This window comes from Pseudohalocynthiibacter aestuariivivens, from assembly GCF_018457175.1.
Classification (GTDB): Bacteria; Pseudomonadota; Alphaproteobacteria; order Rhodobacterales; family Rhodobacteraceae; genus Pseudohalocynthiibacter; species Pseudohalocynthiibacter aestuariivivens.
Genome location: NZ_JAGFNU010000001.1, coordinates 224,481 through 280,396 on the forward strand (window position 1 = coordinate 224,481; position 55,916 = coordinate 280,396).

At 52.1% G+C, this 55,916-nt stretch carries 62 protein-coding genes and 1 tRNA gene (2 of these 63 cut by a window edge); 34 read left to right on the forward strand and 29 right to left on the reverse strand.

The window, feature by feature from the left end; translation table 11 throughout:
• The 6 genes from secY to rplQ form a co-directional block, all read left to right on the forward strand.
• Window positions 1-43: the 3' portion of a preprotein translocase subunit SecY gene (gene secY, locus J4E70_RS01130; protein ID WP_213887225.1), read on the forward strand. Its footprint begins 1,313 nt before the window's first position; the window shows 43 of its 1,356 coding nt (coding positions 1,314-1,356); its start codon lies beyond the left edge, outside the window; its stop codon occupies window positions 41-43.
• Complete coding sequence (locus J4E70_RS01135; RefSeq protein WP_213887226.1) at window positions 40-681, forward strand: adenylate kinase; 642 nt, start codon at window positions 40-42, stop codon at window positions 679-681. Before secY ends, J4E70_RS01135 begins: the two co-directional genes overlap by 4 nt.
• A 219-nt stretch (window positions 682-900) precedes the next feature.
• A complete protein-coding gene (gene rpsM, locus J4E70_RS01140; RefSeq protein ID WP_213887227.1) occupies window positions 901-1,269 on the forward strand; it encodes a 30S ribosomal protein S13 in 369 nt (122 codons plus the stop codon).
• An 11-nt stretch (window positions 1,270-1,280) separates the two neighbouring features.
• A complete protein-coding gene (rpsK, locus tag J4E70_RS01145) occupies window positions 1,281-1,670 on the forward strand; it encodes a 30S ribosomal protein S11 (RefSeq protein ID WP_213887228.1) in 390 nt (129 codons plus the stop codon).
• A gap of 109 nt (window positions 1,671-1,779) precedes the next feature.
• Window positions 1,780-2,796, forward strand: a complete 1,017-nt coding sequence (locus J4E70_RS01150) for a DNA-directed RNA polymerase subunit alpha (protein ID WP_213887229.1) — start codon at window positions 1,780-1,782, stop codon at window positions 2,794-2,796.
• Between the two features lie 141 nt (window positions 2,797-2,937).
• The gene (gene rplQ / locus J4E70_RS01155) at window positions 2,938-3,363 is read left to right on the forward strand and encodes a 50S ribosomal protein L17 (protein ID WP_213887230.1); all 426 of its coding nucleotides are present in this window, start codon (window positions 2,938-2,940) and stop codon (window positions 3,361-3,363) included.
• Between the two features lie 62 nt (window positions 3,364-3,425).
• On the opposite strand, the gene J4E70_RS01160 is transcribed toward rplQ, so the two are convergent.
• A complete protein-coding gene (locus J4E70_RS01160; RefSeq protein WP_213887231.1) occupies window positions 3,426-3,614 on the reverse strand; it encodes a hypothetical protein in 189 nt (62 codons plus the stop codon).
• A 78-nt stretch (window positions 3,615-3,692) separates the two neighbouring features.
• Between J4E70_RS01160 and J4E70_RS01165 the strand changes: the two genes are divergently transcribed.
• The 11 genes from J4E70_RS01165 (at window position 3,693) to J4E70_RS01215 (ending at window position 13,931) form a co-directional block, all read left to right on the forward strand.
• On the forward strand, window positions 3,693-4,304 hold the full coding sequence (locus J4E70_RS01165; RefSeq protein ID WP_213887232.1) for an autoinducer binding domain-containing protein: 612 nt from the start codon (window positions 3,693-3,695) through the stop codon (window positions 4,302-4,304).
• Window positions 4,305-4,366: 62 nt separating this feature from the next.
• On the forward strand, window positions 4,367-4,954 hold the full coding sequence (locus J4E70_RS01170; protein WP_213887233.1) for an acyl-homoserine-lactone synthase: 588 nt from the start codon (window positions 4,367-4,369) through the stop codon (window positions 4,952-4,954).
• Between the two features lie 74 nt (window positions 4,955-5,028).
• Window positions 5,029-6,342 carry a replication-associated recombination protein A gene (locus J4E70_RS01175; protein WP_213887234.1) on the forward strand — a complete coding sequence of 438 codons (1,314 nt, stop codon included), beginning with the start codon at window positions 5,029-5,031 and terminating at the stop codon, window positions 6,340-6,342.
• Between the two features lie 32 nt (window positions 6,343-6,374).
• A complete protein-coding gene (gene crcB / locus J4E70_RS01180; RefSeq protein ID WP_213887235.1) occupies window positions 6,375-6,752 on the forward strand; it encodes a fluoride efflux transporter CrcB in 378 nt (125 codons plus the stop codon).
• Window positions 6,749-7,801, forward strand: a complete 1,053-nt coding sequence (locus J4E70_RS01185) for an RluA family pseudouridine synthase (protein ID WP_213887236.1) — start codon at window positions 6,749-6,751, stop codon at window positions 7,799-7,801. Before crcB ends, J4E70_RS01185 begins: the two co-directional genes overlap by 4 nt.
• Window positions 7,798-8,490, forward strand: a complete 693-nt coding sequence (locus J4E70_RS01190) for an HAD-IA family hydrolase (protein ID WP_213887237.1) — start codon at window positions 7,798-7,800, stop codon at window positions 8,488-8,490. Before J4E70_RS01185 ends, J4E70_RS01190 begins: the two co-directional genes overlap by 4 nt.
• Window positions 8,487-9,209, forward strand: a complete 723-nt coding sequence (locus J4E70_RS01195; protein WP_213887238.1) for an ATP12 family chaperone protein — start codon at window positions 8,487-8,489, stop codon at window positions 9,207-9,209. Before J4E70_RS01190 ends, J4E70_RS01195 begins: the two co-directional genes overlap by 4 nt.
• 202 nt (window positions 9,210-9,411) lie before the next feature.
• On the forward strand, window positions 9,412-10,428 hold the full coding sequence (locus J4E70_RS01200) for an amino acid ABC transporter substrate-binding protein (RefSeq protein ID WP_213887239.1): 1,017 nt from the start codon (window positions 9,412-9,414) through the stop codon (window positions 10,426-10,428).
• Between the two features lie 133 nt (window positions 10,429-10,561).
• Window positions 10,562-11,821, forward strand: a complete 1,260-nt coding sequence (locus tag J4E70_RS01205) for an amino acid ABC transporter permease (RefSeq protein WP_213887240.1) — start codon at window positions 10,562-10,564, stop codon at window positions 11,819-11,821.
• A 1-nt stretch (window position 11,822) separates the two neighbouring features.
• The gene (locus tag J4E70_RS01210) at window positions 11,823-13,127 is read left to right on the forward strand and encodes an amino acid ABC transporter permease (RefSeq protein ID WP_213887241.1); all 1,305 of its coding nucleotides are present in this window, start codon (window positions 11,823-11,825) and stop codon (window positions 13,125-13,127) included.
• A 12-nt stretch (window positions 13,128-13,139) separates the two neighbouring features.
• On the forward strand, window positions 13,140-13,931 hold the full coding sequence (locus J4E70_RS01215; RefSeq protein ID WP_281414271.1) for an amino acid ABC transporter ATP-binding protein: 792 nt from the start codon (window positions 13,140-13,142) through the stop codon (window positions 13,929-13,931).
• Between the two features lie 71 nt (window positions 13,932-14,002).
• Here J4E70_RS01215 and J4E70_RS01220 read toward each other — a convergent pair whose 3' ends face one another.
• From J4E70_RS01220 to rpmH, 12 genes are all read right to left on the reverse strand, one after another.
• Entirely contained in the window at window positions 14,003-14,506 is a 504-nt protein-coding gene (locus tag J4E70_RS01220) for a SixA phosphatase family protein (protein ID WP_213887242.1), read from the reverse strand.
• The gene (locus J4E70_RS01225) at window positions 14,503-15,159 is read right to left on the reverse strand and encodes a ferredoxin (RefSeq protein WP_213887243.1); all 657 of its coding nucleotides are present in this window, start codon (window positions 15,157-15,159) and stop codon (window positions 14,503-14,505) included. Before J4E70_RS01225 ends, J4E70_RS01220 begins: the two co-directional genes overlap by 4 nt.
• The gene (locus J4E70_RS01230) at window positions 15,156-15,950 is read right to left on the reverse strand and encodes a sterol desaturase family protein (RefSeq protein WP_213887244.1); all 795 of its coding nucleotides are present in this window, start codon (window positions 15,948-15,950) and stop codon (window positions 15,156-15,158) included. Before J4E70_RS01230 ends, J4E70_RS01225 begins: the two co-directional genes overlap by 4 nt.
• A 42-nt stretch (window positions 15,951-15,992) precedes the next feature.
• Window positions 15,993-16,874 (reverse strand): acetylglutamate kinase, encoded by an 882-nt coding sequence (gene argB / locus J4E70_RS01235; RefSeq protein ID WP_246531555.1) that lies wholly within the window; start codon window positions 16,872-16,874, stop codon window positions 15,993-15,995.
• A gap of 99 nt (window positions 16,875-16,973) precedes the next feature.
• A complete protein-coding gene (gene yihA / locus J4E70_RS01240) occupies window positions 16,974-17,624 on the reverse strand; it encodes a ribosome biogenesis GTP-binding protein YihA/YsxC (protein ID WP_213887245.1) in 651 nt (216 codons plus the stop codon).
• Window positions 17,624-18,367: an MOSC domain-containing protein gene (locus J4E70_RS01245; protein WP_213887246.1), complete on the reverse strand. Its 744-nt coding sequence runs from the start codon at window positions 18,365-18,367 to the stop codon at window positions 17,624-17,626. The genes yihA and J4E70_RS01245 overlap by 1 nt, the downstream gene beginning before the upstream one ends.
• 2 nt (window positions 18,368-18,369) lie before the next feature.
• Window positions 18,370-20,190, reverse strand: coding sequence for a membrane protein insertase YidC (gene yidC, locus J4E70_RS01250; RefSeq protein WP_213887247.1), 1,821 nt, complete (start codon window positions 20,188-20,190; stop codon window positions 18,370-18,372).
• A gap of 105 nt (window positions 20,191-20,295) precedes the next feature.
• Window positions 20,296-21,831, reverse strand: coding sequence for a putative bifunctional diguanylate cyclase/phosphodiesterase (locus J4E70_RS01255; protein WP_213887248.1), 1,536 nt, complete (start codon window positions 21,829-21,831; stop codon window positions 20,296-20,298).
• A 77-nt stretch (window positions 21,832-21,908) separates the two neighbouring features.
• Entirely contained in the window at window positions 21,909-22,778 is an 870-nt protein-coding gene (gene ttcA, locus J4E70_RS01260) for a tRNA 2-thiocytidine(32) synthetase TtcA (protein ID WP_213887249.1), read from the reverse strand.
• Window positions 22,779-22,902: 124 nt separating this feature from the next.
• Complete coding sequence (yidD, locus tag J4E70_RS01265; RefSeq protein ID WP_213887250.1) at window positions 22,903-23,142, reverse strand: membrane protein insertion efficiency factor YidD; 240 nt, start codon at window positions 23,140-23,142, stop codon at window positions 22,903-22,905.
• Window positions 23,139-23,561, reverse strand: coding sequence for a ribonuclease P protein component (gene rnpA / locus J4E70_RS01270; protein ID WP_213887251.1), 423 nt, complete (start codon window positions 23,559-23,561; stop codon window positions 23,139-23,141). Before rnpA ends, yidD begins: the two co-directional genes overlap by 4 nt.
• Before the next feature lie 23 nt (window positions 23,562-23,584).
• A complete protein-coding gene (gene rpmH, locus J4E70_RS01275; protein WP_213887252.1) occupies window positions 23,585-23,719 on the reverse strand; it encodes a 50S ribosomal protein L34 in 135 nt (44 codons plus the stop codon).
• Between the two features lie 288 nt (window positions 23,720-24,007).
• On the opposite strand from rpmH, the gene J4E70_RS01280 reads away from it, so the two are divergent.
• From J4E70_RS01280 to J4E70_RS01295, 4 genes are all read left to right on the forward strand, one after another.
• Window positions 24,008-24,745 carry a TVP38/TMEM64 family protein gene (locus J4E70_RS01280; protein WP_246531556.1) on the forward strand — a complete coding sequence of 246 codons (738 nt, stop codon included), beginning with the start codon at window positions 24,008-24,010 and terminating at the stop codon, window positions 24,743-24,745.
• Between the two features lie 2 nt (window positions 24,746-24,747).
• The gene (locus tag J4E70_RS01285) at window positions 24,748-26,166 is read left to right on the forward strand and encodes a dihydrolipoyl dehydrogenase family protein (RefSeq protein ID WP_213887253.1); all 1,419 of its coding nucleotides are present in this window, start codon (window positions 24,748-24,750) and stop codon (window positions 26,164-26,166) included.
• Between the two features lie 20 nt (window positions 26,167-26,186).
• Complete coding sequence (locus tag J4E70_RS01290; RefSeq protein WP_213887254.1) at window positions 26,187-27,590, forward strand: sensor histidine kinase; 1,404 nt, start codon at window positions 26,187-26,189, stop codon at window positions 27,588-27,590.
• 46 nt (window positions 27,591-27,636) lie between these two features.
• Window positions 27,637-27,713: transfer RNA gene (locus J4E70_RS01295), tRNA-Arg, on the forward strand.
• A 287-nt stretch (window positions 27,714-28,000) separates the two neighbouring features.
• Here the strand turns inward: J4E70_RS01295 and J4E70_RS01300 are convergent.
• Window positions 28,001-30,835, reverse strand: coding sequence for a DUF2339 domain-containing protein (locus J4E70_RS01300; RefSeq protein WP_213887255.1), 2,835 nt, complete (start codon window positions 30,833-30,835; stop codon window positions 28,001-28,003).
• 118 nt (window positions 30,836-30,953) lie between these two features.
• Here J4E70_RS01300 and J4E70_RS01305 point away from each other — a divergent pair, with 118 nt between their 5' ends.
• Both J4E70_RS01305 and J4E70_RS01310 read left to right on the forward strand, forming a co-directional pair.
• Window positions 30,954-32,114 carry an IS30 family transposase gene (locus J4E70_RS01305; protein ID WP_213887750.1) on the forward strand — a complete coding sequence of 387 codons (1,161 nt, stop codon included), beginning with the start codon at window positions 30,954-30,956 and terminating at the stop codon, window positions 32,112-32,114.
• A gap of 468 nt (window positions 32,115-32,582) precedes the next feature.
• A complete protein-coding gene (locus tag J4E70_RS01310) occupies window positions 32,583-32,852 on the forward strand; it encodes a hypothetical protein (RefSeq protein ID WP_213887256.1) in 270 nt (89 codons plus the stop codon).
• Between the two features lie 52 nt (window positions 32,853-32,904).
• On the opposite strand, the gene J4E70_RS01315 is transcribed toward J4E70_RS01310, so the two are convergent.
• The 6 genes from J4E70_RS01315 to J4E70_RS01340 form a co-directional block, all read right to left on the reverse strand.
• A complete protein-coding gene (locus J4E70_RS01315) occupies window positions 32,905-33,726 on the reverse strand; it encodes a cation efflux transmembrane domain-containing protein (protein WP_246531557.1) in 822 nt (273 codons plus the stop codon).
• Between the two features lie 89 nt (window positions 33,727-33,815).
• Window positions 33,816-34,148 (reverse strand): SHOCT domain-containing protein, encoded by a 333-nt coding sequence (locus J4E70_RS01320; RefSeq protein ID WP_213887257.1) that lies wholly within the window; start codon window positions 34,146-34,148, stop codon window positions 33,816-33,818.
• A 184-nt stretch (window positions 34,149-34,332) separates the two neighbouring features.
• On the reverse strand, window positions 34,333-34,530 hold the full coding sequence (locus tag J4E70_RS01325; RefSeq protein ID WP_213887258.1) for a hypothetical protein: 198 nt from the start codon (window positions 34,528-34,530) through the stop codon (window positions 34,333-34,335).
• 105 nt (window positions 34,531-34,635) lie between these two features.
• Window positions 34,636-34,881: a hypothetical protein gene (locus tag J4E70_RS01330; protein WP_213887259.1), complete on the reverse strand. Its 246-nt coding sequence runs from the start codon at window positions 34,879-34,881 to the stop codon at window positions 34,636-34,638.
• 17 nt (window positions 34,882-34,898) lie between these two features.
• A complete protein-coding gene (locus J4E70_RS01335) occupies window positions 34,899-35,081 on the reverse strand; it encodes a hypothetical protein (RefSeq protein WP_213887260.1) in 183 nt (60 codons plus the stop codon).
• A 244-nt stretch (window positions 35,082-35,325) separates the two neighbouring features.
• A complete protein-coding gene (locus J4E70_RS01340; protein WP_213887261.1) occupies window positions 35,326-35,955 on the reverse strand; it encodes a class I SAM-dependent DNA methyltransferase in 630 nt (209 codons plus the stop codon).
• Window positions 35,956-36,115: 160 nt separating this feature from the next.
• Between J4E70_RS01340 and J4E70_RS01345 the strand changes: the two genes are divergently transcribed.
• Window positions 36,116-36,820, forward strand: a complete 705-nt coding sequence (locus J4E70_RS01345; protein ID WP_213887262.1) for a winged helix-turn-helix transcriptional regulator — start codon at window positions 36,116-36,118, stop codon at window positions 36,818-36,820.
• 97 nt (window positions 36,821-36,917) lie between these two features.
• Here J4E70_RS01345 and J4E70_RS01350 read toward each other — a convergent pair whose 3' ends face one another.
• Window positions 36,918-37,418 (reverse strand): GNAT family N-acetyltransferase, encoded by a 501-nt coding sequence (locus J4E70_RS01350; RefSeq protein WP_213887263.1) that lies wholly within the window; start codon window positions 37,416-37,418, stop codon window positions 36,918-36,920.
• Window positions 37,419-37,823: 405 nt separating this feature from the next.
• On the opposite strand from J4E70_RS01350, the gene J4E70_RS01355 reads away from it, so the two are divergent.
• Window positions 37,824-38,642 (forward strand): hypothetical protein, encoded by an 819-nt coding sequence (locus tag J4E70_RS01355; protein ID WP_213887264.1) that lies wholly within the window; start codon window positions 37,824-37,826, stop codon window positions 38,640-38,642.
• A 214-nt stretch (window positions 38,643-38,856) separates the two neighbouring features.
• Here the strand turns inward: J4E70_RS01355 and J4E70_RS01360 are convergent, their stop codons facing one another.
• Window positions 38,857-39,045 carry a DUF1127 domain-containing protein gene (locus J4E70_RS01360; RefSeq protein WP_213887265.1) on the reverse strand — a complete coding sequence of 63 codons (189 nt, stop codon included), beginning with the start codon at window positions 39,043-39,045 and terminating at the stop codon, window positions 38,857-38,859.
• A 253-nt stretch (window positions 39,046-39,298) separates the two neighbouring features.
• On the opposite strand from J4E70_RS01360, the gene J4E70_RS01365 reads away from it, so the two are divergent.
• Window positions 39,299-39,706 carry a universal stress protein gene (locus J4E70_RS01365; protein ID WP_213887266.1) on the forward strand — a complete coding sequence of 136 codons (408 nt, stop codon included), beginning with the start codon at window positions 39,299-39,301 and terminating at the stop codon, window positions 39,704-39,706.
• A 70-nt stretch (window positions 39,707-39,776) separates the two neighbouring features.
• Here the strand turns inward: J4E70_RS01365 and J4E70_RS01370 are convergent, their stop codons facing one another.
• From J4E70_RS01370 to J4E70_RS01400, 7 genes are all read right to left on the reverse strand, one after another.
• Window positions 39,777-40,328 carry a hypothetical protein gene (locus J4E70_RS01370; protein WP_213887267.1) on the reverse strand — a complete coding sequence of 184 codons (552 nt, stop codon included), beginning with the start codon at window positions 40,326-40,328 and terminating at the stop codon, window positions 39,777-39,779.
• A 156-nt stretch (window positions 40,329-40,484) separates the two neighbouring features.
• Window positions 40,485-41,771 (reverse strand): amidohydrolase family protein, encoded by a 1,287-nt coding sequence (locus J4E70_RS01375; protein WP_213887268.1) that lies wholly within the window; start codon window positions 41,769-41,771, stop codon window positions 40,485-40,487.
• Window positions 41,771-42,715, reverse strand: a complete 945-nt coding sequence (locus J4E70_RS01380; RefSeq protein WP_213887269.1) for an ABC transporter permease — start codon at window positions 42,713-42,715, stop codon at window positions 41,771-41,773. Before J4E70_RS01380 ends, J4E70_RS01375 begins: the two co-directional genes overlap by 1 nt.
• A gap of 6 nt (window positions 42,716-42,721) precedes the next feature.
• Window positions 42,722-43,771 carry an ABC transporter permease gene (locus J4E70_RS01385; protein ID WP_213887270.1) on the reverse strand — a complete coding sequence of 350 codons (1,050 nt, stop codon included), beginning with the start codon at window positions 43,769-43,771 and terminating at the stop codon, window positions 42,722-42,724.
• A complete protein-coding gene (locus tag J4E70_RS01390; protein ID WP_213887271.1) occupies window positions 43,761-45,308 on the reverse strand; it encodes an ABC transporter ATP-binding protein in 1,548 nt (515 codons plus the stop codon). The genes J4E70_RS01385 and J4E70_RS01390 overlap by 11 nt, the downstream gene beginning before the upstream one ends.
• On the reverse strand, window positions 45,309-46,346 hold the full coding sequence (locus tag J4E70_RS01395; RefSeq protein WP_213887272.1) for a BMP family protein: 1,038 nt from the start codon (window positions 46,344-46,346) through the stop codon (window positions 45,309-45,311).
• A 128-nt stretch (window positions 46,347-46,474) separates the two neighbouring features.
• On the reverse strand, window positions 46,475-47,347 hold the full coding sequence (locus J4E70_RS01400; RefSeq protein ID WP_213887273.1) for a MurR/RpiR family transcriptional regulator: 873 nt from the start codon (window positions 47,345-47,347) through the stop codon (window positions 46,475-46,477).
• A gap of 121 nt (window positions 47,348-47,468) precedes the next feature.
• Between J4E70_RS01400 and J4E70_RS01405 the strand changes: the two genes are divergently transcribed.
• The 8 genes from J4E70_RS01405 to J4E70_RS01440 form a co-directional block, all read left to right on the forward strand.
• The gene (locus J4E70_RS01405; RefSeq protein WP_213887752.1) at window positions 47,469-48,263 is read left to right on the forward strand and encodes an N-formylglutamate amidohydrolase; all 795 of its coding nucleotides are present in this window, start codon (window positions 47,469-47,471) and stop codon (window positions 48,261-48,263) included.
• Window positions 48,256-48,855, forward strand: a complete 600-nt coding sequence (locus J4E70_RS01410) for a TRAP transporter small permease subunit (protein WP_213887274.1) — start codon at window positions 48,256-48,258, stop codon at window positions 48,853-48,855. Before J4E70_RS01405 ends, J4E70_RS01410 begins: the two co-directional genes overlap by 8 nt.
• Window positions 48,855-50,177, forward strand: coding sequence for a TRAP transporter large permease (locus J4E70_RS01415; protein ID WP_213887275.1), 1,323 nt, complete (start codon window positions 48,855-48,857; stop codon window positions 50,175-50,177). The genes J4E70_RS01410 and J4E70_RS01415 overlap by 1 nt, the downstream gene beginning before the upstream one ends.
• 55 nt (window positions 50,178-50,232) lie before the next feature.
• A complete protein-coding gene (locus J4E70_RS01420) occupies window positions 50,233-51,270 on the forward strand; it encodes a TRAP transporter substrate-binding protein (RefSeq protein ID WP_213887276.1) in 1,038 nt (345 codons plus the stop codon).
• A gap of 64 nt (window positions 51,271-51,334) precedes the next feature.
• Window positions 51,335-52,696, forward strand: a complete 1,362-nt coding sequence (locus tag J4E70_RS01425; RefSeq protein WP_213887277.1) for a glutamine synthetase family protein — start codon at window positions 51,335-51,337, stop codon at window positions 52,694-52,696.
• Between the two features lie 11 nt (window positions 52,697-52,707).
• Window positions 52,708-54,090: an aldehyde dehydrogenase family protein gene (locus tag J4E70_RS01430; RefSeq protein WP_213887278.1), complete on the forward strand. Its 1,383-nt coding sequence runs from the start codon at window positions 52,708-52,710 to the stop codon at window positions 54,088-54,090.
• The gene (locus J4E70_RS01435; protein ID WP_213887279.1) at window positions 54,087-55,232 is read left to right on the forward strand and encodes an iron-containing alcohol dehydrogenase; all 1,146 of its coding nucleotides are present in this window, start codon (window positions 54,087-54,089) and stop codon (window positions 55,230-55,232) included. The genes J4E70_RS01430 and J4E70_RS01435 overlap by 4 nt, the downstream gene beginning before the upstream one ends.
• Window positions 55,233-55,486: 254 nt before the next feature.
• Window positions 55,487-55,916 carry the 5' end (the start) of a metal ABC transporter substrate-binding protein gene (locus J4E70_RS01440; RefSeq protein ID WP_213887280.1) on the forward strand. 473 nt of this gene lie beyond the right edge of the window, so the window shows 430 of its 903 coding nt (coding positions 1-430); the start codon lies at window positions 55,487-55,489; its stop codon lies beyond the right edge, outside the window.

A 55,916-nucleotide genomic window follows, 5' to 3' on the forward strand; every position in this document is an offset into this window, starting at 1 on the left:
CCGCGGCAAGAAGCGCGGGAAAAAAGGGACGACTAGAAAATGAACATTATCCTTCTCGGCCCACCGGGCGCTGGTAAAGGAACCCAAGCCCGTAAATTGGTAGACGAGAGGGGCATGATTCAGCTCTCTACAGGTGACATGCTGCGCGAGGCAAAGACCTCGGGAACTGATATGGGTAAAAAGGTCGCCGCGATCATGGATTCGGGCGAACTTGTGACCGATGAGATTGTGATCGGTCTGATCGAGGAAAAGCTCAAAGGCGAAAATGGCGGCGGCTTCATCTTTGATGGTTTCCCACGCACTTTGGCTCAGGCGGATGCGCTTGCAGAATTGTTGGACAAGGTTGGTCAATCGTTGGAATGCGTGATTGAAATGCGTGTGGATGATGACGAACTTGTGCGTCGGATTACCGGGCGTTTCACCTGTGGTAACTGTGGCGAAGGTTATCATGACGAGATGAAGATACCCGCGGTCGAGGGAACCTGTGATAACTGCGGAGCACAGGATATGAAGCGCCGCGCTGACGACAACGAAGACAGCTTGCGCACTCGACTGATGGAATATTACAAAAAAACATCGCCGCTGATTGGCTACTACTACGCTAAAGGCAAGCTTAAAGATGTTGATGGTTTGGCAGCGATTGACGAAGTGGCAAAATCAATCAGCGACGCTTTGGCCTAAGGGTCTGACAAGCAAGTTGTAGAAAGTACCTATTCTCGCTTGACGTGAATGGGAAAACCCCATATTTGGCACTATCCCAAAAGAGGGAATCGGCACGGATTCGGATAATTCGATTCAGCCGTTTGAGATTCAGCTGTGGCCCGCGGGTTTTCGCCTCGGGCCCATGTTGTGAAAAAAGGTTCTGGAATTACGGAGCCGCAACAAAAAGGAAAGCAACACGTGGCACGTATTGCCGGCGTAAACATCCCGACCCATAAACGGGTCCCGATCGCCCTGACTTATATTACCGGTATCGGTAACACATCTGCGAAATCTATCTGTGAAGCCGTTGGAGTCGACCCCGCACGCCGGGTGAACGAACTCTCGGATGCCGAAGTTCTGGCGATCCGCGAACACATCGACGCGAACCACAAAGTTGAAGGCGACCTGCGCCGTGAAGTTCAGATCAACATCAAACGTCTGATGGATCTGGGCTGCTATCGCGGTCTGCGTCATCGCCGCAACTTGCCGGTTCGCGGCCAGCGCACCCACACCAACGCTCGTACTCGCAAAGGTCCTGCAAGGGCCATTGCTGGTAAGAAGAAATAGGGGGCGGATCAATGGCACGCGAAAAGACTCGTACTAAGAAAAAAGAGCGTAAGAATATTGCCTCTGGTGTTGCGCATGTGAACAGCTCATTCAACAATACTAAAATCCTGATCTCCGACGTCCAGGGCAACGCGATTGCCTGGTCATCAGCCGGGACTTGCGGCTTTAAAGGGTCGCGGAAATCCACACCTTATGCAGCTCAGATGGCTGCAGAAGATGCGGGCCGGAAAGCTCAGGATCATGGTGTTAAGACCCTTGAGGTCAATGTTCAGGGGCCGGGTTCGGGCCGTGAATCTGCACTGCGCGCTTTGGCTGCGATCGGTTTGAACATCACGTCAATCCGTGATGTGACCCCAATTGCACACAACGGCTGCCGCCCACCAAAACGGCGCCGCGTCTAATATTTCTTTGCTTGGGCTGCGTGGTGAGCACGCGGCCCAAACACGTCTTTTTACCTCGGGCGTTTCTGTCTTGGGACATGAGCCAGAAACTTGAATGGAGGCGACACGCATGATCCACAAAAATTGGGCCGAATTAATTAAGCCAACACAGCTTGATGTGAAGCCGGGCAATGACCCGTCACGTCAGGCAACTGTTATCGCCGAACCGCTGGAACGCGGTTTTGGTCTGACACTTGGCAACGCGCTGCGCCGCGTCCTAATGTCGAGCCTGCAAGGCGGAGCCATCATCAGTGTTCAGATCGACAACGTTCTGCACGAGTTTTCGAGTGTTGCTGGTGTACGTGAAGACGTAACCGACATTGTTCTGAACCTCAAAGGCGTTGCGATCCGTATGGAAGTCGAAGGGCCAAAGCGCCTTTCAATTTCCGCGAAAGGCCCGTCGGTTGTTACCGCTGGCGATATTTCGGACAGCAGTGGCATTGAAATCCTGAACAAAGATCATGTGATCTGTCACCTCGATGATGGTGCGGATCTGTTCATGGAACTGACGGTAAACACCGGCAAAGGTTATGTTTCGGCAGAAAAGAACCGTCCAGAGGACGCACCTATTGGCCTCATGCCAATTGATGCGATCTTTTCACCGGTTAAGAAAGTATCCTATGACGTGCAGCCGACCCGCGAAGGTCAGGTGCTCGACTATGACAAGCTGACACTGAAGCTGGAAACCGATGGTTCCATCACGCCTGACGATGCGGTGGCGTATGCCGCACGCATTCTGCAGGACCAACTATCGATCTTTGTGAACTTTGATGAGCCCGAGTCAGCGACACGCGCTGACGAAGATGACGGTCTAGAGTTTAATCCGCTGCTTCTGAAGAAAGTGGATGAACTTGAACTGTCAGTTCGCTCTGCGAATTGTCTGAAGAACGACAACATCGTTTATATCGGTGATCTGATCCAGAAAACCGAAGCTGAAATGCTGCGCACACCGAACTTTGGCCGTAAATCTTTGAATGAAATCAAAGAAGTGTTGTCAGGTATGGGCTTGCACCTCGGTATGGACGTTGAAGAATGGCCACCAGAAAACATCGAAGACCTGGCAAAGAAATTCGAAGATCAGTTCTGAGTTGACTAAAAGGGGGTCGTCGCTTAAATGGCCCCCGAAAATGCCCGCAATAGCTGGGAAAATATGGGCATACTGCCCCAAGGAGAGCGGCGCAGGACCAGCGACCGCCAGACAAAGCAAAATAGAAGTAGGAGATAAGAAATGCGTCACGCGAGAGGCTATCGCCGCCTGAACCGCACCCATGAGCACCGCAAGGCTCTGTTCGCCAACATGGCGGGATCGCTCATTGAACATGAACAAATTAAAACGACCGTTCCAAAAGCAAAAGAGCTTCGCCCGATCATCGAAAAACTGATCACGCTGGGCAAGCGCGGTGACTTGCACGCGCGTCGTCAGGCAGCAAGCCGTTTGAAGCAGGATGCTTATGTTTCGAAATTGTTTGAGGTGCTTGGCCCTCGTTACAAAGAACGCAACGGTGGGTATGTCCGTATTTTAAAAGCCGGTTTCCGGTATGGAGACATGGCGCCGATGGCAATCATCGAATTTGTTGACCGCGACCCGGCAGCAAAAGGTTCGGCAGATAAAACACGCGTTGCCGAAGAAGAGGCAGCGCTCGACGCTGAATAACTCAGATCGACGTAAAACAAAAACCCCGCCAGATGGCGGGGTTTTTTGTTTTCAGAACCAGCTCAACTGTAGCTGGGTTCATTCTGCAACGGGGATCGCATTGCAGCAATCGATGATTCGATATTTTCAATGAGATCGTTCAATTGGCCCTCCCCGATCGGTGTCGCACCAAGAAATTCCAGCAAATCGTGCCTGGCGCTGTCCGGAAGTGTCATCAATTTAGCAAATAAATCGGGATTGATCGTGTTCACAACACATCTTTCTTTTGATTCTTGTCAGCGTGTTCAATTTAAGGTTGACGAATTTTCGATCAACTTGTCTAAAAAGACATGTCCTCTAAGCTAGGTGTAGATCTTGAACTCCATAAACTGTCGCTGATTGCGCCGGCGGGGTACTTTATTGGACTGCACATTCGCTTTGCTGCACCGTTGATGTCTTTTCAGACATATAACCAGCAGTGGTTGGATCATTACACCGAACAAGGTTATGCGCTGCGGGACCCGACGATTGCATGGGGATTCAGCACGGTTGGGGTAAGCCGATGGAGCGAACTGGGTATTCCAGATCCATTCGGCATTCTTGAAGAAGCAAAAACCTTTGGTTTGACATTTGGTATGTCTGTGTCCTGTGGGGAAATCAGCTCGCGTACAATTGCGAGCTTCGCCCGTACGGACCGGGAATACACCGAAAGCGAAATGGAACAGATTTCGCTCATAATTCGTCGGCTTCACGATATCACGGAGCCGCCGGAGAGCCTTACTAAGGCTCAGATCGAGGCCCTGCGGTGTATAGCGGCAGGCGATCGACATGCGGCGGCAGCCGCCAAACTGAATATTTCAGAAAGCGCACTAAAGGCCAGATTGACTGCGGCTCGTCAGCGACTGCTCGCTCGTACAACCGCAGAGGCCATACAACGCGCTAAAGACTACAGGCTGCTATAACCGGATGTCATCACTGTTTGCTGTCAGGGCTTAGGGGTATTTCAACCAAGCTGGAGACTGCCATGCAAACCACAACACTATCTTTCGAAAACATGCATAACCACGGGGAACTTTTTGCGAACCTTTTTCGCGCAAGAAAGCAATCCTTTATTGTGCAGAAAAACTGGAACCTGCCTGAAGCATTGGGAATGGAGTATGATCAATATGACACTCCGGCAAGTCGTTGGATTGCGATCCACGAATTTGGCGAAGTCTATGCTGGTATGCGGCTGACCCCGACAAATGCGCAATGCGGGATTTACAGTTACATGATCCGGGATGCGCAACGAGGGCTTTTGAATACGATCCCTCAGGATCTGCTTTATGATGAAGCGCCTATAGACGCGCACACATGGGAAAGTACCCGTGTATTCGTGTCGCACAACACGCCTCAGCGGATTCGTCGTCGTGTACACGCCTATATGGTTATGGCGATGCTTAAATCGGCGCGTGAACTTGGGGCAACCCGGCTTATCGCACTAACCGCTGCAAACTGGCCGCGTTGGTTTGGCCGGTGCGGTCTTGAGGCTTCGGCAGCAGGTCGGGAGATGTTCATTGGTGACGGTGACTACCAATGTGTATCGATCGATCTGGCATCGAAGCTGCACTAAGCAAACGGGCCTTCCGGAATATCGGGAGGCCCAATTCGCTTTTAACTTTCTGTCAGCGCGCATAGATTTGCCGTATGGCAGATCTGTTTGACTCATTTCAAAGCTCAGCCCCGGCAGATGCACCGCGTCCGCTGGCAGACAGGTTGCGACCAAAAAAGCTATCTGAAGTCATTGGACAAGATCATATTTTGGGTCCTCAAGGCCCGCTTGGAACTATGCTGGCCTCTGGTAGCTTGTCTTCGCTCATTTTCTGGGGCCCTCCGGGAGTTGGCAAAACAACGATCGCCCGTTTGCTGGCCAATGAAACGGAAATGGCTTTTGTCCAGATCAGTGCAATTTTCACCGGTGTTCCCGACCTGAAGAAAGTTTTCGAGTCTGCGCGGATGCGCCGAACGAACGGGCAGGGCACTTTGCTGTTTGTTGACGAAATACACCGTTTCAACAAAGCGCAGCAGGATGGGTTTCTTCCTTATATGGAAGATGGGACGATCCTTTTAGTAGGCGCAACTACCGAAAATCCTTCCTTTGAGCTGAACGCAGCGCTGTTGTCGCGTGCGCAGGTCATGGTGTTGGAACGTCTATCGTTAGGTGATCTCGAAAGATTAGCGCAACGAGCAGAGAAAGAATTGGCCAATGGTTTGCCGCTTGATGGTCCCGCGCGCGAAGCCTTGCTGGAAATGGCAGATGGCGATGGGCGAGCATTGCTCAATTTGATTGAACAAGTCACCGCTTGGAAAACCGAAAGTAAGATCAACAAGGAAACGCTGGCCAAACGGTTGATGCGGCGTGCAACGAAGTACGACAAAAGCGGTGATGAACATTTTAATCTTATCTCCGCACTCCATAAATCTGTGCGCGGATCGGATCCTGATGCGGCACTTTACTGGTTTGCCCGGATGCTGACGGGGGGAGAAGACCCACGCTATCTCGCGCGTCGCGTGACACGCATGGCGGTGGAAGACATTGGCCTTGCTGATCCGCAGGCGCAGACGATTTGCCTTCATGCCTGGGAAACCTACGAAAGGCTTGGAAGCCCTGAAGGTGAACTGGCGCTCGCGCAAGCAGTGGTTTACTTGGCATTGGCCCCAAAATCGAACGCGGCCTATGTCGGGTACAAATCAGCAATGCGCGCAGCGAAGGAAACTGGATCAGAGCCACCACCGAAGCATATCCTGAACGCGCCCACAAAATTAATGAAGGATCAGAAGTATGGTGATGGGTACTCCTATGATCACGACGCCGAAGCAGGGTTTTCAGGGCAGAACTATTTTCCCGAGGAAATGAAGCGTGGCATTTACTACCAACCTGTTGAACGTGGTTTTGAGAGAGAATTGAAACGCAGGCTCGATTACTTTGCAAAACTACGTTCAAAGCGACAGGGCGGTTGACTCTGCCTCTGTGACGCGAAATGAGAAGCGCCATGATCTGGACCGTTTTACAAGTTGCTCTGGGTGGCGCGATCGGCGCTTCTGGCAGATACCTAACTGGTGTGGCAGCGCTGCGTTTATTTGGCCATGGCTTTCCCTGGGGAACGCTGGTTGTGAACGTCGTTGGCTCGTTCCTTATGGGAGTGCTGATTGTTATGCTCGCAACGAAAGGCGACAACCGATTAGCGCCGTTTTTGATGACGGGTGTTTTAGGGGGTTACACAACCTTCTCGGCATTTTCTCTCGACGCGCTTACGTTGTTTGAAAGGGGACAGGTGGGGACCGCTGCACTTTATGTTGCAGGAACGCTTGTACTGACGCTATCGGGTATTGCGCTTGGTGTCATGGTTGCACGGGGGATTTTGGCATGAGCCGCGTTCAAATACTTGAGATTGGAGCAGATGATGCCGACCAACGGCTGGATCGTTGGTTTCGCCGGACGTTCCCGCATATTGCACAGGGTCGGATCGAAAAGATGTGCCGGAAAGGTGACATCAGGGTTGATGGTAGCCGGGTTAAACCTGCGACGCGTCTCGCGCAGGGCCAAAGCGTTCGTATCCCGCCGTTGCCGGATGCGAACGAGATCAGCTCTCAGGCGAAGCCACCCCGTTCGACGGTTTCAGATGAAGATGCCAAGCTTATACAGTCTTGTGTGATATATCGCGACGATCATGTCATCGCGCTGAACAAACCACCCGGGCTTGCCACACAGGGCGGAAGCAAACAAACCCGCCACGTCGACGGTTTGGCCGAGGCGCTGCGCTTTGGATACGAGGAAAAGCCACGGCTTGTGCACCGGCTTGATAAAGATACCTCCGGTGTATTGCTTTTGGCGCGCACCCGAGCTGTCGCTTCGGCACTGACAAGCGCATTTCGATCACGTGAAACACGTAAGATTTACTGGGCTGCAGTCGCTGGGGCACCGATGCCACGGCAGGGATCGATCCGCTATGGTCTTGTGAAGGCGTCAGGGCACGGTGGGCATGGTGAAGCAGAAAAGATGATGTGTGTGCACCCAAGCGAAGTTGAGCGCGTGGAGGGGGCGAAACGCGCCACGACAGACTATGCTATTCTTTCAAATCTCGGAGGACGCGTGTGCTGGGTCGCCTTGGTGCCGATAACGGGGCGCACCCACCAACTTAGGGCGCATATGGCTGAGATCGGGCATCCGATCATTGGTGACGGAAAATATGGTGGCTCAGGGCAGGAAAACCTTGGTGATGGTTGGGGAGCACAGCTGGGCGGCGAGATAAGCCGCAAGTTGCATTTGCACGCCAGGTCGTTGCGCATTCAACATCCCGTCAGCGGTGCGGCACTGAACATTACCGCACCTTTGCCCGAGCATATGGAGCGTACATGGGAGACACTTGGATGGTCACCTGCCGACGTTCCCGAAGACCCTTTTGAGGACGAGTTTTGACGGACGATCCGCTGCGTTTGGTCGTATTTGATGTCGACGGAACACTTGTCGACAGCCAACAGCAAATACTTGCTGCGATGTGTGCTGCGTTTCAGGCGTTAGACTATCCCATGCCCTCTCGGTCCGAAGTATTGAGCATTGTTGGTTTGTCTTTACCGGTCGCGATGGCAACGCTTGCTCCAGACCTAAGTGACGCGGCGCAGGCTGAGTTGGTCAATGGATACAAGCATTCTTTCATGACCACGCGACAGAATGGTGGGGCCCAGGCACATGCGCCGCTTTACCCATATGTCCGCGAGATGATTGCAAGGCTAAGCTCTGCCCCCGGTATATTGATGGGCATTGCGACCGGAAAGTCGCGGCGTGGTCTGGACCACCTTTTGGAAAGCCACGCATTGCAGGACGTTTTTGTGACCCAACAGGTTGCCGATCATCACCCGTCAAAACCGCATCCGTCGATGTTGCATACTTGTTTGTCCGATACAGGCGTACAGGCCGAGCATTCAGTTATGATCGGGGACACAGAGTTTGATATTGAAATGGGCCGCGCGGCTGGGTTTCATACCATAGGGGTCAGTTGGGGTTACCACGACCGGGCGCGTTTGTGTGCTGGCGGTGCAGATCAGATTATCGATGATTTCAGAGTACTGCCCGAGGTGCTCTTTTCGCTGTGGGGAACGCATCTATGAGCGAATGGAAGAAGAAGCGATTCTGGAAAACAGTTTCCGTTGCTGAAACGCCAGACGGTTTTGAAATTCGTTTGGATAACCGCTCTGTAAAAACACCATCCAAGGTCACCCTTTGTATGCCAACACGTATGTTGGCGGAAGCCGTTGCCGAAGAATGGGAGGCTCAGGTCGAAAGCATTCAACCTGAAACAATGCCGCTGACCAGAGCGGCAAATTCTGCGATCGACAAAATTATGCCGCAGCATGCCGAGGTCGCTGCTTTGATCGCTGATTATGGGGGGACGGATCTTTTGTGTTACCGGGCGGCTGCGCCGGTAGAGCTTGTCGCGCGTCAGGCAGAGGCATGGGACCCGGTTCTAAAGTGGTCTGAGGAGGAGCTTGGGGTTGCGCTGAAAACAACAACCGGGGTCGTCTACGTGCCACAGCCGGAGAAGAGTATTCACACACTCAATGGTCTGGTTCACGCGATGACGCCGTTTCAACTTGCGGGTTTTCACGACCTCGTCTCAATCACTGGCTCTCTGATTGTCGGACTTGCCGTATCAAAGAAATTTCTTTCCGTTGACGAGCTTTGGTTCAGGGCACGAATCGACGAATCGTGGCAGGAAGAGCAATGGGGCAAAGATGACGAAGCGAGCGAAACAGCAGAACTTAAACGCCTCTCCTTCCATAATGCCGCAAAATTCCATTTTTTGTCCTCTGACCGAAACTATCTATGATTTCGCTTGTCAAACAGGGTTATTGTCGGCGTGAAACGTAGTTCACGTAACGTTAATATACGTACAACCCCTTGACCTTGGCTCCCATATTTGGCCTAACTTTATGCACTTAGGGGGGATTAACCCCTATGTATCGCCTCCGGCTTTTGACGAAGCTGGAATAACCGCTCTGAAATGAGCGGACTATCAGGAAGAGGTAAACATGAAAAAATCCGTATTTCTTGGCGCCCTGACCGTCGCCGGTATTGCTGCCGGCGGTGTCTTCGCCGGTACGCTCGACGACGTTAAAGCACGTGGCAAGCTAAACTGTGGTGTTACCACTGGGGTGGCGGGCTTCGCTGTGCCAGATGCAAACGGTGAATGGGACGGCTTTGACGTAGGCGTTTGCCGCGCCGTCGCAGCCGCGGTCTTTGGTGATCCAACTGCTGTAGAGTTTGTGCCAACCACTGGTAAAACTCGCTTCACCGCGCTCGCCTCCGGCGAAATCGATATGCTCGCCCGCAACACGACCTGGACTTTCAGCCGTGACGTTGACCTGAAGTTCGACTTCGTTGGTGTCAACTACTATGACGGCCAAGGCTTCATGGTTCCGACTGCGCTGGGTGTGACTTCGGCTAAAGAACTGGACGGTGCCACGGTTTGTATCCAAACCGGCACCACAACCGAGTTGAACCTAGCGGATTTCTTCCGCGCTAATGGTATCAGCTACGAGCCAGTTCCGATCGAAACCAATGCAGAAGGCCAGCAACAATATCTGGCTGGCGCTTGTGACACTTACACCACAGACGCATCTGGCCTTGCTGCAACACGTGCAACTTTTGAAAGTCCGGACGACCACGTTTTGCTGCCCGAGATTATTTCGAAAGAGCCACTCGGACCACTCGTTCGCCACGGCGACAACGAATGGGGCGATATCGTGCGTTGGTCTTTGAATGCGCTGATTTCAGCTGAAGAGCTGGGTGTAACATCCGCAAACATCGGTGAGATGTCCGCAGGAACCAACAATCCAGAGATTAATCGTCTTCTGGGCACCGAAGGTAACTTGGGTGAAATGCTGGGTCTGTCTGCTGATTGGGCAAAAAATGCCATCGCAGCTGGTGGTAACTACGCCGAATTGTTCGAACGGAACATCGGCGAAAATACCCCGATTGGTCTGTCACGCGGACTGAACGCACAATGGACTGATGGCGGTTTGCTTTACTCGCCTCCATTCCGCTAAGAGAAAATTGAAAGGCGCGGCCTCGGCCGCGCCTTTTGCGCTCTATAAGTAAAATAAAACAATAACGCCTTGGGCTTAACGAGCGCAGCAAATGCGCCAAAAAAAACAACCAAGGCTTACGGGGATGTCTTCTATGACAACACTGACCGACCCTCCTAAGGAGTCGTTTCGGCTATCTATGCTGATTTACGACACCCGCTATCGGTCCATGACGATACAAGTCGTGGCACTGATAGGCTTCCTTATCGCGATTGGCTGGCTTATCAGCAATACCGCAAACAACCTGGCCGAACTCGGGAAAGAACCAAGTTTTGGGTTTTTGTGGGAACCAGCTGGCTATGACATCAACCAGAGATTGTTGGATTACAATTCTCAGAGTCCTCATATCCGCGCAGCCGTAATCGGCTTAATGAACACGCTTGTCGTGGCGGTGCTTGGATGTATCACGGCCACAGTACTGGGCGTGACAATCGGTGTACTGCGGCTTTCCAAAAACTGGATCATCGCACGTTTGATGACGATTTACGTCGAAAGTTTTCGTAATGTCCCTGTTCTGTTGTGGATCGTGTTCGCAATGGCGATCATTACCGAAACATTGCCGCAACCCAAAGACTTCAGAGGCGAAGACGCGATTGCAACGATGAAACTTGGTGACAGTGTTGCTATCACAAACCGCGGTGTCTACATTCCCGAACCTCTGTTTTCGAGCGGAATTGGAGATGTGTCGGTTTTCAACGACGCATTTGAAGTCAGCCTTGATCTAATGGCCATTCTTGCACTTTTGGGTGCTTCATTGGTGATTTCTGGCTTGATCAAAAAGCGCGCCGATCAGATACAAGCCGCAACGGGCGTCAGACCGACGACCTGGTATGCCAGGCTTGGCGTTATCGTTATACCGATGGCGATCCTTTTATATGTGCTCGGTTTCCACCTTGGATATCCTGAGCTCAAAGGATTTAACTTTACCGGTGGTACGCATCTGCGAAACTCTCTCATCGCACTTTGGCTTGCGTTGTCGCTTTATACAGCGGCCTTTATTGCCGAGATCGTACGGGCTGGTATCCTTGCAATTAGTAAAGGGCAAACAGAGGCTGCATCAGCGTTAGGGTTGCGTCCCAGCCGCACGATGAACCTTGTGATCCTGCCGCAAGCGCTGCGTGTGATCATTCCGCCGCTCATTTCTAATTATCTGAACCTGACCAAAAACTCCTCGCTCGCTATTGCGGTGGGCTACATGGATCTCACCGGCACTTTGATGGGCATAACGCTCAACCAAACAGGCCGCGAACTTGAGACGGTTCTGTTGGGAATGCTTGTTTACCTGACCATTTCATTGAGCATCTCGATGGTAATGAACTGGTATAACAATTCTGTTAAGCTGAGGGAGCGATAAGATGTCTGAAGTTTCATTTGTACGCACCGAAATGCTTCCGGAGCAGGCACCGCCAGCAACGACGGTGGGCTTTGTCGGCTGGATACGACACAACCTGTTCACAGGTTGGTTCAACTCGATAGCTACGGTGTTATCGATGCTGGTGATTTACTTTGTATTGTCCAAGATTTTACCCTGGATGTTCATGTCTTCCTGGTCGGCTGGTTCGCTGCACGAGTGCCGCGAGGCGATTGCTGCCGCTTACGGAGAGCATCACGAAGGCGCGTGTTGGGCGGTGATTAGGGAACGCTGGATTCAGTTGTTCTTTGGGTTTTATCCTTCAGAACTTTATTGGCGCCCGATACTGGCATTCTTTTCATTGTTTGTTGCGCTCGGACCAGTATTGTTTGCCGAGTATGTGCCAAAGAAACTGATCTGGTTCACAGCCATCTTCCCATTCTTTGGGGCATGGTTGCTATGGGGCGGATCGATCTGGGTTCCGATTTCGGCAATACTGGGGTTTGTATTGGGCTACGTTGCCTATCGGGTGATCACACCTATTTTGGGTAGCCTAGCCGGCGTTATCGCTGCAGCAGCAGTTCCGGTTCTCTGGTGGATCGCACTTGCGAGTCTTTTTGCGAGTTCTTTGGAGAGCATCATACCACTTGGTATCGAAGCAGTAGAAAGCCGCAAATTCGGTGGCTTCATGTTGTCGATTACCATTGGGGTCGTTGCAATCTTTGGTTCACTGCCTTTGGGGATCGTCCTGGCGCTAGGTCGGCAGTCTGATCTGTTGATTGTTAAGGCGCTATGTGTCGGCTTTATCGAGTTCATTCGTGGCGTGCCGCTGATTACTTTGTTGTTTGTGGCTTCAACATTGCTGAATATCTTTTTGCCACCGGGTACCAACTTTGACATCATCCTTCGGGTGCTGATCATGGTTACGCTGTTCGCAGCAGCCTATATGGCAGAGGTTGTTCGGGGCGGGCTTGCAGCCCTTCCAACCGGGCAATACGAGGCCGCAGATGCCTTGGGACTTGATTATTGGAAAGCGCAGAGGCTGATCATTATGCCGCAAGCGCTGAAAATTTCGATTCCCGGGATCGTGAGTACCTTTATCGGTGTTTTCAAGGATACAACTTTGGTTTCGATCATCGCCTTGCTTGACCCACTAGGTTTGCTCGCAGGTATTCGGGCAGATTCGAATTGGAATGGTATCGTTTGGGAGCTTTATGGTTTCCTGGCGCTTATATTCTTTATCTTCTGCTTCTCAATGTCTCGTTATTCCATGTACCTGGAGCGCAAGCTTCAAACTGGCCATCAGTAAGGGAGTTCACAAATGTCTGAACTTGCACAAAAACGCGAAGCCGATCGCAGCAAAATGTCAGTTTCTGACCACATCGCTGTTCAAATCACCAATATGAACAAGTGGTACGGGGCGTTCCACGTGTTGCGGGACATTAACCTGACCGTAAATGAAGGCGAGCGGATCGTTATTGCGGGGCCTTCGGGTTCTGGAAAATCAACGCTGATCCGCTGTATCAACAGGCTGGAAGAACACCAGCAGGGCGATATCATCGTTGATGGGACTGAGCTGACATCGGATCTTAAAAACATTGATAAGATCAGATCTGAAGTTGGTATGTGTTTTCAACACTTCAATCTCTTCCCGCATCTGAGCATTCTTGAAAATTGTACGCTGGCACCGATCTGGGTTCGTAAAACGCCCAAAAAAGAAGCCGAAGAAATCGCGATGCACTTTCTTGAAAAGGTGAAAATCCCAGAGCAGGCCGACAAGTTCCCCGGTCAGCTTTCAGGTGGTCAGCAACAGCGCGTTGCGATTGCACGCAGTCTCTGCATGAAGCCGCGGATCATGCTGTTTGATGAACCGACCTCTGCGCTTGACCCTGAGATGATCAAAGAGGTGCTCGACACCATGATCGAGCTTGCAGAAGAAGGTATGACCATGTTGTGTGTTACGCACGAAATGGGCTTTGCCCGACAGGTGGCTAACCGGGTTATCTTTATGGACCAAGGCCAGATTGTTGAACAGAATGAACCAGAAGAGTTCTTCAACAACCCGAAATCAGACCGTACAAAACTCTTCCTGAGCCAGATTCTCGGGCACTAGAGTTTAAATCTGACATCACGAAAAACCCTGGTCACTTGACCGGGGTTTTTTATTTAGAGGTGCATCTATTTCTAAACGAGGTCGCGAGGCACGACAAAATCAACAAGTTCTCCGCTTCCGGGGATAACGGCGTTCCAACTCGAGACATTGAAATCGATTATTGAAGTTGCTGCAGTTGGGTACTTGTCAAATTGCGCATGTGCCGGGCGTCTGGAGACCAACCCGGCAGCTAGAGAACCAGTTCCAGGATTGTGACCAAGCATCAAAACGGTCGTCTCACGTCGTTTTGAAAGCAAATTTAGCATTTGATGTGCGGAGGCAAGATAAAGCGCAGAGCTGATTTCAATGATTGCGTCGTCTTCCAGATGAGAAGAAAGAATTTTCCAGGTCTCAACGGTGCGTCTTGCGGTAGAACAAAGCATGGCATCTGGCAAATAGTGCTTGTCTGAAAGCCATTTCCCGATTGCATCGGCAGATATTCTGCCTCTTTCGTCCAGAGTGCGGTCGTGGTCATCCAGCAGTGGGTCATCCCAACTGGATTTTGCATGTCGGATCAGGATTAGGCGTAGTGTCATTGTGGGTGAAAGGCGTCCATGTGAAAGGCAGATTGTTCCGCTAACCTGCCATAAGTTGTGCTGATTGGACAAGCGCGCCGGACGGCGCATCCATAAAATCGACAGTCTTTTCCCTCTGCAGTATCGAGAAATGTCTTGCAGGCCGGAACGTCGTACTGGTCTTCTGTGATCGCGGAGACGGGGCAGGCGGTAACGCAGGGCTTCGTATCACAGGTCTCGCAGGGGTTTACCGAACTCTGGTCTGGTAAGGCGATACGCTGCGGCAGAGCGATTGCTGCACGGTAAGAAACGAACAACCCGGCACGATCATGAACCAACATTGCTACTGGTGATGACCATGCGCGCTTGGAACGAAGTGCCCAGCGAATAAACGGCGGATAGGGTGGCCCATCTGATGGGTAAACTGGCGTAGCGCCAAGTGCTCTGGCCCAGTCGTCAACTATACGCTTTGACCAAAGGTCCAACGGGTCTGGCAAACCGTCAGAAAATTCTGACTGGGTTGACACATGAGGCCAGAAACCCGGTTCGTGCGGTCCCAACAGTAAAAGTGTTTTTGTGCCGCTTGGTGTGAGGTCTTCATCTTCCGGGTGGAATGCCCCAAAAATGTCGAGATGGCGCGTCTGTGCTGCCTTCAGGAGCGTCTCATACGTCATTTGCGCAGGAAGGGAAGCTTAAGGCTCCACCCCAATTGTGCAGGGCGATCATCTTGCCATTCAAGCCCTATGGTCATTTTGGTATGCCCTGCCTTAGGCTGTGCGATATAGGTCCCAAACAACTGATCCCAGATCGAAAGAGCAAAACCATAGTTACTGTCGTGTTCCGCACGGTGAACTGAATGGTGAATACGATGCATATCAGGTGTCACAAGAATGCGACGCAACACCCGATCAACCGGCAACGGAAGCGAAAGATTTGCGTGGTTAAACATCGCGGTGCCGTTTAGCAGGATTTCGAACAACACAATTGCAAGCGCAGAAGGCCCTAGCAAATAAACCAGTCCAATCTTTAACAACATGGAAAAGGCGATCTCCACAGGGTGAAAGCGGACAGCTGTTGTTACGTCGATATCGCGGTCAGAATGATGCACCCGGTGGAACCGCCAAAGCAGCGGAATTTTATGGGTGATTAGATGTTGCGCCCAAATTGCAAAATCAAAGAACAATATGGCAAGAACGGTTTCCAGCCAAATTGGCCAGCCAAGTTGGTTTAACAAACCCCACCCCTGCGCATTTGCATCAATCGCGGCGCCAACCGCAAGCAGGGGCATAGCAAGCGCAAGAATTCGCAAGGTGACTGCGTCAAGGAAGGTGATTGCCCAGTTGGTCAGCCAGCGTTTTTGACGAGTCACGCTTCGCTCACGGCGTGGCCAAAGCGCTTCCAGTGTCGCGAAAACTGCAAACAGTCCGATAAAGATCGAAAGGCGTATTACGGCTTCGTTTTCCATGCGGTGAACTAAGCGGCTTATTCTTCGGAAGGCAACTGAAATTCAGGTTACCGGATTACCCGTACCTCGGATGATAGACCCTGCGCCATGTTCAGTAAAAAGCTCCAGCAAACAAGCATTGGGTGCGCGACCATCGAGTATAACAACAGCCCGCACGCCGCCTTCAATTGCAACCAGCGCAGTTTCGGTCTTCGGTATCATACCGCCCGCAATTATTCCTTCCGCTGTCATTTGGCGTATCTGATCAGGTGTGATCTCTGTCATGACATCACCTTCGGCATTTTTAACGCCGGCGACATCTGTAAGAAGCAAAAGTCGATCCGCCTTGAGCGACGCAGCAATTGCACCGGCTGCGGTATCGCCATTCACATTGTAGGTCTCACCGTTACGACCAGCCCCCAGCGGCGCGATGACCGGGATAGTATCGGCACCAAATAACGTGTGCAAAACGTTTGGATTCATTTCAGCAGGTGTTCCGACAAAACCGAGATCAGGGTTCGTCTGGTCACAGATCATCAGATTGGCATCCTTACCGGATAGGCCAACAGCTTTGCCGCCCTGCCGGTTTATCGCCTGTACGATCCGCTTGTTAACCCGGCCCGACAGAACCATTTCAACGACTTCAACCGTCGCGGCATCTGTAACGCGTTTACCATTTACGAATTCTGACTGAATGCCGAGTTTTTCCAGCATTTCATTAATCATCGGGCCGCCGCCATGCACGATGACAGGGTTCACGCCGACCTGCTGCATGAGCACGATATCCCGCGCGAAGCCGTCCATTTCATCATCGTCACCCATGGCATTGCCGCCAAATTTGATCACAACAATTGCGTCGTCATAACGTTGCAGATACGGTAACGCCTCAGAAAGGGTGCGGGCTGTAGCGATCCAATCTCGGTTCATGGCAGTTTGCTTCTTCATGTCTTTGTCCCTTTTCAGGCCTTCTTGATGCAAGGTCTGTACCTGGGGCAAGAATTTTTGAAAATTCTTGCAAAAAATCTTCAAAGATTTTTGGTTCTGCTATTCAAGCGTCGCGATTATGGCACGTAGCATGGGTATTCCTTCGCCTTTTTCGGAAGAGGTCAGGACCAGTTCGGGATAAGCCGCCGGATGTTTGCTCAGTGCCTGACGTACCTGCGCCAATACTTTTGTGCGATCAGCACCTTTAACCTTGTCCGTTTTGGTCAGAACAACCTGAAACGTCACAGCGGCGCGGTCAAGCAGAGACAAAATCTCTTCGTCGACTTTTTTTACGCCATGTCGCGCATCGATCAGAACGAATGCCCGCCTTAAGGTCTGGCGCCCAGCTAAGTAGGACTTGAGCAGCCTTTGCCATTTTTCCACAACTGGCAGTGGTGCGTTGGCGTACCCATAGCCCGGCAGATCGACAAGGTAGAGTTCGTCGCCAGCAGTGAAATAGTTGATTTCCTGGGTGCGCCCCGGAGTGTTTGAGGCGCGTGCAAGCCCCTTTCGTCCGGTCAATGCGTTGATCAGGCTGGATTTTCCAACATTCGAACGACCCGCAAAACACACCTCTAACCTGTCGGCCGGGGGCAGGCCGTCCATCGCGACAACGCCTTTGATGAATTCGGTCTCTCCAGCAAACAGGAGGCGCCCGGCTTCAACATCCTGGTGTTCGGGTTCTTTCGCAATGGGGAATCCAAGCTCCATCAAATCAGCTCCGCATTGTCACCAAGCGCAATTCGGCCCGGCGTGACAACTTCTGCATAGACACCGAAATCCTGATGACCCCAGCCTGCATTCAACGCGCCAAGCGTATCTGCATCACGTTCCCCGGTTTCCGGGTTCGCGGTGGTCGCCAGGCATCGTTTAATACGTTCTCTAATTTCGAATTCTGCAGTTCCAACCCGAAACCGTTGACCCAGCCATTCAAACTCTTCCCAGGGTTTGAGCCCCTCAAGCCAGATGTTTGCACGCCAGCGAAGTGGCGAAATCTCTTGGTCCAATTGCTTTGCGACCTGCGAGTGAGACGCGAGATTGGCGATTGAGATCGAGGGAAAGTCGGTATCAGTCATACCCCGGCCCGGAACACGTACCACGCGTGCCGATTGGGCGCGGTTTGGTGGGACAAGCGGCTTTACCCAATCAAGAAACGCCTCGCTGTCCGTGTCGGGGTTGAATGTGAACGGCGGAAGGCCTGGGTGGTTCAGTGTAACGAGGCCAGTTTCTTCATTCGCCCGTGCCTTGATAGCCATCAGTTTTGGCGCCTTGGAACCTATCGTAAAATTCACGCAGGGCGCCCATTCGGCATCGTCAGCTTTAGATGCGTCATGCGCGATGGCCCAGCGTCGGTCCCAGGGCATCGTGCGGCCAGCATCCAGCTCAACACTATCAAGCGTTTCGGTCCCATGTGATTTGATGGGATGGCGCCAGATGTGGGCGACCTTGGTCATACCTAAGCCTCGGGCTTATTGCGTTTAAAGGTGCCTTTGATGTTACCAAACACATCGGGTTTATATCCCTGGCTACGCATGATCAAATACTGTTGGGTGAAGGTAATCGTGTTGTTCGCAATCCAGTAGATCACAAGGCCAGAGGCGAAGCTGCCGAGCATGAACATGAACACCCAAGGCATCCAGGCAAAAATGGCTGCCTGCGTCGCATCTGTTGGGGCCGGGTTCAGTTTTTGCTGCAACCACATCGAAATACCAAGCAAAATTGGCAATACGCCAAGTGAAACGATTGCAAAGATTGATCCGGGTTCCGGCGTTGCATAGGGTAGTAACCCAAAAAGGTTCAGGATCGACGACGGATCAGGTGCCGAAAGGTCCTTGATCCAGCCAATCCATTCAGCATGACGCAGCTCAATCGTGACAAAAATCACTTTGTAGAGTGAAAAGAAGATCGGAATTTGCATGAGAATTGGCAAACACCCTGCGGCTGGGTTCACCTTCTTCTCTTTGTAAAGCTTCATCATCTCCTGCTGAAGCTTTTGTTTGTCGTCACCGGCTCGTTCTTTCAGGGCCGCCATTTCAGGCTGCAACTCTTTCATCCGTGCCATAGAGACATAGGATTTATAGGCCAGTGGAAACAGGATTGCTTTGATGATAAGCGTCAGACCGATGATCGACCAACCCATGTTACCAATGAAACTGTTTAACCAGTGCAGAACAAAGAAAATCGGTTTGGTCAGGAAAAAGAACCATCCCCAGTCAATGGAATCGAGGAAGCCAGTTATGCCGCCATTATCTTGGTAGTTGCGAATTGTTTCCCATTCTTTTGCACCCGCAAAGAGCTTGGTTTCAACAGACTGGATTGCACCGGGTTCCACCGTTAACGAGGCGTGACGCACTTCTGACAGGTAGATGTCCGCAGTTCCGATGTGTTTCTCGACGGCTGTAAAGGGTTGTCCGGCATTCGGGATCAGGGTTGTCATCCAATAGTGATCGGTGAATCCGACCCAGCCGTTTTCCGCAACTTCTGTTATTTGGGCAGCAGCGGCTTCACGCGGGTCAACATCTAAATCAACAATGTCGTCATAGTCTGTTTCAGCGAGCTTGCCGTCTGCCATCCGAATGGCACCTTCGTGGATAATGAAAAATCCCTTGAGGTTGTCTGGTTCGGTATGACGTACAAGTTGCCCATATGGACGAATGCGAACAGCTTCACCTGAAGTGTTTTCGACTGATTGCGTAACTGAAAACATAAAGTTCTCGTCAACCGAAATACTGCGGCGAAAAACAAGGCCACTACCGTTGTTCCAGATGAGCGTGACCGGAGTTTCAGGTGTTAACGTTGCGCCGGACTCTACGTTCCAGATTGTCAGGTGGTTTGGCAGTTCGGTGCTGCTCGCGCCAGCGGGTGTCCAGCCGAACAATGCATAGTAAGCGTTTTCTTCGGTTGTCGGCTTAAGCAGGGTCACGCCTTCGGAATCGGAATCGAGCGTTTCTCGATAGTCTGAAAGCGCTAGGTCATCGATTCTGCCACCCAGCAAGGAGATTGATCCGCTCAGGCGGGGGGTGTCGATGGTAACACGCGGGGCTTCAGGGGCTGTCGCATCGGGCGAAGGTGCAGCCAACGCAACGTTGTCGGAAGCGGCAGGAGGTGCGACGCCGGGGGTGGCCGTGTCAGAGGTGCCTTCCGTTGTCGCTGTAGTGGCAGGTTCAGCGTTTGGATCGGTTACAGGTGGTTCTGGCGCAAAGAAAGTGAGCCAGACCAGCATAACTAGTCCGCTCAGCGCGATTGCAAGAATAAGATTTCTGTTCTGTTCGTCCATGTGGGACCGCCCGCCTGTCCTGAATTTAGGTCACGGAGGTTGAACAGACTGAGGGGGAAAAGGTCAAGCGGTTTTCAGTAAAAACAACCCTTTTCGAACGATCTTTCAGCCGATGTAACGGCCAAACCGTGGTGGCGCGGATAGTTTTGCCAATTGTCTTTCTATCCAGGGTAGCGAGTCTTCAAATGACATGGGTCGCGCAACAGCAAACCCCTGAACGTGGCTGCAGCCAAGTTGCGATAGCATTGCATGTTCGCCGATCGTCTCGACACCTTCGGCCAAAGTCTCCAGTTCCAGCCGTTCAGCTAAGGACAGGATGGCCGAAACCATTCTTTGCTGACTTTGATCTTTATCAACATGGGTGATGAAGGATCTGTCGATCTTAATGCGCCCGACAGCGAAACGACGAATGTTCAAAATCGAAGCGTGACCCGTCCCAAAATCATCAAGGTCGATCCCGCATCCGAGATTTGCCAGAGTTGTCAGATTGCGCGAGACCGTATCGTCGCCCGGGCCAGCGACGACAGTTTCCAGAATCTCGACCGAGAGGCGTTCTGGCGCCAGATCAAATCGATCGAGTTCCCACTTAATTTTATCAACGAATTTGGGGTTGCGAAGTTCCTGGCTGGAAAAATTAACCGCAACAGACGGGATATTTAATTCTGCCTCATCCCATGATTTCAAAGCCGTCAGGGCATGGAAAAGCATTACCTCGTTCAGGCGTTCAGAAAGACCTGAGTTTTCGATTGCAGGTAAGAAGTCCGTAGGGGAAATTACACCACGTTCCGGATGGCACCACCGTGCCAGTGCCTCAAAACCAGTGATCCGTCCTGTATCGGTCGAGAGTTGTGGTTGGAACCAAGCTTGAATTTGACCGTTTTCAAACGCGCATTCAACATTGTCACTCATGACATTGGGAAAACGCGCTTTGTTCCGCATTTCATGCGAATAGGCCCGGATCGCACCGTTTGCATTTAGCCGCGCTTCAGCGAGCGCATCATCCGCAGCTTCAAGCAGTGGTTCACTGGTTTTTTCGGGTGCGTCGCCCGCGATACAAAACCCAATGCTCGCAGACAGGTAAATGGTCGCGGCGTCTATGAGTAATGGCTCGGCAATCGCAGACTGGATGCGCCCAGAAATTTGAAGGAGCGCTTCCAAATCCGCGCGCTGAACAGGTGCCAGAGCAATGACGAAGCGAGCTTTCTCCACCTGGGCAACGATATCCCTGTCACGAAGGACAGTGCGGACTCTGTTGTTTGACTGACAGAGGATATCTTCCGAGGCTCTGAGGCCAAATCGTTTTCTTAAAACGTCAAAATCATCGAGTTGGACTATGAGGCAGGCAGGTGTTCGACCGGTCCTTGGCGCTGCTGAGAAAGCCGTTTCAAGCGCCTGACACACATCTTCGTGCGATGCAGGCCTGCTAAAATCGTCTTGTCGAGTTTGCTTTTCATTTGGTCGTTCGGAAAAGCCTGACGCTGCTGCGAAAAAAACTGGAAGCAGGAGAGAAACGCCTACAAGCGCAGCTTCGCCTCCTAACCAAAAGCTTCCCAAAGTTAAGGCCGGGACAAACACATAAGTGTGTGAACCAGTGAACAGGTCAGAAAAAGCTTGTCTAGCTGGGCCGAATGAAATCCGCATAGTCTCGTATCCTGTTTTCACCGTCGAAATCTGCGGCGTTCAGGATCGAATCTTACGTTGCGTTCCTCATCTGTCGGTTAACGCAGGCGAGGAGGCTGCAAAGCATTTTCTTCAAATTCTGCCTTGTTGCGTTGAAGCCCTTCGAAGTCGAAAAGTTTTGGATCAAGCAGATGCGACGGGCGCGCGTTCATCAGCGCACGGAACATGACTTGACGGCGTCCGGGGCTGCTGGCTTCCCAGGTATCGAGTATTTGTTTGACCTGCTGACGTTGCAGACCGTCCTGACTGCCACAAAGATCGCAGGGGATGATGGGATAATTCATCGCATTCGAGAATTTTGCGCAATCCGCCTCGGCCACATGTGCAAGTGGTCGATAAACAAAAAGATCGCCTTCTTCGTTCAACAGTTTTGGCGGCATTGTTGCCAGCCGACCGCCGTGAAACAGATTCATGAAAAACGTTTCAAGTATGTCATCGCGATGATGGCCCAGCACAACAGCGGAACACCCTTCTTCGCGGGCGATCCGGTAAAGGTTGCCACGACGCAGGCGCGAGCAGAGTGCACAAAAGGTGCGGCCTTCAGGAATTTTGTCCATAACAACGGAATAGGTGTCTTGGTATTCAATCCGGTGTGGGACCTGCATTTCCTCAAGGAAGTCCGGCAAAACAGTTGCCGGGAATCCGGGCTGTCCCTGATCAAGGTTGCAGGCAAGCAATTCCACCGGAAGCACACCGCGCCATTGAAGTTCGTGTAGGATGGCCAGCAATGTATAGCTGTCCTTGCCCCCAGACAGGCACACCAGCCAACGGGCATCACGTTCGATCATGCCGTATTGCTCTATCGCTTCGCGGGTATTGCGCACGATACGCTTGCGCAGCTTCTTGAACTCGGTCGTAGAAGGCGCGCCGTGAAACAGCGGGTGAATATCGTCGAGGTCGTCAAGCATTCGGGACACCGGATTTGGATAACTTGGATGGTGTTAAATGGCGCGGGCGACGCCCGCAAGGTTTTCAGTGGTAAAACCCCCTTGATCCCCCTGAAGGGGGAGACGCAATTTGCAGGCCTATTATCTACTTCTCTGGGTTTTCGGGGTCCGGCACCGGGTCGTACCCTTCTTTGCCAAGAGGATGGCAACGCCCAATACGGCGGGCAGTAAGTATTGCGCCTTTAATGGCACCATGTTTTTCCAGCGCTTCTAAAGCATAGGCCGAGCAGGTTGGCTGATACCGACAGTTGTGGCCGACCCAGGGTGAAAAGATCAAACGGTAGGCACGCACCGGTAGGGCGAAGATATGTGCGAGCAACGTCATTTTTGTTTTTGGTGAATGATGGCGAGTGCTGTTTTGAGATCAGTCAAAAGGTCCGCAAATGGCTGATTGGCCGTCGCCATCGGGCGCCCGACCAATACGTAATCCCATCCGGGGTGTCCTGATACGGGAAGGCAAACGCGAGCGATTTCGCGCAAGCGTCGTTTGGCCCGGTTCCGGGCAACGGCATTTCCGACCTTCCTGGAACAGGTATAACCAACGCGAATGACGTGATCCGGGGCTTCGTCCGGTACCCGTTTGCGCGCCTGAAGAAGAAAGCCTGGCATCGGTTTGCGCAATCCGCGCGCTGCGCGAAGAAAGTCCGCACGATTGCGCAATACCTTCAGACAAACGGAAACCGCCGGGGACCCTGCCGCAGCGATTGGCGATTGGCCTGCTGCGCGTGTCTCCGGCGGTGTCATATCCGTTAGCCTTTTGGCTGCGCTTATGCGCTAAGCACCTTCCGGCCCTTGGCGCGGCGTGCGTTCAAAATTTTACGGCCAGCTTTGGTCGCCATGCGCGAACGAAAGCCGTGGCGCCGTTTGCGAACCAGATTGGATGGCTGGAAAGTGCGTTTCATCGTCCGTCTCCGTCAAAGTAGGTCTGCAATCCCGGATGGATTCGAAGACCAAATGTATTCGAAGCCCGGTCTTTAGGGGGTCGCATGGCATAAGTCAATTCTCTGGTGAAAGGTTTTATGCAACAATTTCGCCCAAGAACCACAATATATGTTTCAGTGATGGTGTAAAACCTTTGCTCGACTGAAACATTGCTTCACCACTGATCAAGGACGCGTGATCACACTACCGTCTGATGGTTTCGCAGCGCATGTTGTGCTCAATGAAACCCCTGACGGGACTACAAAAAGATGACCGATATGAGCGAAACCCCGATGCCGCCTTCAAATCTCAAGCGGCGCTTGCCGTTAATTGCCATCGCTTGCGTGGCGGTCATCGGGGCGTTTACGCTGCGAGACTATCTGAGCTTTGAAACTTTGGGTGAGAACCGCGAAATGCTTTTGACATTTCGTGACGCAAATTACCTTCTTACAGCACTGGCGTTCATTGGGGCTTACATCATTATTGTCGGGTTCTCGTTGCCCGGTGCGACGATCGCAACCTTAACAGGTGGCTTTCTGTTTGGGGTGTTTCCGGGAGCCTTGTTCAATGTAACTGCCGCAACCGTGGGGTCTATCGCCATTTTTCTGGCGGCTCGTTGGGGTTTGGGTGAGCGACTGGCTGCAAAAATGGAAAGCTCAGAAGGCGCTGTTAAGAAGATCAAGGACGGAATTGATGAAAACCAGTGGTCGGTGCTATTTCTGATCCGTCTGGTTCCAGCGGTTCCTTTCTTTGTAGCTAATCTGGTGCCTGCGCTTGTTGGTGTTCCGCTTCATCGTTTCGCGATCTCAACCTTCCTCGGAATTATCCCGGGCGGTATCGTCTATACTTCAGTTGGTGCCGGGTTAGGAGAGGTGTTCGAGCAGGGTGAGACGCCTGATCTTGGCATTATCTTTGAGCCTAAAGTTCTGTTGCCGATCCTGGGACTTTGTGTGCTGGCCGCGTTGCCGATCATGATCAAAGCGTTATCCAAAAAACAAGGACATTGAAAATGAACCGTATAAAAACGGATATCTGCATCATTGGTGCAGGCTCTGGTGGATTGTCGATAGCATCGGGCGCGGTTCAGATGGGGGCTGATGTGGTTCTGATAGAAGGCCACAAAATGGGTGGCGATTGTCTGAACTATGGCTGTGTTCCCTCAAAGGCGCTGATTGCTGCTGGTAAGGCGGCGCATGCTATGGAAACCGGGGCACCTTACGGCGTGTCACCAATTACACCCAAAGTCGATTATGGAGCTGCCAAAGATCACGTTGCAAAGGTGATTGGCACGATTGCGCCACACGATTCTGTTGAAAGATTCGAAGGGCTGGGTGTGAAGGTCATTTCGGAATATGGGCAATTTATTTCGCCAACCGAAGTTCAGGCGGGCGACACTGTTATAACCGCGCGTCGTTTTGTGGTCGCGACGGGGTCATCCCCCTTTGTTCCTCCCATTCCAGGTTTGGATTCAGTTCCCTACGAAACCAATGAGACAATTTTTGAGTTGCGAGAGAAACCGAAACATTTGCTGGTTATAGGCGGTGGCCCGATTGGCATGGAAATGGCGCAGGCACATCGGCGCCTTGGTTCTGAGGTCACTGTGATTGAGGGGATGAAAGCGCTTGGCAAGGATGACCCTGAACTGGCCGAGATCGTGTTGGAAAACCTGAGGGCCGAAGGAATCGAGATTGCAGAAGATGCAATGGCCGCAGAAATACGAGGCAAAGTCGGTGCGATTGAAGTCGAGGTCAAGGATGGGCGGGTCTTTAAAGGCTCACATCTGTTAATGGCCGTAGGTCGTAAGCCAAACCTTGAAAAGCTCAAATTGGATGCTGCCGGTGTTGAAACGCATCGTGGTGGCGTCAAGGTGGACGATAGCCTTCGGACCACCAATCGGCGCGTTTATGCAGTGGGCGATGTTGCATCCCCGCTCCAGTTTACGCACGTTGCCGGGTATCATGCCGGAGTTGTAATAAAGTCGATGTTGTTCGGTCTGCCGTCGAAGGTGCGCGTAGATCACATTCCCTGGGCGACTTACACCGAGCCAGAGCTTGCGCAGGTCGGGCTGACCGAGGCGCAGGCGCGTGAAACGCATGGCGATTTGTTGGAAGTGACCCGGATTGAGTTTTCTGGCAATGACCGTGCAATCGCAGAAGGTAAAACACAGGGTTTGATCAAAGTAATGATTGTAAAGGGAAGGCCCGTTGGAGCGTCGATTGCCGGGCCGCAGGCAGGAGAGCTTATCGGAGTCTGGGCGCTGGTCATCGCGAATAAGCTCAAGATTGGTGCTGTCGCGAATATGGTTGCGCCTTATCCAACGCTGGGCGAAGTTAACAAACGTGCTGCGGGGGCATATTATACGCCGCGGCTGTTTGACAATCCGAAGGTAAAACGGATTGTCAGATTTGTTCAAAGGTGGCTGCCTTAAAAGGGCGGTGAGGGGCTGGTATGGTTCTTAATTCCCTCTCTGGGCGCTTCTTGTTGCTGACAATTTTGTTTGTCATGCTCGCTGAGGTGCTGATTTTTGTACCGTCGGTCGCGCGGTTCCGAGAGGACTATCTGCTTTTGCGTTTAGAGCGCGCGCAGATAGCGTCGCTTGCCGTTTTAGCAGACGACATGATTGATCAGGCGCTTGAGGCTGAGCTTTTGGAGAACGCAGGCGTTTTCAACGTCGTACTGCGGCGTGATGATACGCGCCAGTTGATGCTTTCGTCGCCAGTACCCGGACCAGTCTTTCAAACCTTTGATTTGCGCGATGCGGGTGCCTACGAACTTATTCGCGATGCTCTTATGCGTATTCTCGACAGACAAGACAGGGTCATTCGTGTGTTGGGTGAGCCCGTGCGGCAGGGTGGTTTGCTGATTGAGATAACAATGGCATCCGGCCCGCTGAGATCTGCAATGCTTGATTATGGTATCAATATTTTACTTTTGTCCGCAGTGATTTCCGCAATCACGGCGTCGCTGCTGTTCATGGCGGTAAGGGGCACGCTCGTCTTGCCAATCCGCCGCGTGGTTACAGCGATGCAATCCTACGCGGCATCGCCAGAAGATGCGCGTACCATCATTAATCCCAGCGCAAATATCATTGAATTGCGCGAAGCCGAAAATGCGCTTCAATCCATGCAGACGGAGCTGACCCAGTCGTTGAAACAAAAAGACAGGCTTGCGCAACTTGGTGGTGCAGTTGCAAAAGTAAGTCATGACCTGCGCAATATCTTAACCGTTGCGCAGTTAATGGTGGACCGTCTGGAAAGCAGTGATGACCCGACGGTAAAACGGTCTGCACCAAAGCTCGTCAATTCAATCTCGCGTGCCGTACACCTTTGCGAAAGCACCCTGACCTTTGGAAAGGCAGAAGAACCAGCGCCGGTTCTTTCACGGATCGATGTGGCCCAGATTGTTCGTGATGTCATAGAAGGCGAACGACTGGCTGTTGGCGAATGCGGCATACGTTTCAGCCAGGACGTTCCGGAAGGGATGGAATTGCGCGCCGATAGCGATCAGTTGCATAGGGTTCTTTCCAATCTCATCCGCAACGCGCGACAAGCGATTGTTGCAACAGGAAAAGATGGCGAGATATCTGTTCAGGCGGACGAAGATGACGGAGAATGGTTTATCACAGTTTCTGATACCGGTCCTGGGCTACCACCAAAAGCGCGTGAGCATCTGTTTACGCCTTTTCAAGGCGGCATCCGAAAGGGCGGCACTGGCCTCGGTCTTGCCATCGCGGCAGAACTTGCTCGTGGCCACGGTGGACGGCTTGATCTCTTGGCCAGTGATCACACCGGAACGAAATTTGCGATACGTATACCAAAGGGTGACAGTGCATTAGATGCAGTTTCTTCGTGAATTCGCTCTTGCATTGCGAGGCGAGCAGAGCTAAGTCACGCCGGGCGCACCGATAGCTCAGCTGGATAGAGTACCTGACTACGAATCAGGGGGCCGGGGGTTCGAATCCCTCTCGGTGCACCATACTTTCATTATAACCTATTGTTTTATAATAAAATCCTAGATTTTGATGAAACTTCGTCCACCTTTCTGTACACCTACTTGCAAAATTCGACCACCGAATTGACCGCCTATAAGAAGGCGTCAAAACCTAACACCCCATGAAGTGCCACTGAACAAATCGGCCTTTCGCCCCAACCGCAGCGAACGGCTGGTAGGAGCCCAAAGAGGACTTAGCTTCTAAGTGCAACGCGGCACTGCTGTATATAACTAATGACGACACTTAAGTGGAACGCTGGTTGTACAGTTGCTCAATCTGAATCAGACGCCTGATCACTGACTACAGGTCGAAATACAAAGCGTTGATAGACCCGTCCGATCCCGATCAGTGTCAGCCCAAGTCCTAAGAAGGATGCAACACGGAAAAGCCCGCTCAGGTCTGACATGTCCAGCAGGAAAACTTTTGCAACTGTAACCATCAGAACAGCCAGTGATGCGTAGCGCAACGGCACCGAGACGCGAACGATGCCTATAAATAACAAACAAAGTGCGAAAACGATCCAGACTGCGGAATAGGCGTAGAGTTCGCCATTGGTAGGTTCAGTGCTTCCCGAGAGGCCAATGTTTGTGCCCCAAAAGGCCCTTCGGGTTTCGAGCGAAATGTAGATAAAAATTAAGACGCCAGCCGCTCCTTGAAAAAGTGAGCGGAGATTATTCGCCAACTTAAAGCGATTGCTGTGACCGATAAAAAAGAAAAGAACAGCTGGCAGAAAATATGCAAGTCCGAGCAAATTCATCAAAGGAAAATAGCCCACAGATTCGTTGGTTAGTAGCGGAGAAAGGGTGAACACATGGCTGAGAAAAACAACAACAACCGAAATAGCCAGGAGTCCGAGACCGGCGGGATACGGCCACTTCCGCCCGCTGCGGCGGGCTTCGAATAACAGAAGACCAGCGGCAGCGATCCACCAGAGGGTCTGAACCGACTGATCAAACAGGCGCCATAGCCATGATGGCGTGTAAATGCCGCCTGAGGTCCATAGCTTCAGTTGCAGAGCAACCATCAGAAATGCGAAGCCGACACCGGCAATCTCGCATGTTGTCGCGGCCGCATCGACACGGGAGCGAGCGAATATCCGGGCAGCGAGTAAGTTGGCCACTGCCGGAATACCGTAGCCGTAAATCACCCATCCGAATATTTTTAGGAAATCGCCTTGGTATTCCAGTATCTCTTGATTTGCGACAAGGCGCACGATGACAACGATAGTCACCGCCATGGCAATTGAGCGTAGCTCTGACAATTGCGTACGTGACCATATCCAAGCAAGGGCAAGGGTCTCGCTAGAAAGGGCAACAGTCAGCCAGGCCTCGCGCAGCAGGCAACTGAAAGCCAGCGCAATAGCAGCCGTCGCTCCCGCCGCGTAGAATGCGACCATCAGGTCGCTTCGACCGTCGCGTGTTTGTCGCGCTTTCGCAACTGCTACTGCTGAGAAAAGCACCGCAAGGCCAGCAGCGACTGCGGCCCATGATATGTCGGTTTCCAGTTTGCCAACACGCCAGTAACCGATACAGAAAAAAAGCAAAGGCATGAGCGTCGAAACGCCCGTCCAGACAACCGGTGTCCTGCCCCTTTGCGATCCAATAAATCCGCCTCCGCCAAAGAGCACGGCCAGCCCCCAGAGAGCGACAGAATAAACGCTGTACTCAGGTGGCACTGAGAAAGGACCAAAACCGGGTTCGGGAAGCGTTTGCGCCCCAAGCGCCGGGGTTACGCTGGCTGGTTCGGGCCAGAAGAGAACCGCGGTTAGTGAAATCGCAGCAGCGACTATGATCAGACTTTCTAGCGCTGCACGCCTCGACGCCATCAGTAGTGCAGATGCGCAGTAAAAGCCTATAAAATAAAACGCGGCTGCGTTAAATTCTGCTGCGTTTGCAAGCAACAGGAGCAGCAAACCTGAGAGAGTGAAACCCAGACCAGAGGTATCGGCCAACATTTCAATGAGCCAACGCCACAGAGGTATTTGAGGGCGTTTTATAGGCAGACCCGTCGAGAGCAGCGCAAAGAGCACGGCGAGCCCCAGCGCATAGGCATCTAAGACACCCTGATCGCTCATCGTCCAGCTCTCTAACAGATAGAGGATCGGCCACAGAAAAGCACCGACCAGGGTCAGATACGAAAACCACCACCATTTACGCCAAACCATTACAAGCAGGCATCCGGCGGAAAGCACAAAGAGATAGACGAAAAGAGGCGCCGACTGTGTCACGGGCATCTCGATCAGCGCCGGTACAAGATAACCCGCGAGAAACCCGAGAAGTGCAACAAAGGGTCCTTGGCGTAAGGACAGGACGAGAGCGGAATAGGCGACAAGTCCAAGGACTACAAATGCGGTCCCCGCTGTCAGCAGCCCGAACATAGCGTGGGCGGCATAGGACGAGACAAATATTGCGAAAATACCCGAGCCGGTCAGTGCCGGCGGGACATAATCGGGGTTCACTGCCCGCCGCACCGCTTTCACCGGGTTGCGCATGGTCCACTCGCCGGCGGCCAGCAGCAGCCCTCCGAGAATGAGGCCAAGAAGCACCCGCGTTAGTGGTGTGAGCCAACCCTGATCAACAGCGTAGCGGAACAGGAACACGGCACTGAGGCCAACGGCAATTGCTCCGATCCAGATGAGCCACTTTGACGCCAGAGTTTCTTCTACGCCACGACTTGGTTTTGTCGTGGGTTTCGGGGCATCCGGCTGCGTTCTGGCGTCCCATGGGCCGCCCTCGGTGACTGTAGCGGGTGGTTCCGCGCCAACCAGAACGGGTGGCTGAATCTCGGTTTCTTCATCCGGCTCCTGCCCGACCAGAGCTGGTTCTACTTCCCGGGTATCTTCCTCCTCGGATCGGGTCTGGTCCGTTTCTGGCTCGGTTTCGGGACTGATTTTTAGTTGCTGTGAAACGCGCTGCAGTTCCGTTATTGCGCTTTCAAGCTTGCGGCTGACCTTCTCCATGTCGCGTTCATGCCTGCGCTGCCGCCTGAGCAAATAGAGGGGCGAGCCAAGCACGTAAACGATCACGATGACCGCAATCAGTATTAGGTTATCCATCACCAATAGATAGTCGTGGAATACTGAGGCGAGAGCATTGATCCACGTCAAGTGGTGCATGGTCCAACAACAGTCTTGGTAGTGTCTAAGTCGAACGGCAGGATTGTCCCTGTGGATTCAACGGGTGGTCGCAACACTTTAATCTTTTTGTAAAGATGGAGTGTTGATGATGAAGTACCGGACGCGGACCTTTTATACGGACAAACAGAAGTCTGAGATGTGGGATCGGTGGCAACGTGGAGAGTCACTGAGTTCGATTGGGCGTAAGTTTGATCGAGCTTCTTCGTCGATCTTTCCGCACCTGGCGTTGACCGGTGGCATTCGACCACCTGTGCGCTGCAGATCACGTCTTGCATTGAGCTTGGAGGAACGCGAAGAAATATCCCGTGGGTTGGCAGTCGGGCGTTCTCTGCGATCTATTGCACGCAATCTCAAACGTGCGCCATCGACCGTCAGTCGGGAAGTTCGCAGAAACGGTGGACGCAAGGATTATCGTGCAGCGCAGTCCGACCAACGCGCCTGGGACTGCGCAAAACGGTCCAAAGCCTGTAAGCTCTCTTTCAATCAACCCTTGTGCGCACTGATCACGCGGAAGCTGCGGCTGAAGTGGTCGCCTCAGCAAATCGCAGGCTGGTTAAAGCGCAAGAACCCTGACGAAGAGCAGCAGCGCGTGTCACACGAAACGATCTATCGCAGCCTTTATGTGCAGGCCCGCGGCGTTCTGAAGAAAGAGCTGCAGCAATGCCTGCGCAGTCCTCGTGCCATTAGACGGTCACGACATGCGACGCAAAAGGGGCTGAAGCTGCGCAAGATCAAGGATGCTATCCCGATCAGCGAACGCCCACCTGAGATCGAGGATCGCGCTGTGCCGGGGCATTGGGAGGGTGACCTGATCGTCGGTGCCAACAACAGCTATATTGCCACGCTGGTCGAACGGCATTCCCGATTTGTGATGCTGGCGAAGGTCGCGAACAAGGACACGCAAAGCGTTATCACCGCCCTGATCAAGCAGGCGCGAAAACTGCCCAAGGAGCTTTATCGGTCGCTGACCTGGGATCGCGGCTCAGAGATGACCGGCCATGCGAAGTTCACAATGGCCACCAAAATCGACGTCTTCTTCTGCGACCCTCAATCGCCATGGCAACGCGGTAGCAATGAAAACACCAATCGGCTTCTCAGGCAGTACTTCCCGCGCGGCATAGATATGTCGGCCTACAGTCAAGCTAAACTCAGCGCCGTGGCGCGCCAACTCAACGAACGGCCAAGAAAGACCTTGCATTACCAAACACCAGCCGAGAAATTTGAAGCCTGTGTTGCGGCGATCTGTTGAATCCACACCCGCAGAGCAGTCGTTGAACAATTGCATGGCAAATGTCTGACCTGTGCGCACCTTAACCAACTCTATCGGGCGCCTAAGCTTCAATGTTGCTGTTTGGAAAAGGGACAGGGCGCTTAGACAATGTCGGACGGACAGCCAGCGGAGAACGCGCAACCGAAACCCGCAAGCCTAAGCACCCCACAACATCGCTAACAGGTCATTCATTTCTCGTACTTGATTTATATCAAGTGGCGTTTGGCAGCAGTTTTACACTTTGTTCGAAAGCAGGTTCGTTCACGCAAGCCAAGATGCGAGCCATAGCAGCGCAGCAAGCTCTACCAAGAGCATCGGGACACCGAGGCGGTACCTGCGGTTCTGAGGGATAGTGAAATCAATCATGCGGTTGTGTATCCGTAATACAACCTAAGGATATATAGCTTATGTTGAAACAAAGCGTTTCCTGCTGATACAGATTTCCCTATGAGAACTCGTTCCCGCTCCCCCAAGAAAGCCAAAGACGAACAAGCGTTCCCAATACGTATTCGGGTTAAGGTGCCTGAAGACGGATACGGGCGTCAGTACACAGAAATCCACGAATGGCTGCTTGAACATGCAGGACGAGACAACTTCGCCTGGAACAGCGATTCAATTCCGGGGATAGAAGCGAGCGCATTCTATTTCAACGACCTGGCGATTGCGGCTCGCTTCTTGGATAGGTTTAACCTCGACCTCGTAAGTTGGTCGAAGTAATTTTGAAAGTCCTCTGCTGCGCCTTTTGTCTTCTGGGAACCCAAGGCTATCATTAACTAATATGCATGTCGTTTCGTGCATCTCGCACGATGATCCAAGATGAATGTAAAAACAGAAAGGCGATGATGAACGCCACAATTCGATCAGGCAATGGAGTGCCGGTCCAACTGACCAATCCCGCCGCAGCGACCACGGCGATGTTGCCAATCGCATCGTTGCGGGAAAAGAGCCATACCGCACGAACGTTCGCGTCCCCTGTCCTGTGCGGAACGAGGATCAGGGCCGCAGCAATGTTTACTGCCAACGCAATGAGCGCGATGCCACCCATAAGCTCAGCGTTGACCGGCAGATTTGTGGCCATTCGATAAATCGTATTAATGATAACGCCTATCCCAAGAGCACCAAGAAAAAGGCCCTGAATAAGCGCAGAGCGGGCGCGCCAGATTAAGCGCCAGCCGATTGCAAGGAGGCCAAGAAAGGTGATCAACCCATCTCCCAAAAAATCTAATGCATCCGCCTTGAGGGCCTGCGATCCTGAGAAAACCCCTCCAATCATCTCAATGATGCCGTATCCAATGTTAAGACCAACGACGATATAGAGCGCTTGACGATAGTCTGCACTCGTATGTGTCTGTATGGTGCCTGCACCGTTGTCACTGTCCTCCAGCCGGACGAGGTGATACCCGGCGTTCGAAACAGCGGCTTCGACAGATGAAAGCCTACGGTCTGCTTGGTCTACTTCTAGGGTTAGTACTTGTGACGCTACTGATATTTTAGGGTTATCAATGCCCGCCGAGCGCACAGCTTTTTCGATTTTCGCTGCGCATGAGGCGCAATCCATGCCTGTTACTTGGTATCTTACAACTTCATCCATCTGATAATTTTGCCTGCCGGTGTTCCGAGCCAATCAAAACAGGACATTGTTCTCATATTCGATGAACGATACCCAACTCTTGAATCACACTAGCCCAACAACAAGGCCTTGCGCTCAGCATATTCCTCAGCGTCAATCTCGCCTTTTGCCAAGCGCTGGTTCAGTGTCGCAATCGCGCTGTCTGTACTGTTAGGCACAGCACCTTGTGCCAATCCCATCCAACGCATCAATGCAAATACACCGACCACGAGCATGACCAGAACAAACAACATGAAAACTGGACCAAGGAACATCCATCCACCTCCGTAGCCATATCCTGACATATGTGGGTGGCCGTACCCATATCCAGCTTCGTTACCTTGAGCGAACACCGGAAAAGATGCGATAAGCCACACGAGGACTGTAGCGATAAGGTTTTTCATTTCGGAATCCTCCGTTTGCGCGATAGTCAAATCAGAATGTGTCGACCATCGAAGATGAAACCATATCCGACAAGCTAACTTGTTTCGTTGATTTATGACAATTCGCTTCAAGCCGTCGCAATAACTATTGTGTGATGTGCCAGACTTGGTGATTTGCACCAATTGAATAGGATTGTTTTGCTAATTAGAAGGTAGCAATACCTTGGGTTGCGAGACTGCCAGAGACTACGTCGCCCAGGTCAGAAGTCGCGCCCCCGACCGTAACCATGATTGCTATACTTAGCCCGACGATAGCAGCGGTCAAAACAACCCAGTCAACGGTGATCGCACCAGATTCGTTCGTGCAAAAGTTCTTGATCATTTCAGTCAACATGGGCTTCATAACTCGTCCCTCCGTAGGGGCTGGTTCAACAATTATTAATGCGTTCGCGCTCTATGTTGTCAAGGTGTGCACTTTAAAGTTGTCGAAATGATGTTTTGTTTCTGTTTAGGGTGGGTTCCCTGAATCTAAGGAATAATCGTAGGAACACGCCATCACCAACGGCGGATAGGTTGGAAACGACCTGATATCAAACCACTTGAAACAGGTGCCATCCGAATTAGCCATGTCACCGCAGCTAATACTGTAGCCGTTTGCTGTTTGGCGGATTAGCGCTGCTCTGAATGCGTTTAGGTCAATCAACCACCACAACGCAAAGCCGTCCTGACGCTCGTTGGAGTGGCCGTAGAACATCCAATCCCCTTTGCCATTCACAATCTTGGATAGCTCTGTCTCGGCCCCTGACGTGACCCTGGCACGTATGGTGAACTGATAGGGGTAGCGATGGACATAGCCGGACTCGCAACATCTTCGCGGCAGGAAATCCGGGCATAGGGTGCGACGATATCCGTCGAGTCTTTTGATTGTGCCAATTTGTCGTTTTTCTTAGTCATAAGACCGTTTCACCTGTCGACTAACTTTCGTTCTACCAAGCTGGCATGGCCCATATTCCTGTGGGGTTCAAGTTTTCCACGCTGTTCAGCAGGTCGAAGAATATCATGGCTAGCCCACCATCGATTGCAGGATGACCAAGGAAAAACCTGATTAAAACTATCAGATGACCGCTTCGAGCCCAAACAAGACCTTTGGATAGTGCGATACCAACGTCTTAAAATTTGGGCTCGCTAACCTGAACCCCTACACGACTTGAAAGACAAAGATCTGTGCCCCGAGCTCTGGTTCGGACAAAAGATACGGCCTGAAGTTGGGTGAACGTCCCACTTCTCGGACGGTAGGACCCGCCAATAGGTCGTCGATTTTGACCCGCAATCCTTGTTCCTCGTAGGTATCTGGCCGCACGTTAAAAATGACGTGCCCTCCCGGATGGGTCACTCTTATGAACTCATCCAGACAATCCGGCGGTGCATGCCCGGGACCAAGAGACCCAAAACAGGTTACGGCAGCGAAGCTGTTGTCGGCCTCGGGAATGGGCCGACCCAAGTTTTGTTCATACAGACGATCGTAGGTTTCTAACCTTTTGGCGAGCTTGAGCATCGCCGGAGATATGTCGAGCCCGACGATATCCTCATAACCAAGTATCGCCAGCGCTTCGCCAACAAGGCCGGTGCCACACCCAGCATCGAGTATCGGTCCCTCATCATTTGGAACGTGGCGTGCAACGAATGCTGCACCAATGGTGGGAAGCCTGAATCCGTTGCCAATGTTGTCGGCATCATAATCTGATGCCCAGCCTTCATAGCTCTCTCGAATAGCTTGCGCCCCTTCCGCGTTGTAAACATGCTCTAGCGTATTAGTCGTGTTTGTCATCTGGTGTCTCCATTCTCCATATAGGCAACAGTGGCGTGTCTACTTGTGCCCAGGGCAGTGTAGAATCTGGATCAACCCCGGTACAAATTTTGTACTGGCAATATCCCAAAGGGATTTGATAGGCTGCAATTGGAACACCCCTTTGACGTAAAGAGGTAATATGGCTTCGAAACCCTACGGACTATTTTGTCCAACGTCCAAAGCCTGTGAGGTCCTGAATCCACGCTGGACGATCCAAATTCTTGGCGAACTTTGGGGCGGTTCGACCCGTTTCAATGAAATCAAACGGGGTCTACCGGGAATTTCACCAACCTTGTTGGCCAACCGGCTTAGAGAGATGCAGGAAAACGGACTAATCGAACGCGTAGAAGATCCAGCTACGGGGAATATCGACTACCTTCGGACCGATAAGGCAGCAGAGCTCGATGATATTTTGCAAGGACTTGCCCGATGGGCACAGCGCCATATCAAAGCGGACATCGCGCTGGAAGATCGAAACGCGGATGTCCTTATGTGGACGCTTCAGAAACGGATAATCGTAAATGAACTGCCGCAGCGAAGGGTCGTCGTGCGGTTCAACTTTTCGGATGCAACGTCGCCAGCATCGACATACTGGCTGATTTCGAGACCCGGTGAGCCAATTGAGCTTTGTGCATCCGACCCTGGATTTGACGTTGACCTTTACATCGAAACGGCAGTTGAGGTTATGGCTGGTATTTACCTCGGCAGACGTACCCTCGACCGAGAGATCGAAGAGGGTCGTTTTTTCATGAGTGGCGAGGCGATACTTAGCAAGACCATGAAGCGCTGGCTGAAGATCAGCATTTACGCTGATACGGACGGCATAGCGATTGCGGAAATATAATGGTTTTGACATCGCTGACGGCAATGACAGCTAAGTTCCGCAGAGCCGATGCCTAAGCTCGGTGAAGCGAACGTCCGATAAGCTCAAACCTACCGCCTTAGGCCTTCGGGAGTTCCATCATCATCTCATGCCACTGAACTCCGCCGTGGTCAGATTCAGAAGGCTGTGTGTACCGATAGCCAAACTTCTCATAGAGGGGTACGTCGTGCTTTTTGCACATAAGATGGATCGTTTCTTTTTTCGTGTCAGTCATACGCTTAACGAATTCGGACATTAATGCGGTGGACAAGCCGCGACCTTGATATCCTGGATCAACCACCACTGACATGATCACGACATTTGGAGCAGCCGGATCATGTCCAATGAGTTCTTTGAAATCTTCATCAGACATTTCAACGTCATATGCGCACCCGCTGTTTATGAAGCCAACAACGACTTTATCGACTTCAAGGATCAAAAAACCTTGGGGATAGTTAGAGATACGCTTTGATATTTTTTCAAGCGTCGCAGCTTCATCGCCATCATAGGCTGATGTCTCTACATCAAAGCAGCGCGTTGCCTCCGATAGTGAGGCATTGCGAAATTTGTGGTTGTCCATGTTCTTAGTCAATCTATGAATGTATCAGACAAAAGAATAACCGATCATTCGATTGAAAACCAGTTCTCGACGGACGGCAACGTTGTCCGCATAGCAGACCTTGGAGCAAAACCTTGGGGGTTCGCTCACGCGCAGTATAGGTGAGCTCTCCCGGCCTTGAACCGACTTGTTTTCTAGCTTCTTCACACGGTTACTCAGACGCACGGTTTTCTGCTGCTCATTGTTTCCAGCATGGTGTCGCCGTATCTCTGCCACAAAGAAGTCTTATTCAGCCGAAATTATCCCGAATAAAGAAACAAAAACAATATCTTACAAACAAAACCTGTCTAAAAGGACACCTTAGAATCGTTTGGTAAATCGCTTATGATTTATAGATGGATTTTAAATTTTAATACGAGGTTAGATATGGAACTTTGCCAGTCGCTTGAGTCATTGCACCCTCAAATGGAAGGCTGGGTAGGGGCGTTACTGGATGGCAAGGCAGGTACTCACCGGACCGGAATTCCGATAGATTTGACTGAGAGCGAAGAACGAAGGCTTCTCGTAACAAGCTCCTTGCTTGACGCTGTCGAGGCTGAAGGAGGATGCGTTGAGAGAGCAGAACCATCTGGGAAACTCACGCTCGCCATCTCAGGTGAAACCCTTGAATTCTCAGTTACTGAAAAGATGCAAAAATGTTTTGTCAGCGTTCACAACAAAGGAGCAGAACTTTTGGATTGCTCGGAAACGCGTCTCGCCAATCCTTTTTCTGCCGGCTTATTCCGGAACAAACCAACGGGGTTTCTTATCTTTAAATTTGAGAACCACATTCATGGAAGAGGCTATCCCAAATGGGTGGAATCAAAACACGTAATAGCCGAAGCCCTTCTTCCGGTCATTGTTCGCGAGATTATGGCGTCGGGACCCATAAATTTTCGCTGGAGCGTAGAACGCGAACTAAAGCGCTTGCAGTACAAACTGGAACAAAGTGGGCGAGGTGGGTTTCCATTCTTTGGTGAAGTGAGTCAGGGATGGAGGCAGAAGTTACAGTCAAAAAACAACGATAGTTCGGAAAGCAGACGCCTTGAAGATTTCGTTCGCTCGTTGAAAATTCAACTATCGACTGGTGACTATTATCTGGAAGGGCGACCTTTGTCACATTGGATAGCGTGGGCAGAATCTTGCATCGCAAAGCTTAAGCCTTCCAACCCGGTTTTTCGAAAGCACGCTAGGAAAAGTGAATGAAGGGTGATTTTTGTTTTCGACGAAAACAGGGGCCCGCGAGTTTGAAATGTTATTGCAACCAATCCTGAACCGCGTTTCCGATATCTGATCGGGCCGCAATCAAGGCACTCGATGAAATCGATTGATTTCATTTCAATGCAGAAATGGGGTCACAGACTCAAAAAGAGCCGCGCATTTGCGCAGCTCTCTTCGAATTCCAGTATTGAATGTCTTACTAGCGAACTGCTGGGGACAGTCCGATATCAGCCAACTGGTACGCTGAAAGTTTAGCCAGAGCATTACGAGTTTGACGTGCATCATTCCAAGAAATGATCGTGTCTTTTACTTCTTCAAATACGTTCACCAGACGGAAAGTCGTGACTGCTCCGAGAGGCACAGAACGTGTTGCTGTTGCGATAGACATTTTGCGCTTCCTTACTTTTGTTTCAGCCGACACCGCGTCGGTTGGTAGGGCTCATCTAGGACTTTTGGATTTGATTCACAATTCACTGTTTTTGCATTGCCGGAATGCAATGTATGCATAGGTATTCGTTTGCGATAATACTTCAGAAACCTGTAAAAATGGTCATAACGCTTCCTGTAAAACGGTTGATACAGATCATGGCAGACCGTTAGGTAGCATCGCAAACTAGGCCATTCTGTAAGGAGATGCTGTTATGTATGAGAATATCTTGGTTCCGATCGCGCTTGATCACGGCCCGAACACAGCCAAAGCATTGGAAGTCGCCCAAAAGCTGGTTTCCGACGGTGGGAAAATTACGGTTTTACATGTTCTGGAAGATATCCCTGCCTATGTTTCGCAATATTTGCCGGAAGGGCAGTTGTCGAAAAATGCGAAAGAGGCTGAGGTAAGTCTGAAAACCGAAGCCGTAAGTGTACCTGGTGCAGAGATCAAGGTTGTGACTGGCCATTCCGGGACAACAATTACGGAGTATGCTGACGGGCATGGTTGCGATCTTATTGTGATTGCATCGCACAGGCCGGGTTTGCAGGATTTTTTCCTCGGGTCTACCGCTGCACGTGTTGTTCGCCACGCACCATGTGGGGTTCACGTCATTCGGTAAGCCGAAAGCGCGAATTGAGTGTGTTGCAGAAAAGCTCGCATGTATTGCGCGTCGCAAAGTCAGGCGTGTTCTAACCGAACGTGACTTCTACTTGCGCTTTCGCTAACCCAAACACGCCAGTTCCTAACTCGCCAGCGAGTTTCCATTCTTTTGGTGTCATCAATCTGCTCAGCAATTGCCAAAGCTGTCCGGAAATTCCCTGAAGCCAACGTTTGATAATGGAAAACACTTTCTTGGTCTTTTTCCAAAACCCCGCTTGCGGAACATTCTGTGGGGCGTTTCGCGCGGACAGCAACGCTATTAGATTTTTGATCCGGGTTATCACGCTGGCAAGACGCCCAAGCAGAGATTGCAACTCCAGAATTTCGCTTTTCACACCTTCGGAGTTTTCACCATTCTGAATGTGCGCCAGCGAATTACGCAATGACTCAAGTTTTTCAAGAATTTCTTGGATCAGCCAGTAGACCCTCGTGCGTATCGTTTCCAGTTCTTCTTGTGGCGCAAACTCGCTCAGGAGCCGAACCGAACTGTGCTCAAATTCTGGATTTAGCTCTTCGATGATATGTTGTTCAAGCTGCCTGAAGTCATCAAATATTTCATCAACAGTCTGAATTAGGGACATGGTGGAATACTCCTGAAAAAAAAATGAATATCTCAACATGATACATCAAAGGCGGTATTCAGACAAAGTAAACACAACCGAAGAGGGTCATTGCATGATACGAAAAAACCAGACGCTAAGCGAAGTAATTTGAGTAGCGCAACTTCTCGGGTATCTCTAAGTCTGCGGAAGATGCGCGGAATGGCGTCGTCGCACGGAATCCGGGCGGTTGGTCAAAGAAAGTTGCGCGTCGTTGCGCGCCTGTCTTGAAATCACTTTCCCATTCGCAATGACCCAAAGCCGGTCGGGACGCAAGCGCAGCGCTTCGATCGTGTTGCCTGCATCGAGCACCACAAGCGATGCCTTTGCTCCAACGCGAAGCCCAAAATCCTCAAGCCCCATGATTTTGGCGCTTTCAAACGTCACCATGTCAAAACATTTGCGCATTTCATCTGGGTTGGTCATCTGCCCCACGTGCAGGCCCATGAAGGCGACATCAAGCATGTCTGCCGTTCCAAGGCTATACCAGGGATCAAGCACGCAATCCTGCCCAAACCCCACAGTAATGCCCATGGCCAGCATTTCTTTCACACGGGTCATGCCGCGGCGTTTAGGGAAGGTGTCATGACGGCCTTGTAAAACGATGTTAATCAGTGGGTTTGGTATGGCTGCCACTTCGGCCTCCTGTATCAGAGGTAGCAGTTTCGAGACGTAATAGTTGTCCATCGAATGCATTGACGTCAGATGCGAACCCGCAACCCGGCCCTGCAGCCCCAACCGTCGAGTCTCATAGGCTAGTGTTTCGATGTGGCGCGACATTGGGTCATCCGTTTCGTCACAATGCATGTCGACCATAAGTCCGCGCTCTGCTGCAATCTCGCAAAGAGCGCGAACAGATGCGGCCCCGTCTGCCATTGTACGTTCGAAATGCGGAATGCCGCCAACCACATCTACGCCCATATCAAGCGCCCGGATCGTGTTTTCCAGTGCGGTCGGGCTTCGGTACAGGCCGTCTTGCGGGAAGGCTACTAGTTGCAGGTCAATATAGTCTGCAACCAGCTTTTTAACCTCTAGCAACGCCTGAACTCCAATCAACCTGTCATCGCAGACATCAACATGACTGCGGATCGCCAGCAGCCCCATGCTTGCGGCCCAATCGCAATAGGCAAGCGCCCGGTCGCGGACTTGTTCAAGCGTCATAATCTCTTTCAGTTCACCCCAAAGGCCGATGCCTTCCAGCAATGTACCCGAAGCATTGATGCGCGGGATGCCGTAGGACTGTGTTGCGTCCAGATGGAAATGCGGGTCAACTAGTGGCGGGCTGACCAGGTCTCCGCTGGCGTCGATAACCTGTCTTGCTTCCGCTTCTATACTTTCGATAGCGGTAATCCGGTTTCCCTTGATACCGATATCAGTGATGCGCCCATCGGGCAGGGTGCCACCTTTTACGATTATATCGAACATCAGCGCTCCCCTTTGTTAAACGCCACCATCAGGGCTGCAGGCACCTCTGCACGCCGCGACATGACCACAAGCGCGAGGATCGAAAGCAAGTAAGGCATCATCAGAAACACTTGATAAGGGACATTGGCACCAAGTGGCGTTTGCTGAATTCTGATCTGCAGCGCATCAAACGCGGCAAACAGAATTGCTCCAAGTAGTGCCTTACTAGGCTTCCACGCCCCAAAAACCACAAGCGCAATGCAAATCCATCCGCGCCCGTTTACCATTTCAAAGAAGAAGGAATTGAAGGCAGACATGGTCAGAAACGCCCCGCCAACGGCCATTAGACCGCTGCCGACCATCACAGCCCCAATACGAATTCCGCTAACCGACAGCCCCTGTGCATCAACCGCAGACGGGTTTTCCCCTGCTGCGCGCAAGGCAAGCCCAACCGGCGTTCGGTAAAGCACCAGTGATAGGACCAACACCAAGACAAAGGCCAGATAGGTTAGCGGTGTTTGGGTGAATAGCGCTGGGCCAATGACCGGAATTTCTGACAATATGGGGATCGGCAGGGGTTGAAACGCTTCTATCTTTGGTGGGCTTGTGACCTCTGGTAACGCCAGTCGATAACTGAAATAGGTCAGGGATGTTGCGAGCAGGGTGATCCCCAAACCGACAACATGCTGTGACAATCCAAATGGCACGGTCAGGATGCCGTGCATCAGGCCAAACAACATTCCAGACAGCATGGCGACGCCCACACCGGTCCAAAGGCCATAACCGGAATAAACCGTCATCCAGCCCGCGAATGCGCCGACAACCATGATGCCTTCGATGCCTAGGTTCAGAACACCTGCGCGTTCACAAATAAGCTCTCCCATCGTTGCAAAGATCAGGGGGCTTGCGATACGGATCGCTGCTGTCCAGAAGCTTGCAGAAATCAGGATGTCTAAGATTTCCATGTATCCTTACTCCCTGACAATGCGAAAACGGGTGAGCATGATCGCGAGCACCATCAGCAACAAGGCCGTGGCGAGCATAATATCGGCGATGTAGGTAGGCACACCCGCGGCGCGGCTCATGCTGTCAGCGCCGACGAAAATGCCAGCAACAAACAGTGCAGATACAACAACACCAATCGGGTTCAAAAAGGCCAGCATTGCAACGATGATGCCGGTGTAGCCAAACCCTGGTGACAGATCGAGCGTGAGATTGCCCTTAAGTCCGGCAACTTCGGAAAACCCGGCGAGGGCTGCAAGCCCACCTGACAAAAGTGCGGTTTTGATAAGGACGGTGTTCACCGGGATTCCGGCAAATTGCGCGGCTTTCTGGTTCAATCCAACGGCGCGCATTTCATACCCTAGCGTGGTCCGTGTCTGGATCATCCAGACAACCGCGGCGGATACGATGGCCAGCCCAAATCCCCAGTGCAGGCGCAGCCCTTCGACGATGCGCGGCAGCCGGGCCTCGGGGATCAAGCGGGCCGATTTTGGCCAGCCCATACCCATCGGGTCCTTGAGCACACCTTCAAGAAGCATTGATACCAAAAGCAACACAACAAAATTGAAAAGCAGGGTCGTAACAACTTCGTCCACGCCAAACCGGGTTTTGAGATAGGCAGGCAAAAGCAGAACAAGAGCGCCCGCGAACATGGCGCAGATTGCAATCGTTGGAAGTAGCAGGCCAGACGGCCAGGCAAGTGCCCCTGTTCCCAGCAGTACAGTTAAGACTGCACCAGCATAAAGCTGTGCTTCCGCCCCAATGTTCCAAAGCCGCGCGCGAAAAGCGACCGCGACCGCGAGCCCGGTAAAGATCAGCGGTGTGGCGCGGTTCAAGGTTTCAAGCGCCGCGAACTTGGAACCAACAGCGCCATCGATGATCAACCCCAGAACCGAAAACGGATTGGCCCCAGCCAACATAGCTAAAAATGAGGCGACAAAGACCGTAACCGTCAAGGCCAGCAATGGAAGCGACAGAGTGCGCGTGACTGTAGGGTTCGCAATGGGCTCAAGCCGCATTTGTGGCCTCCTCGTCAAAACCGTGTCCTGCCATCCAAACACCAAGCTCCGCCGCCGTCTTGCTACCGCGTGGGAAACCCGGTGACAGGCGGCCTTCGGAGATAACGTGGATGACATCGGACAGCGCCATGATCTCTTCCAGATCTTCGGAAATAAGCAATACCGCAGCGCCGCCAGCGCGGGCATCCAACAGGCGCGAATGCACGTAGGAGACAGCCCCGATATCAAGACCACGTACAGGCTGATTAGCCAGAATGATGCTTGGAGACTGCTCAAGTACCCGGCCAAGGATCAGCTTTTGCATGTTTCCGCCGGAAAGCAGCCGAATACGTGTCTGAGGGCCCGGGCAACGGACGTCGTAGGTGTCGATAATATGTTTCGAAAAATCCTCGGCCTTTTGCCAATTCATCCAGCCTTTTCGGCTGTAAGGGGCTTCGGAATAGTTCTCGAGGATCGCGTTCTCGGTCAAATCAAAATCTGCGATCGTGCCGGTCTTGTGCCGATCCTCAGGAATACGGGCTATGCCCGCTGATACTGCGGCGCGTGGCGTCCAGTTAACAGGTTCGGAATTTTCCAAGGCTATTGTGCCGGAAAGCGGTGTTGTCAAACCCCCAATCATGTCGGCAAGTGCGGACTGTCCATTGCCTGATACGCCGGCAAGGCCGATGATTTGTCCGGCTCTTAGATCGAGCGACAGCGATTTCAAACCAGGCGCGCTGCCCTGATCAGCAGTCGAAACATTCTGAAGCCGCATCAGAGCCGGGCCAGCCGTAGAGTCTGCAACTTTCGGAGGTGTAACTTCTTCTCCAACCATCAGTGTTGCGAGGACGTGGCGGTCTGTTCCTTCTGTCAAAACTTCGGCAACAAGACGGCCGTGGCGAAGCACAAGGACACGGCTTGAGATTGCCATAACTTCGTGCAGCTTGTGCGAAATAAAGACCACCGACAAACCCAGATCGACAGCCTTGCGCATCGTTGCAAACAGGTCATCGGTTTCCTGAGGTGTCAGAACGGCGGTCGGCTCATCAAGGATCAGAATCCGTGCATCGCGGTAAAGCGCCTTGAGTATTTCCACCCTTTGTCGCTCACCTACCGACAATGCGCCGACACGCGCATCAGGGTGAACTGTCAGGCCAAAATCACCGGATAATTTAATAATGCGTGCGCGGGCTGCAGACCGGTCAAAACCCAGACGCCATAAGGGTTGGGTGCCGAGTACGATGTTTTCCAGCACGGTCATATTGTCAGCAAGGGTAAAGTGCTGGTGAACCATGCCTACGCCTGCGGCCAAAGCAGCTCGTGGGTTTCCCGGTGGCAGTTCCTGGCCGAACACTTCAACGCTCCCTGTATCGGCGGTGTAATGGCCGAACAGGATGTTCATCAACGTTGTCTTACCCGCGCCGTTTTCACCGAGTAGCGCTATTACCTCGCCTTTGTGCAGGTCGAGGCTGACCGCGTCATTCGCGACCAAAGCACCAAAGGTTTTGGTGATACGGTCGAGGCGCAGGACAACCTGCGCCTCACTTTGCTTAGCCATTTATGACGACCGCGGTTCTTCGTCGTTGATTTCGACGGAAAAACTGCCGTCTTTGATTGCAGCTTCGCGCTCTGCTACCAGCGCGAGAGCATCTTCCGGAACTTTGCCTTCGAAAGTGCCGAGCGGCGCAAGGGAACTGCCCCCTTCGCTCATGAAGGAATAGACACCGTAGTCAGCAGCGGTGAAGCTGCCTGCCTGCACTTCTGCAATGGCTTTATCCAAGGTTGGTTCAAAGTGCCAAAGAGCAGAGGCAGCAACGGTATCAGGGTAGTCGGATTGCGTGTCGATCACATTGCCGATGGCAAGCACGCCGCGTTCTTGTGCTGCGTCTGAAACACCAAAGCGTTCGGCATACAGAACATCTGCACCCTGTTCGATCATCGCGAAGGCAGTTTCTTTAGCCTTGGGTGGATCAAACCAGCTGCCGATAAAGCTGACCTGAAAGGTGATATCAGGGTTGATCTCACGTGCACCAGCCATGAAGGCATGCATCAGCCGGTTCACCTCGGGAATCGGGAAACCCCCGACCATGCCGATGTTGCCAGCTTTGGTAAGCGAGCCTGCAATAATTCCAGACAGGTAAGACGCATCCTGAATATAGTTGTCGAACACAGAGAAATTCGCCAGCGCATCATCCTGTTTGAAGCTGGAACCCATCAGGAAAGCGATATTGGGGTAGTCTGCCGCGACTTCGCGCGCTTCTTGTTCTACACCAAAAACTTCGCCGATGATGAGCTGATATCCCTGTTCAGCGTATTCCCGCATCACACGCGTATAATCGGTGTTACTGACATTTTCGGAATAGGTGTATTCGATATCACCACGCCCCTGAGCGGTTTCAGCAGCTTTGTGAATTCGGCTGACCCATTGCTGCTCGACCGGGACTGTGTAGATGCCAGCTACTTTAAGCGGTTCGGCAGCAAGCGCGCGACCGGGAAGGCCGACAATACCGGTCATCGTTAGCGCAGCCGCGCTGGTTGCCAGCAGCCTTCGGCGCGTCATTCCGGACAGCTGAGATGTGGTCTTTAAATTATTCATTATTTTTACCCCCGTTGGATTTGATTTCATACTTTTGACCAATTGGTAAACTTTCTTGCGATTCGGTTCAATCAAAACTAACAATTGTTCAAATTCATTCGTGCATATTACCTAAAATTTCAGCGCCCCTAACTAAATTTGCGGAACAGACGTGTCATGTCGAATAACTCGTCCAATCTTTCAAACCGCTCTCTGGTCTCGGGCCAGATTTTTTCCTGTACCGCAGCGATCATGGCTTCGAGCAGCATCATCGTGGCAATATTGGAATCCCAAGCCGAAGGGATTTCGACCCAACAGTTAAAAATATGGTCGGCGACTTTCGCGACGGGAGAGGCCCATTGATCGGTAATCAGGATTACCTTTACCCCCCGGGACGAAGCAAGTTCTGCCAGACGCAGCAGGTTGGTTTCGTAGCGCCGTACATCGAACATAAGCAGGACATCACCTTCGGCCATATCAAGCACGTAATGCGGCCAGGTGGCCGAGGATGACGTCATATGGGTGACCCTTGGCCGGATCGCCTGCATATGCGTAAACGTATAGTCGGCGAGCGCGCGGGTAATTCGGCCTCCTACAACAAAAAGCTGATTTTCCTTGTCAGCCAAAACGGAAACCGCCTGATCAAACTTTTCGGTATCAACATGCGAAAGGGTTTGGCTGAGATTATGCATAACTGAATCTGCAAATCGATTCAGCATATGAGAATCCGGCGCTTCACTTGCCCAGTTCTCATGTTTTTTTATCGGCCCTGAAACCTGCGCCTCAAGCTCTTCCCGTAACGCTTTGTGAAATTGGGGATACCCTTTGAAGCCAAGTTTTTGAACCATCCTGGCAACGGTTGGGGTCGATACGCCGGCATTCTCTGCAACAATTGTGATCGAGGCAAGTCCGGCAGCAGGGTAGTTTTCCAGAAGGGAATTGGCCAGTTTACGTTCTGTCTGAGTCAGCGACTCATACCGGCTGCGGATCAGACTGCGCACTGTTTGCGAGGAATTCGGCAAAGGCTTTCCCTAAATTTTATGCGTTCACTCTAAGTTGGGTTTTTGTGTTTGACCAGCGTGTGAAAATATATTGACAGATCGTGAAAGAAAGGAAAGTATTTTATCAGGCGGGGGAATCCAGTTGGTCGGAACGAATACAAAACAGTCCAGCACTGTCGTCGAGGTGCTGAACCCCGATGGGGTTGGTCCTGTTGTTTTGGTTTGTGAACATGCCTCGGCACATATTCCGGAAGCATACAATAATCTTGGGTTAAGCCCCGCTACACGCGACAGTCATGCGGTCTGGGATCCGGGCGCACGGGCTCTTGCCGCTCGTCTTTCAAAAGCACTTAATGCGCCGCTTATTGCGGGACGAGTTTCCAGGCTGGTGTACGATTGCAATCGACCACCTGAATCACCAGGCGCGATGCCGGAAAAGTCCGAGTTGATCGAGGTTCCCGGCAATCAGGGTTTAAACGATGAAGACAAGGCGGCACGGGTTGAACAGGTTTATGTTCCGTTCTGCAATGCTGTGGGCGAGGTTCTGGAAGCCCGGGAATCAAACGCGATTCCAACCGTGCTCGTGACGATTCACAGTTTCACGCCGCTTTATTTTGGCAAACCAAGAAATGTCGAGATTGGCATTTTGCACGACACAGATAGCCGCGTCGCAGATGCGATGCTCGCGCAGTCAGAATTGATAGCCCCCCGCGTTGTCGAGAGGAATTCTCCGTATGGCCCTGCTGATGGCGTGACACATTCGTTGAAAATTCATGGCATAGAACATGGGTTGATGAACGTAATGATCGAAGTTCGAAACGATCTTTTGGAAACGGAGGCGGCGCAAGATGCTATTGCCGATGAATTGCTTGGTTTGCTCGCTTCGTCGCTAAAAGAACTTGGCCTTGTAATAATGGGAACCTCCCATCATGCCTAGAGTTATCCTTGGCTACATTCGCGCAATAGACGCGATGAACTATTTTATCGGGCGGTTCGCGATGTATCTGCTGTTTGTTCTGGTGGGTGTTCTTTTGTGGTCGTCGGTGTCCAAAACTTTGTTCACCTCTTCACACTGGACGCTGGAAACCGCACAGTTCGTGATGGTCGCCTATTACGTCCTGGGCGGACCTTATTCGCTACAATTGGGGTCGAACGTTCGGATGGATCTTTTTTATGGCGGCTGGTCGGTACGGCAACGGGCGTGGTTTGATGCCTTCACCGTGCTTTTCCTGATGTTCTATCTTGGTGTGCTTCTCTACGGCGGTATTAACTCATTCGCCTACTCATTAGGCCGACCCTATAATGCAACAACCTACGAATTCCTGAGTGAGCTGTTGAGTACCTTGTTTTCTCAGGGCTTTGATGCCGCCGGCGACAAGCTGGGCTTCATGGAGCGCAGCAACAGCCCTTGGCGCCCCTATCTCTGGCCGGTAAAATCCCTGCTCTGCATCGGGGTCTTTTTGATGCTTTTACAATCTCTTGCCGAGTTCTTTCGCGACATCGGGCGTATCCGCGGTGAGGCTCTCTGATGCCCTATGAAATGATCGCCATTCTGATGTTCAGCTCGATGATGCTGATGCTGCTGACCGGGCAGCGGGTATTCGGTGCCATCGGGTTTGTGGCCTCAGCTTCCGCCGTGTTTTTGGGTTGGAACAACGGCGTCGACATCCCTTTCTCGGCCGCAATGAAGCTGATGAAATGGTATCCGCTGCTGACACTGCCGATGTTTATTTTCATGGGTTATGTGCTGTCCGAATCCAAAATTGCCGATGACCTCTACAAGATGTTCCATGTCTGGATGGGCCCTGTTCGGGGTGGGTTGGCGATTGGCACAATCGGGTTGATGGTGCTGATTTCGGCAATGAACGGCCTCAGCGTGGCAGGCATGGCCATCGGGGCTACCATCGCCCTGCCTGAACTTCTGAAGCGTGGCTATGACAAAATCATGGTCACCGGCGTCATTCAGGCCGGGTCAAGTTTGGGCATCCTAGTTCCGCCCTCGGTCGTGCTGGTGCTATATGCGATGATCGCACGCCAACCGGTGGGACAGCTGTGGCTGGCCGGGGTCATTCCCGGCCTGATGATGGCCACGATGTTCATCATCTACATTTACGTGCGCTGCCGCCTGCAGCCCCATCTTGGCCCTGCGCTACCCGAAGACGAGCGCAATGTGCCGATGGCCGAAAAACTGCGCCTTTTGGGGGCTGGCGTCCTACCTCTGGCGATTTTCGCAGTGATGATGGTGCCTTTCGTCAAGGGTTATACCTCACTGGTCGAAAGTTCGGCCATCGGAGCAATGGCCGCGTTTTTGGCGGCAGTCCTGAAAGGCCGGATGACCCGCGAGGTGTTTGAAACTTCCGTGCGTCAGACATTAGCGATTTCATGCATGTTTATGTGGATCATTCTGGCCGCCCTTGGTTTTGGCGCAATCTTTGACGGGCTGGGCGCGGTTAAGGCAATCGAGGATCTTTTCACCCAACAACTGGGTCTGAACGCCTGGACAATCCTGATCCTGATGCAGCTGTCGTTCATTCTGATGGGCACGTTTCTGGACGACACCGCAATGCTGGTGATCGTGGCACCGCTATATGTACCTCTGGTCGGCTCGATGGGCTTTGATCTGGTCTGGTACGGGGTGCTTTACACTATCACTTGCCAAATCGCTTATATGACCCCACCATTCGGTTATAATCTGTTCCTGATGCGCGCGATGGCGCCGCCTGAGATCACGATAAGGGACATCTACCGCTCTATCGTGCCGTTTGTGATTGTTATGGCTTTCGCCCTGGCTGTGGTCATGATCTTTCCGCAGATCGCCCTCTGGCTACCTAATTATGTTTACGGAAAATAACCAAAAGAACTCCGCCAACGGAGCATCCCGATGAAACCCAACTAAGGAGAGTCCCATGACGACCAGACGTTCATTTCTACGCGCCGCAACACTTGGCGGTGCCGCAACTTTGGCCACACCGGCCATTGTCCATGCACAAGCCCCCATCAAATGGCGCTTCCAGACCTATGCTGGCGCGGCCCTGGGCGAGTTTGTTACCAAGCCAGTCATCGACTACATCAACACCGCCGCCAACGGCGAGATGGAGATCGAGCTGTTTTATGCCGACCAGATTGTTCCCACAGGTGAGCTGTTTCAGGCGCTCCAAAGTGGCACGATCGACGCAGTTCATTCCGATGATGATTCAATGGCATCGCCCACGCCTCTGCAGGTGTTTGGCGGCTATTTCCCATTGGCGACAAAACACGCGCTCGATGTGCCGGTGCTGTTCGAGCAATACGGGCTGGCCGACATCTGGCGCTCGGAATACGAAAAGGTCGGTGTTGCGTGGCTGTCGGCTGCAGGTCAGGACCCGTGTAACTTCAACACCAAAAAAGAGGTCACATCACTGGCCGATCTTGACGGTCTGAAGCTTTACACCTTCCCGACCGCCGGGCGTTTCCTTGCCCAGTTTGGCGTTATTCCAGTATCGATCCCCTACGAGGATGCCGAAGTGGCCGTGCAAACCGGCGAGCTGGATGGCATGGCATGGTCTGGCATCACCGAAGACTACACAGTCGGCTGGGCCAATGTGACTGACTATTTCCTGACCAACAACATCTCGGGCGCATGGATTGGGTCGTTCTTTGTGAACCAGAAACAATGGGCCGATCTGCCCGAGCATCTCAAGTCAATTGTGATGGCCGGGATCGAAGCGGGTCACACCTATCGCAACCAGTGGTACTGGGGTGGCGAGGCACGTCTGCGCGCCACGGGTGATCAGCTGAAACTGCGCTCAATTCCACAAGCCGAGTGGAAAACGGTTGAAGACGCGGCTGTCACTTTCTGGGACGAAATAGCACAGGAAGGCGAAATTCACTCGAAAATCGTCCAGATCTTCCGCGATTATAACGAAGTGCTCGGCAAAGCTGGCCCGCCCTATTCGTTCGGCTAAAAACAAGCGCCCCGGTGGTTCGCCTCCGGGGCACCCCTAACCTCCAATTTTCAGGATACAGACCATGCCCGGCAATCTGACCTTTGACGCTTTAAAATCCGCCGTAAAATCTGGTGAAATTGATACGGTTCTGACCTGTATCGTGGATATGCAGGGCCGCCTTATGGGTAAGCGATTTCTGGCGCAGCATTTTGTCGATAGCGCGTGGGAAGAAACCCATTGTTGTAATTATCTGCTGGCGACCGATCTCGAAATGGCAACGCCGGACGGTTTTGCCTCGACAAGTTGGGAAAGCGGGTATGGCGATTATGTCATGAAACCCGATCTCGATACGCTTCGGCTGGTTCCCTGGCTCGAAGGCACTGCAATGGTGTTATGCGATGTTCTGGATCATCACACCTATCAGGACATCACCCACTCACCCCGCGCTATTCTGAAGCGCCAGATTGCCCGGCTGGACGAATTGGGTATGACGGCAATGATGGCGACCGAGCTTGAATTCTTTTTGTTCGAGAAAAGCTTTGACGAAATCCGCAAAAGCAAATTTCGCGATCTGGCACCGATTTCAGGTTACAATGAAGATTATCACATTCTTCAGACGACCAAAGAAGAACACGTGATGCGCCCGATACGAAACCACCTGTATGCGGCTGGCATTCCCGTGGAAAATACAAAGGGCGAAGCGGAGACAGGCCAGGAAGAACTGAACATTAAATATGCCGCGGCACTTGATACGGCGGACCATCATACGATCGCCAAACACGCTGTTAAGGAAATCTCCTGGCAGCAAGGGCATGCGGTGACCTTCCTTCCCAAGTGGCACCATGAAAAAGTTGGGTCATCCAGCCACGTCCATCAGTCGCTTTGGAAAGACGGAAAACCAGCGTTTTTTGACAAGAACGACAAGCTCGGCATGTCAGAAATCATGAAATATTACATGGCGGGTCTGCTGAAATTTGCGCCTGACTACACTTATTTTCTGGCGCCATATGTGAACAGCTACAAGCGGTTCCAGAAAGGAACCTTTGCACCTACCCGCACAATCTGGTCGGTCGACAACCGGACAGCCGGTTTCCGGCTATGTGGCAATGGGACAAAAGCGGTGCGTGTTGAATGCCGTGTCGGTGGTTCAGACCTCAATCCTTACCTGGCAATGGCGGCGCAGCTTGCGGCGGGGATCAAAGGTATTGAAGACAAGATGAAACTGGATCCGCCGACAGTTGGCGATGCTTACGAAGGCAACTCCGGCTTCATTCCGCAAAACCTGAGGGATGCACGCGAAACGCTGAAGAATTCCAAGATGCTGCGTGAGGCTTTGGGCGAAGATGTGGTGGATCACTACTGCCGTGCGGCTGAATGGGAACTGGAAGAATTTGACCGTGTGGTGACGGATTACGAAGTCGCCCGCGGCTTTGAACGTGCGTGATTGGGGATAATATGACGCAAGAACTGAAATGCATTTCACCGATTGATGGATCGGTCTATGCCACCCGTCCTGTACTGTCTCAGTCAGAGGCGGAAGCCGTAGTCAAACGCGCAAAGACTGCGCAAAAAGCCTGGGCTGCGCGACCGTTGGCAGAACGTGTTGATCTTGTCATGGCTGGTGTCGCCCGTGTTGGCGAGATGAGTGACGAGATTGTGCCGGAACTCGCCCATATGATGGGGCGTCCGGTGCGGTACGGCGGCGAATTTGGCGGTTTTAATGAACGCGCCAGTTATATGGCGAAGATCGCCGAGGATACGCTGGCGCCGATCGTGGTGGAAGAGAGCAATGCTTTTGAAAGGGTCATCAAGCGCGAACCACATGGGGTTGTTCTGGTGGTGGCCCCTTGGAACTATCCTTACATGACAGCGATCAACACGGTTGCCCCCGCGCTTATGGCTGGGAACACTGTGGTGCTGAAACACGCAACGCAAACCCTGTTGGTTGGCGAGCGGATGGTGCGCGCCTTTACAGAGGCTGGAGTTCCAGCGGATGTTTTCCAGAATGTGTTTCTGGACCATGACACGACGTCTGCGCTTATTGCAGCCAAATCCTTTGGATTTGTAAATTTCACCGGGTCTGTCGGCGGTGGACGGGCAATGGAAATGGCTGCGGCAGGCACCTTTACTGGTGTTGGGCTGGAGCTTGGCGGTAAAGACCCGGGCTATGTTATGGAAGATGCTGACCTCGACGCAGCGGTTGATACGCTGATCGATGGGGCGATGTTCAACTCAGGCCAGTGTTGCTGCGGGATTGAACGGATTTACGTTCATGAAAGCCTTTTTGATGCTTTTGTTGAAAAGGCTGTGGCGATTGTAAAAGGCTATAAGCTTGGCAATCCGCTGGACACTGAAACTACACTTGGTCCGATGGCGAATGTGCGGTTTGCAGCAGAGGTGCGCGCACAAATTGACGAAGCTTTGGCGATGGGCGCGACTGCGCATATTGATACCTTTGCCGAAGATGACAGTGGTGCCTATTTGACGCCGCAAGTTCTGACAAACGTAACTCACGAAATGCGGGTGATGCGGGATGAAAGCTTTGGGCCTGTTGTTGGGATCATGAAGGTATCATCTGATAAAGAAGCGATCATGTTGATGAACGACAGTGAGTTCGGCCTGACAGCATCGCTCTGGACGCAGGATGTAGAACGGGCAAGCCGGATTGGCGCAGAGGTTGAAACAGGCACGGTCTTCATGAACAGGGCTGATTATCTTGATCCGGGCCTTTGTTGGACCGGGTGCAAAAACACCGGTCGGGGCGGCGCGCTAAGCGTCATTGGTTTTCATAACCTGACCCGGCCAAAATCATATCATTTGAAAAAGGTGACGAAATGAATCTCGTCGGAAATTGGTCTTACCCGACCACAATGAAATTCGGTGCTGGCCGGATCAAGGAATTGCCCGAGGCCTGCGCGGCCGCAGGTATGAAGAAACCGCTGTTGGTGACGGACAAGGGGTTGGCCGGGTTGCCGATCACGGCGACGACGCTTGATATCATGGAGGCTGCAGGCCTTGGGCGAGGGCTGTTTTCCGAAGTGGACCCGAACCCGAACGAGCTGAACCTCGCGGATGGTGTTGCGGTCTACAAAACAGGCGGCCACGACGGTGTTATCGCCTTTGGTGGCGGTTCGGGCCTTGACCTTGGTAAAATGGTTGCCTTCATGGCCGGCCAAACGCGCCCGATTTGGGATTTTGAAGATATTGGCGACTGGTGGACGCGCGCGGACGCAGACGCGATAGCGCCCATTGTTGCCGTGCCAACAACAGCGGGAACCGGGTCAGAAGTGGGCCGTGCGAGCGTGATCACTGACAGTGTGACCCATGTGAAAAAGATAATTTTTCACCCAAAGGTTTTGCCAAGTATTGTGATCTGCGACCCGGAACTGACAGTTGGAATGCCAAAGTTCATCACCGCTGGTACAGGGCTTGACGCTTTCGCACATTGTGTCGAGGCATTCAGCAGTCCGCACTACCATCCGATGAGCCAGGGTATCGCGCTTGAAGGGATGCGATTGGTGAAGGATTACCTGCCACGGGCCTACGAAGATGGAAATGATCTTGAGGCGCGGGCGCATATGATGTCAGCGGCAGCGATGGGTGCGACAGCCTTTCAAAAAGGGCTTGGCGCTATTCACGCAATTTCCCATCCGATTGGCGCGGTCTATAACACCCATCACGGCACAACGAATGCTGTCGTAATGCCACCGGTTTTAACGTTTAACAGGCCCGCGATTGAAGACAGGTTCAATCAGGCCGCCGCGTATTTGGGCATCTCCGGCGGTTTTAACGGATTTTTCGGCTATGTGCTGAAACTGAACGATGATCTTGGCATCCCTAAAAAGCTATCGGAGATGGGTGTTGGCACCGACAAGATCGATACGCTGACCGAAATGGCGCTGAACGATCCGAGTTGCGGTGGAAATCCGGTTGAGTTGAATTCTGAGAACATGAAACAGTTGTTTATAGACTGTATCTGACGCGAACTTTAATTCGACGCCCCGCTGGGGGAGGACAAAGAAGCCTCCGGCGGGGATATTTTTGGAAACTGGTAAAACAACTGATTTACAGACATTTATACCAGATTGCTGGATTAAAATCGTTTTGATCTTGATATCCTTTCATTTGGAGAACACTGACGGTTTCTTTTTGCAAATTATTCGCAATCTAGTTGACAGTTGCGAACGATTCTCATAATCAATTGGCGAAGCCCTTTGGGGCAAAAGGGTACCCAATGCAAAAAATCGTTAGAATTCTGACAAGTGCGACTGCCTTTCTTATTGTCGTGAGTACGGCTGCAACCGCAGCAGAAAAATTCAAAGCAGTAACCACCTTTACCGTTATTGCTGATATGGCATCGAACGTGGCAGGAGATGCCGCAGTCGTGGAATCGATCACCCGACCTGGCGCGGAAATTCATGGATATGACCCGACGCCACGCGATATTTTGCGTGCGCAGGACGCGGATCTGATTTTGTGGAACGGGATGAACCTTGAACTTTGGTTTGAGCAGTTTTTCGGCAACCTTTCTGATGTTCCAAGCGTTGTTTTGACCGAAGGCATTGAGCCGGTCAGTATTTCCGAAGGGGCCTATGACGGAAAGCCAAACCCACATGCCTGGATGTCGTTGGACAATGCTATCATTTACGTCGACAATATTCGGG

Coding starts and splice junctions, on each gene's coding strand:
- J4E70_RS01225 (WP_213887243.1), bottom strand. CDS start 15,159: ATGACGTATGAGACGCTCCTGAAGGCAGCACAGACGCGCCATCTCGAC.
- rplQ (WP_213887230.1), top strand. CDS start 2,938: ATGCGTCACGCGAGAGGCTATCGCCGCCTGAACCGCACCCATGAGCAC.
- J4E70_RS01380 (WP_213887269.1), bottom strand. CDS start 42,715: ATGGAAATCTTAGACATCCTGATTTCTGCAAGCTTCTGGACAGCAGCG.
- J4E70_RS01200 (WP_213887239.1), top strand. CDS start 9,412: ATGAAAAAATCCGTATTTCTTGGCGCCCTGACCGTCGCCGGTATTGCT.
- J4E70_RS01195 (WP_213887238.1), top strand. CDS start 8,487: ATGAGCGAATGGAAGAAGAAGCGATTCTGGAAAACAGTTTCCGTTGCT.
- J4E70_RS01345 (WP_213887262.1), top strand. CDS start 36,116: ATGGCTTCGAAACCCTACGGACTATTTTGTCCAACGTCCAAAGCCTGT.
- J4E70_RS01365 (WP_213887266.1), top strand. CDS start 39,299: ATGTATGAGAATATCTTGGTTCCGATCGCGCTTGATCACGGCCCGAAC.
- J4E70_RS01285 (WP_213887253.1), top strand. CDS start 24,748: ATGAACCGTATAAAAACGGATATCTGCATCATTGGTGCAGGCTCTGGT.
- yidD (WP_213887250.1), bottom strand. CDS start 23,142: ATGACGTTGCTCGCACATATCTTCGCCCTACCGGTGCGTGCCTACCGT.
- rnpA (WP_213887251.1), bottom strand. CDS start 23,561: ATGACACCGCCGGAGACACGCGCAGCAGGCCAATCGCCAATCGCTGCG.
- ttcA (WP_213887249.1), bottom strand. CDS start 22,778: ATGCTTGACGACCTCGACGATATTCACCCGCTGTTTCACGGCGCGCCT.
- J4E70_RS01150 (WP_213887229.1), top strand. CDS start 1,780: ATGATCCACAAAAATTGGGCCGAATTAATTAAGCCAACACAGCTTGAT.
- J4E70_RS01330 (WP_213887259.1), bottom strand. CDS start 34,881: ATGTTCTACGGCCACTCCAACGAGCGTCAGGACGGCTTTGCGTTGTGG.
- rpsK (WP_213887228.1), top strand. CDS start 1,281: ATGGCACGCGAAAAGACTCGTACTAAGAAAAAAGAGCGTAAGAATATT.
- J4E70_RS01375 (WP_213887268.1), bottom strand. CDS start 41,771: ATGTTCGATATAATCGTAAAAGGTGGCACCCTGCCCGATGGGCGCATC.
- J4E70_RS01210 (WP_213887241.1), top strand. CDS start 11,823: ATGTCTGAAGTTTCATTTGTACGCACCGAAATGCTTCCGGAGCAGGCA.
- J4E70_RS01305 (WP_213887750.1), top strand. CDS start 30,954: ATGAAGTACCGGACGCGGACCTTTTATACGGACAAACAGAAGTCTGAG.
- J4E70_RS01415 (WP_213887275.1), top strand. CDS start 48,855: ATGCCCTATGAAATGATCGCCATTCTGATGTTCAGCTCGATGATGCTG.
- yidC (WP_213887247.1), bottom strand. CDS start 20,190: ATGGACGAACAGAACAGAAATCTTATTCTTGCAATCGCGCTGAGCGGA.
- J4E70_RS01175 (WP_213887234.1), top strand. CDS start 5,029: ATGGCAGATCTGTTTGACTCATTTCAAAGCTCAGCCCCGGCAGATGCA.
- J4E70_RS01320 (WP_213887257.1), bottom strand. CDS start 34,148: ATGAAAAACCTTATCGCTACAGTCCTCGTGTGGCTTATCGCATCTTTT.
- J4E70_RS01395 (WP_213887272.1), bottom strand. CDS start 46,346: ATGAATAATTTAAAGACCACATCTCAGCTGTCCGGAATGACGCGCCGA.
- J4E70_RS01435 (WP_213887279.1), top strand. CDS start 54,087: ATGAATCTCGTCGGAAATTGGTCTTACCCGACCACAATGAAATTCGGT.
- J4E70_RS01280 (WP_246531556.1), top strand. CDS start 24,008: ATGACCGATATGAGCGAAACCCCGATGCCGCCTTCAAATCTCAAGCGG.
- J4E70_RS01335 (WP_213887260.1), bottom strand. CDS start 35,081: ATGACTAAGAAAAACGACAAATTGGCACAATCAAAAGACTCGACGGAT.
- J4E70_RS01390 (WP_213887271.1), bottom strand. CDS start 45,308: ATGGCTAAGCAAAGTGAGGCGCAGGTTGTCCTGCGCCTCGACCGTATC.
- J4E70_RS01230 (WP_213887244.1), bottom strand. CDS start 15,950: ATGGAAAACGAAGCCGTAATACGCCTTTCGATCTTTATCGGACTGTTT.
- J4E70_RS01255 (WP_213887248.1), bottom strand. CDS start 21,831: ATGCGGATTTCATTCGGCCCAGCTAGACAAGCTTTTTCTGACCTGTTC.
- rpmH (WP_213887252.1), bottom strand. CDS start 23,719: ATGAAACGCACTTTCCAGCCATCCAATCTGGTTCGCAAACGGCGCCAC.
- J4E70_RS01215 (WP_281414271.1), top strand. CDS start 13,140: ATGTCTGAACTTGCACAAAAACGCGAAGCCGATCGCAGCAAAATGTCA.
- J4E70_RS01410 (WP_213887274.1), top strand. CDS start 48,256: ATGCCTAGAGTTATCCTTGGCTACATTCGCGCAATAGACGCGATGAAC.
- J4E70_RS01355 (WP_213887264.1), top strand. CDS start 37,824: ATGGAACTTTGCCAGTCGCTTGAGTCATTGCACCCTCAAATGGAAGGC.
- J4E70_RS01385 (WP_213887270.1), bottom strand. CDS start 43,771: ATGCGGCTTGAGCCCATTGCGAACCCTACAGTCACGCGCACTCTGTCG.
- J4E70_RS01360 (WP_213887265.1), bottom strand. CDS start 39,045: ATGTCTATCGCAACAGCAACACGTTCTGTGCCTCTCGGAGCAGTCACG.
- J4E70_RS01420 (WP_213887276.1), top strand. CDS start 50,233: ATGACGACCAGACGTTCATTTCTACGCGCCGCAACACTTGGCGGTGCC.
- J4E70_RS01245 (WP_213887246.1), bottom strand. CDS start 18,367: ATGACCAAGGTCGCCCACATCTGGCGCCATCCCATCAAATCACATGGG.
- J4E70_RS01430 (WP_213887278.1), top strand. CDS start 52,708: ATGACGCAAGAACTGAAATGCATTTCACCGATTGATGGATCGGTCTAT.
- J4E70_RS01310 (WP_213887256.1), top strand. CDS start 32,583: ATGAGAACTCGTTCCCGCTCCCCCAAGAAAGCCAAAGACGAACAAGCG.
- crcB (WP_213887235.1), top strand. CDS start 6,375: ATGATCTGGACCGTTTTACAAGTTGCTCTGGGTGGCGCGATCGGCGCT.
- J4E70_RS01290 (WP_213887254.1), top strand. CDS start 26,187: ATGGTTCTTAATTCCCTCTCTGGGCGCTTCTTGTTGCTGACAATTTTG.
- J4E70_RS01220 (WP_213887242.1), bottom strand. CDS start 14,506: ATGACACTACGCCTAATCCTGATCCGACATGCAAAATCCAGTTGGGAT.
- J4E70_RS01425 (WP_213887277.1), top strand. CDS start 51,335: ATGCCCGGCAATCTGACCTTTGACGCTTTAAAATCCGCCGTAAAATCT.
- J4E70_RS01170 (WP_213887233.1), top strand. CDS start 4,367: ATGCAAACCACAACACTATCTTTCGAAAACATGCATAACCACGGGGAA.
- J4E70_RS01185 (WP_213887236.1), top strand. CDS start 6,749: ATGAGCCGCGTTCAAATACTTGAGATTGGAGCAGATGATGCCGACCAA.
- J4E70_RS01165 (WP_213887232.1), top strand. CDS start 3,693: ATGTCCTCTAAGCTAGGTGTAGATCTTGAACTCCATAAACTGTCGCTG.
- argB (WP_246531555.1), bottom strand. CDS start 16,874: ATGAAGAAGCAAACTGCCATGAACCGAGATTGGATCGCTACAGCCCGC.
- J4E70_RS01350 (WP_213887263.1), bottom strand. CDS start 37,418: ATGGACAACCACAAATTTCGCAATGCCTCACTATCGGAGGCAACGCGC.
- J4E70_RS01315 (WP_246531557.1), bottom strand. CDS start 33,726: ATGGATGAAGTTGTAAGATACCAAGTAACAGGCATGGATTGCGCCTCA.
- J4E70_RS01205 (WP_213887240.1), top strand. CDS start 10,562: ATGACAACACTGACCGACCCTCCTAAGGAGTCGTTTCGGCTATCTATG.
- yihA (WP_213887245.1), bottom strand. CDS start 17,624: ATGGAGCTTGGATTCCCCATTGCGAAAGAACCCGAACACCAGGATGTT.
- J4E70_RS01325 (WP_213887258.1), bottom strand. CDS start 34,530: ATGAAGCCCATGTTGACTGAAATGATCAAGAACTTTTGCACGAACGAA.
- J4E70_RS01370 (WP_213887267.1), bottom strand. CDS start 40,328: ATGTCCCTAATTCAGACTGTTGATGAAATATTTGATGACTTCAGGCAG.
- J4E70_RS01340 (WP_213887261.1), bottom strand. CDS start 35,955: ATGACAAACACGACTAATACGCTAGAGCATGTTTACAACGCGGAAGGG.
- J4E70_RS01135 (WP_213887226.1), top strand. CDS start 40: ATGAACATTATCCTTCTCGGCCCACCGGGCGCTGGTAAAGGAACCCAA.